Source organism: Halorubrum sp. JWXQ-INN 858 (genome assembly GCF_009806985.1).
GTDB lineage: Archaea > Halobacteriota > Halobacteria > Halobacteriales > Haloferacaceae > Halorubrum.
In genome coordinates, this window is the sequence record NZ_WUAX01000014.1 from 57,672 (window position 1) to 113,319 (window position 55,648).

Annotated in this window: 58 protein-coding genes and 2 pseudogenes (2 of these 60 only partly in view); 31 read left to right on the forward strand and 29 right to left on the reverse strand. The window is 65.7% G+C overall.

From position 1 onward, the window contains the following. Positions 1-590 carry the 5' portion of a glycosyltransferase family 2 protein gene (locus GRS48_RS11300; RefSeq protein WP_159486552.1) on the reverse strand. It extends 451 nt beyond the left edge of the window, so 590 of the gene's 1,041 nt are visible here — the first part of the coding sequence; the start codon lies at positions 588-590; the stop codon falls past the left edge of the window. 312 nt (positions 591-902) lie between these two features. Here GRS48_RS11300 and GRS48_RS11305 point away from each other — a divergent pair, with 312 nt between their 5' ends. After that, positions 903-2,729 carry a hypothetical protein gene (locus GRS48_RS11305; RefSeq protein ID WP_159486554.1) on the forward strand — a complete coding sequence of 609 codons (1,827 nt, stop codon included), beginning with the start codon at positions 903-905 and terminating at the stop codon, positions 2,727-2,729. After that, positions 2,726-3,871 (forward strand): GNAT family N-acetyltransferase, encoded by a 1,146-nt coding sequence (locus tag GRS48_RS11310; protein WP_159486556.1) that lies wholly within the window; start codon positions 2,726-2,728, stop codon positions 3,869-3,871. The genes GRS48_RS11305 and GRS48_RS11310 overlap by 4 nt, the downstream gene beginning before the upstream one ends. Before the next feature lie 54 nt (positions 3,872-3,925). Here the strand turns inward: GRS48_RS11310 and GRS48_RS11315 are convergent, their stop codons facing one another. Then, positions 3,926-4,225 carry a winged helix-turn-helix domain-containing protein gene (locus tag GRS48_RS11315; RefSeq protein WP_321168413.1) on the reverse strand — a complete coding sequence of 100 codons (300 nt, stop codon included), beginning with the start codon at positions 4,223-4,225 and terminating at the stop codon, positions 3,926-3,928. A 308-nt stretch (positions 4,226-4,533) separates the two neighbouring features. On the opposite strand from GRS48_RS11315, the gene GRS48_RS11320 reads away from it, so the two are divergent. The 4 genes from GRS48_RS11320 to GRS48_RS11335 all read left to right on the forward strand — a co-directional run bounded on the left by GRS48_RS11320 (position 4,534) and on the right by GRS48_RS11335 (position 9,351). Then, positions 4,534-5,529: a DUF1616 domain-containing protein gene (locus tag GRS48_RS11320; RefSeq protein ID WP_159486558.1), complete on the forward strand. Its 996-nt coding sequence runs from the start codon at positions 4,534-4,536 to the stop codon at positions 5,527-5,529. A gap of 295 nt (positions 5,530-5,824) precedes the next feature. Next, a complete protein-coding gene (locus tag GRS48_RS11325; protein WP_159486560.1) occupies positions 5,825-6,862 on the forward strand; it encodes a DUF354 domain-containing protein in 1,038 nt (345 codons plus the stop codon). Positions 6,863-7,297: 435 nt separating this feature from the next. Continuing rightward, complete coding sequence (locus GRS48_RS11330; protein WP_159486562.1) at positions 7,298-9,130, forward strand: right-handed parallel beta-helix repeat-containing protein; 1,833 nt, start codon at positions 7,298-7,300, stop codon at positions 9,128-9,130. An 11-nt stretch (positions 9,131-9,141) separates the two neighbouring features. Beyond that, complete coding sequence (locus GRS48_RS11335) at positions 9,142-9,351, forward strand: hypothetical protein (RefSeq protein WP_159486564.1); 210 nt, start codon at positions 9,142-9,144, stop codon at positions 9,349-9,351. Between the two features lie 35 nt (positions 9,352-9,386). On the opposite strand, the gene GRS48_RS11340 is transcribed toward GRS48_RS11335, so the two are convergent. From GRS48_RS11340 to GRS48_RS11350, 3 genes are all read right to left on the reverse strand, one after another. After that, positions 9,387-10,826, reverse strand: a complete 1,440-nt coding sequence (locus tag GRS48_RS11340; protein WP_321168414.1) for a flippase — start codon at positions 10,824-10,826, stop codon at positions 9,387-9,389. Between the two features lie 372 nt (positions 10,827-11,198). Beyond that, the gene (locus tag GRS48_RS11345; RefSeq protein WP_321168415.1) at positions 11,199-12,245 is read right to left on the reverse strand and encodes a sulfite exporter TauE/SafE family protein; all 1,047 of its coding nucleotides are present in this window, start codon (positions 12,243-12,245) and stop codon (positions 11,199-11,201) included. Next, positions 12,232-12,456, reverse strand: coding sequence for a hypothetical protein (locus GRS48_RS11350; protein WP_159486568.1), 225 nt, complete (start codon positions 12,454-12,456; stop codon positions 12,232-12,234). The genes GRS48_RS11345 and GRS48_RS11350 overlap by 14 nt, the downstream gene beginning before the upstream one ends. A gap of 348 nt (positions 12,457-12,804) precedes the next feature. On the opposite strand from GRS48_RS11350, the gene trxA reads away from it, so the two are divergent. Together trxA and GRS48_RS11360 are read left to right on the forward strand one after the other, a co-directional pair. Continuing rightward, a complete protein-coding gene (gene trxA / locus GRS48_RS11355) occupies positions 12,805-13,149 on the forward strand; it encodes a thioredoxin (RefSeq protein ID WP_159486570.1) in 345 nt (114 codons plus the stop codon). A 105-nt stretch (positions 13,150-13,254) separates the two neighbouring features. After that, positions 13,255-13,815 (forward strand): class I SAM-dependent methyltransferase, encoded by a 561-nt coding sequence (locus tag GRS48_RS11360; protein ID WP_159486572.1) that lies wholly within the window; start codon positions 13,255-13,257, stop codon positions 13,813-13,815. Positions 13,816-14,073: 258 nt separating this feature from the next. Here GRS48_RS11360 and GRS48_RS11365 read toward each other — a convergent pair whose 3' ends face one another. After that, on the reverse strand, positions 14,074-14,928 hold the full coding sequence (locus GRS48_RS11365) for a universal stress protein (RefSeq protein WP_159486574.1): 855 nt from the start codon (positions 14,926-14,928) through the stop codon (positions 14,074-14,076). A gap of 333 nt (positions 14,929-15,261) precedes the next feature. On the opposite strand from GRS48_RS11365, the gene GRS48_RS11370 reads away from it, so the two are divergent. Next, a complete protein-coding gene (locus tag GRS48_RS11370) occupies positions 15,262-15,420 on the forward strand; it encodes a hypothetical protein (RefSeq protein WP_159486576.1) in 159 nt (52 codons plus the stop codon). 4 nt (positions 15,421-15,424) lie between these two features. After that, on the forward strand, positions 15,425-16,468 hold the full coding sequence (locus tag GRS48_RS11375) for a sulfite exporter TauE/SafE family protein (protein ID WP_159486578.1): 1,044 nt from the start codon (positions 15,425-15,427) through the stop codon (positions 16,466-16,468). A 71-nt stretch (positions 16,469-16,539) separates the two neighbouring features. On the opposite strand, the gene GRS48_RS11380 is transcribed toward GRS48_RS11375, so the two are convergent. Both GRS48_RS11380 and GRS48_RS11385 read right to left on the reverse strand, forming a co-directional pair. Next, positions 16,540-17,535, reverse strand: a complete 996-nt coding sequence (locus GRS48_RS11380) for a GNAT family N-acetyltransferase (RefSeq protein ID WP_159486580.1) — start codon at positions 17,533-17,535, stop codon at positions 16,540-16,542. A 198-nt stretch (positions 17,536-17,733) separates the two neighbouring features. Next, entirely contained in the window at positions 17,734-18,105 is a 372-nt protein-coding gene (locus tag GRS48_RS11385) for a rhodanese-like domain-containing protein (protein ID WP_159486582.1), read from the reverse strand. 170 nt (positions 18,106-18,275) lie between these two features. Between GRS48_RS11385 and GRS48_RS11390 the strand changes: the two genes are divergently transcribed. After that, on the forward strand, positions 18,276-18,626 hold the full coding sequence (locus GRS48_RS11390; RefSeq protein ID WP_159486584.1) for an SHOCT domain-containing protein: 351 nt from the start codon (positions 18,276-18,278) through the stop codon (positions 18,624-18,626). A 20-nt stretch (positions 18,627-18,646) separates the two neighbouring features. Here the strand turns inward: GRS48_RS11390 and GRS48_RS11395 are convergent, their stop codons facing one another. From GRS48_RS11395 to GRS48_RS11410, 4 genes are all read right to left on the reverse strand, one after another. Further along, on the reverse strand, positions 18,647-19,015 hold the full coding sequence (locus tag GRS48_RS11395) for a co-chaperone YbbN (protein WP_159486586.1): 369 nt from the start codon (positions 19,013-19,015) through the stop codon (positions 18,647-18,649). Positions 19,016-19,120: 105 nt separating this feature from the next. Continuing rightward, entirely contained in the window at positions 19,121-19,582 is a 462-nt protein-coding gene (locus tag GRS48_RS11400; RefSeq protein WP_159486588.1) for a YeeE/YedE family protein, read from the reverse strand. Further along, positions 19,582-20,094 carry a YeeE/YedE family protein gene (locus tag GRS48_RS11405; RefSeq protein ID WP_159486590.1) on the reverse strand — a complete coding sequence of 171 codons (513 nt, stop codon included), beginning with the start codon at positions 20,092-20,094 and terminating at the stop codon, positions 19,582-19,584. The genes GRS48_RS11400 and GRS48_RS11405 overlap by 1 nt, the downstream gene beginning before the upstream one ends. A gap of 96 nt (positions 20,095-20,190) precedes the next feature. Beyond that, on the reverse strand, positions 20,191-21,384 hold the full coding sequence (locus GRS48_RS11410) for an MBL fold metallo-hydrolase (RefSeq protein WP_394351204.1): 1,194 nt from the start codon (positions 21,382-21,384) through the stop codon (positions 20,191-20,193). Between the two features lie 239 nt (positions 21,385-21,623). Between GRS48_RS11410 and GRS48_RS11415 the strand changes: the two genes are divergently transcribed. Then, entirely contained in the window at positions 21,624-21,875 is a 252-nt protein-coding gene (locus GRS48_RS11415; protein WP_159486594.1) for a sulfurtransferase TusA family protein, read from the forward strand. Then, on the forward strand, positions 21,876-22,460 hold the full coding sequence (locus GRS48_RS11420) for a DsrE/DsrF/DrsH-like family protein (protein WP_159486596.1): 585 nt from the start codon (positions 21,876-21,878) through the stop codon (positions 22,458-22,460). A gap of 85 nt (positions 22,461-22,545) precedes the next feature. On the opposite strand, the gene GRS48_RS11425 is transcribed toward GRS48_RS11420, so the two are convergent. The 3 genes from GRS48_RS11425 to GRS48_RS11435 form a co-directional block, all read right to left on the reverse strand. Further along, positions 22,546-23,409: a universal stress protein gene (locus GRS48_RS11425; RefSeq protein WP_159486598.1), complete on the reverse strand. Its 864-nt coding sequence runs from the start codon at positions 23,407-23,409 to the stop codon at positions 22,546-22,548. 57 nt (positions 23,410-23,466) lie between these two features. Continuing rightward, the gene (locus GRS48_RS11430; RefSeq protein WP_159486600.1) at positions 23,467-24,156 is read right to left on the reverse strand and encodes an SCO family protein; all 690 of its coding nucleotides are present in this window, start codon (positions 24,154-24,156) and stop codon (positions 23,467-23,469) included. A gap of 73 nt (positions 24,157-24,229) precedes the next feature. Continuing rightward, a complete protein-coding gene (locus tag GRS48_RS11435) occupies positions 24,230-25,102 on the reverse strand; it encodes a sulfite exporter TauE/SafE family protein (RefSeq protein ID WP_394351205.1) in 873 nt (290 codons plus the stop codon). Positions 25,103-25,286: 184 nt separating this feature from the next. On the opposite strand from GRS48_RS11435, the gene GRS48_RS11440 reads away from it, so the two are divergent. The 3 genes from GRS48_RS11440 (at position 25,287) to GRS48_RS11450 (ending at position 27,000) form a co-directional block, all read left to right on the forward strand. Further along, the gene (locus GRS48_RS11440) at positions 25,287-25,538 is read left to right on the forward strand and encodes a hypothetical protein (RefSeq protein ID WP_159486604.1); all 252 of its coding nucleotides are present in this window, start codon (positions 25,287-25,289) and stop codon (positions 25,536-25,538) included. 272 nt (positions 25,539-25,810) lie between these two features. Continuing rightward, on the forward strand, positions 25,811-26,350 hold the full coding sequence (locus GRS48_RS11445) for a TlpA disulfide reductase family protein (RefSeq protein ID WP_159486606.1): 540 nt from the start codon (positions 25,811-25,813) through the stop codon (positions 26,348-26,350). Continuing rightward, positions 26,347-27,000 (forward strand): cytochrome c biogenesis protein CcdA, encoded by a 654-nt coding sequence (locus GRS48_RS11450; RefSeq protein ID WP_200840263.1) that lies wholly within the window; start codon positions 26,347-26,349, stop codon positions 26,998-27,000. The genes GRS48_RS11445 and GRS48_RS11450 overlap by 4 nt, the downstream gene beginning before the upstream one ends. Before the next feature lie 4 nt (positions 27,001-27,004). On the opposite strand, the gene GRS48_RS11455 is transcribed toward GRS48_RS11450, so the two are convergent. From GRS48_RS11455 to GRS48_RS11465, 3 genes are all read right to left on the reverse strand, one after another. Beyond that, complete coding sequence (locus GRS48_RS11455; RefSeq protein ID WP_159486608.1) at positions 27,005-27,547, reverse strand: TlpA disulfide reductase family protein; 543 nt, start codon at positions 27,545-27,547, stop codon at positions 27,005-27,007. Positions 27,548-27,776: 229 nt separating this feature from the next. Continuing rightward, entirely contained in the window at positions 27,777-30,254 is a 2,478-nt protein-coding gene (locus GRS48_RS11460; RefSeq protein ID WP_159486610.1) for a cation-translocating P-type ATPase, read from the reverse strand. An 81-nt stretch (positions 30,255-30,335) separates the two neighbouring features. Beyond that, positions 30,336-30,542 (reverse strand): hypothetical protein, encoded by a 207-nt coding sequence (locus GRS48_RS11465; protein WP_159486612.1) that lies wholly within the window; start codon positions 30,540-30,542, stop codon positions 30,336-30,338. 98 nt (positions 30,543-30,640) lie between these two features. Between GRS48_RS11465 and GRS48_RS15110 the strand changes: the two genes are divergently transcribed. The 5 genes and pseudogenes from GRS48_RS15110 (at position 30,641) to GRS48_RS11485 (ending at position 34,195) form a co-directional block, all read left to right on the forward strand. Continuing rightward, complete coding sequence (locus GRS48_RS15110) at positions 30,641-30,817, forward strand: hypothetical protein (RefSeq protein ID WP_200840264.1); 177 nt, start codon at positions 30,641-30,643, stop codon at positions 30,815-30,817. 6 nt (positions 30,818-30,823) lie between these two features. Further along, positions 30,824-31,324, forward strand: a pseudogene (locus tag GRS48_RS11470) (cytochrome c oxidase subunit II); the annotation flags it as partial. 95 nt (positions 31,325-31,419) lie between these two features. Beyond that, positions 31,420-33,225, forward strand: coding sequence for a b(o/a)3-type cytochrome-c oxidase subunit 1 (locus GRS48_RS11475; RefSeq protein WP_159486614.1), 1,806 nt, complete (start codon positions 31,420-31,422; stop codon positions 33,223-33,225). After that, entirely contained in the window at positions 33,222-33,437 is a 216-nt protein-coding gene (locus GRS48_RS11480; protein ID WP_159486616.1) for a CbaC protein, read from the forward strand. Before GRS48_RS11475 ends, GRS48_RS11480 begins: the two co-directional genes overlap by 4 nt. 65 nt (positions 33,438-33,502) lie before the next feature. Next, complete coding sequence (locus GRS48_RS11485) at positions 33,503-34,195, forward strand: hypothetical protein (protein ID WP_159486618.1); 693 nt, start codon at positions 33,503-33,505, stop codon at positions 34,193-34,195. 630 nt (positions 34,196-34,825) lie between these two features. Here GRS48_RS11485 and GRS48_RS11490 read toward each other — a convergent pair. The 3 genes from GRS48_RS11490 to GRS48_RS11500 form a co-directional block, all read right to left on the reverse strand. Further along, complete coding sequence (locus GRS48_RS11490; protein ID WP_321168417.1) at positions 34,826-35,590, reverse strand: hypothetical protein; 765 nt, start codon at positions 35,588-35,590, stop codon at positions 34,826-34,828. 344 nt (positions 35,591-35,934) lie between these two features. Then, positions 35,935-36,147 (reverse strand): dodecin family protein, encoded by a 213-nt coding sequence (locus tag GRS48_RS11495; protein WP_159486806.1) that lies wholly within the window; start codon positions 36,145-36,147, stop codon positions 35,935-35,937. A 252-nt stretch (positions 36,148-36,399) separates the two neighbouring features. After that, on the reverse strand, positions 36,400-36,699 hold the full coding sequence (locus GRS48_RS11500) for a hypothetical protein (protein ID WP_159486622.1): 300 nt from the start codon (positions 36,697-36,699) through the stop codon (positions 36,400-36,402). A 235-nt stretch (positions 36,700-36,934) separates the two neighbouring features. On the opposite strand from GRS48_RS11500, the gene GRS48_RS11505 reads away from it, so the two are divergent. From GRS48_RS11505 to GRS48_RS11515, 3 genes are all read left to right on the forward strand, one after another. Continuing rightward, positions 36,935-37,258, forward strand: a complete 324-nt coding sequence (locus GRS48_RS11505) for a hypothetical protein (protein WP_159486624.1) — start codon at positions 36,935-36,937, stop codon at positions 37,256-37,258. Between the two features lie 185 nt (positions 37,259-37,443). Beyond that, the gene (locus tag GRS48_RS11510; RefSeq protein ID WP_159486626.1) at positions 37,444-38,193 is read left to right on the forward strand and encodes a GNAT family N-acetyltransferase; all 750 of its coding nucleotides are present in this window, start codon (positions 37,444-37,446) and stop codon (positions 38,191-38,193) included. A gap of 275 nt (positions 38,194-38,468) precedes the next feature. Next, entirely contained in the window at positions 38,469-39,467 is a 999-nt protein-coding gene (locus GRS48_RS11515; protein WP_159486628.1) for a hypothetical protein, read from the forward strand. 195 nt (positions 39,468-39,662) lie between these two features. Here the strand turns inward: GRS48_RS11515 and GRS48_RS11520 are convergent, their stop codons facing one another. The 4 genes and pseudogenes from GRS48_RS11520 to GRS48_RS11535 form a co-directional block, all read right to left on the reverse strand. Then, positions 39,663-39,941: a HalOD1 output domain-containing protein gene (locus GRS48_RS11520; protein ID WP_159486630.1), complete on the reverse strand. Its 279-nt coding sequence runs from the start codon at positions 39,939-39,941 to the stop codon at positions 39,663-39,665. 107 nt (positions 39,942-40,048) lie between these two features. Beyond that, positions 40,049-40,254 (reverse strand): annotated as a pseudogene (locus tag GRS48_RS15255) (hypothetical protein); the annotation flags it as partial. A 40-nt stretch (positions 40,255-40,294) separates the two neighbouring features. Further along, a complete protein-coding gene (locus tag GRS48_RS11530; protein WP_159486632.1) occupies positions 40,295-41,401 on the reverse strand; it encodes a glutamate-cysteine ligase family protein in 1,107 nt (368 codons plus the stop codon). Between the two features lie 112 nt (positions 41,402-41,513). Further along, positions 41,514-42,170: a bacterio-opsin activator domain-containing protein gene (locus tag GRS48_RS11535; RefSeq protein WP_159486634.1), complete on the reverse strand. Its 657-nt coding sequence runs from the start codon at positions 42,168-42,170 to the stop codon at positions 41,514-41,516. A gap of 288 nt (positions 42,171-42,458) precedes the next feature. On the opposite strand from GRS48_RS11535, the gene GRS48_RS11540 reads away from it, so the two are divergent. From GRS48_RS11540 to GRS48_RS11550, 3 genes are all read left to right on the forward strand, one after another. Beyond that, positions 42,459-42,812 carry a hypothetical protein gene (locus GRS48_RS11540; protein ID WP_159486636.1) on the forward strand — a complete coding sequence of 118 codons (354 nt, stop codon included), beginning with the start codon at positions 42,459-42,461 and terminating at the stop codon, positions 42,810-42,812. Further along, positions 42,809-43,003 (forward strand): hypothetical protein, encoded by a 195-nt coding sequence (locus tag GRS48_RS11545; RefSeq protein ID WP_159486638.1) that lies wholly within the window; start codon positions 42,809-42,811, stop codon positions 43,001-43,003. Before GRS48_RS11540 ends, GRS48_RS11545 begins: the two co-directional genes overlap by 4 nt. A 274-nt stretch (positions 43,004-43,277) precedes the next feature. Then, positions 43,278-43,673: a hypothetical protein gene (locus tag GRS48_RS11550; protein WP_235028058.1), complete on the forward strand. Its 396-nt coding sequence runs from the start codon at positions 43,278-43,280 to the stop codon at positions 43,671-43,673. 1,081 nt (positions 43,674-44,754) lie between these two features. Here GRS48_RS11550 and GRS48_RS11555 read toward each other — a convergent pair. The 3 genes from GRS48_RS11555 to GRS48_RS11565 are packed head-to-tail and all read right to left on the reverse strand — an operon-like array spanning position 44,755 to position 48,745. After that, on the reverse strand, positions 44,755-45,618 hold the full coding sequence (locus GRS48_RS11555) for an ABC transporter permease subunit (protein ID WP_159486640.1): 864 nt from the start codon (positions 45,616-45,618) through the stop codon (positions 44,755-44,757). Beyond that, the gene (locus GRS48_RS11560; protein ID WP_159486642.1) at positions 45,615-46,592 is read right to left on the reverse strand and encodes an ABC transporter ATP-binding protein; all 978 of its coding nucleotides are present in this window, start codon (positions 46,590-46,592) and stop codon (positions 45,615-45,617) included. The genes GRS48_RS11555 and GRS48_RS11560 overlap by 4 nt, the downstream gene beginning before the upstream one ends. After that, positions 46,589-48,745, reverse strand: a complete 2,157-nt coding sequence (locus GRS48_RS11565) for a NosD domain-containing protein (protein ID WP_321168419.1) — start codon at positions 48,743-48,745, stop codon at positions 46,589-46,591. Before GRS48_RS11565 ends, GRS48_RS11560 begins: the two co-directional genes overlap by 4 nt. 106 nt (positions 48,746-48,851) lie before the next feature. Here GRS48_RS11565 and GRS48_RS11570 point away from each other — a divergent pair, with 106 nt between their 5' ends. The 4 genes from GRS48_RS11570 to GRS48_RS11585 all read left to right on the forward strand — a co-directional run bounded on the left by GRS48_RS11570 (position 48,852) and on the right by GRS48_RS11585 (position 54,286). Beyond that, a complete protein-coding gene (locus GRS48_RS11570) occupies positions 48,852-49,442 on the forward strand; it encodes a nitrous oxide reductase accessory protein NosL (protein ID WP_159486644.1) in 591 nt (196 codons plus the stop codon). Between the two features lie 167 nt (positions 49,443-49,609). Continuing rightward, entirely contained in the window at positions 49,610-49,837 is a 228-nt protein-coding gene (locus GRS48_RS11575; protein WP_159486646.1) for a hypothetical protein, read from the forward strand. A gap of 776 nt (positions 49,838-50,613) precedes the next feature. Next, positions 50,614-51,732: a hypothetical protein gene (locus GRS48_RS11580; RefSeq protein WP_159486648.1), complete on the forward strand. Its 1,119-nt coding sequence runs from the start codon at positions 50,614-50,616 to the stop codon at positions 51,730-51,732. A gap of 1,276 nt (positions 51,733-53,008) precedes the next feature. Next, a complete protein-coding gene (locus GRS48_RS11585) occupies positions 53,009-54,286 on the forward strand; it encodes an orc1/cdc6 family replication initiation protein (protein ID WP_159486650.1) in 1,278 nt (425 codons plus the stop codon). A gap of 285 nt (positions 54,287-54,571) precedes the next feature. On the opposite strand, the gene GRS48_RS11590 is transcribed toward GRS48_RS11585, so the two are convergent. Further along, on the reverse strand, positions 54,572-55,648 hold the 3' portion of the coding sequence (locus tag GRS48_RS11590; RefSeq protein ID WP_159486652.1) for a PPC domain-containing protein. Its footprint extends 690 nt past the window's final position; only the last 1,077 of its 1,767 coding nucleotides appear in the window; the start codon falls outside the window, past its right edge; the stop codon is at positions 54,572-54,574.

A 55,648-nucleotide genomic window follows, 5' to 3' on the forward strand; every position in this document is an offset into this window, starting at 1 on the left:
AACTCGAACATCTCCTCGATCCCCACGCCCTCGAGCGCCGCCAGGGAGATCGCCGTGTACCCGTTCTGTGGGTCCCCGATCCGCCAGTAGCCGCTGGCGATCTTCGTCAGGTACGAGAGGATCACGTTGCCGACGTAGCGGAATCCGGGCATCTCCTCGCGGTCGTCGGCGCTGAGCAGCCGGTTCCCCTTGACGTAGTCGGCCTCGCCGGCGACGATCGGCGCTATCACCGCCTCGAGCTGGTTCGGGTCCATCTGTCCGTCCCCACCCATGACGGCCGTGACGCCGACGTCGTCGCGCCGCGCCCGCAGGTACCCCGTCTTGATCCCGCCGCCGACGCCGCGGTTCTCGTCGTGCTGGATCGGGACGACGCGACGGTCGAACCCGCCGGCGTCGTCACCGGAACCGTCATCACGGTCGTTGACGCGCTCGGCGGTCCGGCGGATCTCCGCCCACGTCCCGTCGGTCGAGCAGTCGTCGATGACGTACACCCGATCGACGTACGACGGGAGCGTCTCGATCACCTCGCCGACGAACCCTTCCTCGTTATATGCCGGTACGACCACGCCAACCGTTGTCTCCTCATACATGTGTGCAGTGTCGAGACCGGTCCGGACCCGACGGTTGTCACGGACCTCCCCGGCGACGACCATTGTTATAGGCCGGCTGTTCGCCGCCGGAGTCACGAACGCGCCCGTCGGACGCCGGGCCACGTGTGAAGACAGCGGGGTTCACGGCGTCAGGACGTGATCCGCTCGGCGGGGAACTCGGCGGCGGGACGGTGGAACCCGGCGGCGGGGCGGTGGAGGGCGGGCCCACGCGCGCGACCCGAAGCCACGCCATAACAAAGTGGGATTCGGTACCTCTCCCACCTATTCCATCCCCTCGTGGCAAACCGACATATGACTGGTGACTCTACGACGCCTACCGAATTAGGGGTACTGACCGTCGGGTTCCTCGCGTTCACCGTCGCCGTCGTCGCCGCGTACACGACGCCCGCGGCCGGGTACGAGCTCTCGATCTACCGCGCGACGCCGGTCGTGTTCTGGATCGGGATCGGGATCGGCCTGCTGGCGGCCGTGACCGCCCTGTTCGTGTCCGGATCGGGACGACTGATCGACGCCGCGATGGTGCTCGCAGCGTTCTGCGTGCTCGCGGTGGTGGCCATCCCCGTCCTCCGCTCGTACGCGTACTACGGGGCCGGCGACTCGCTCAGCCACCTCGGGTGGGCACGCGAGATCCGCGGCGGGGTCATCCAGCCCCAGGAGGTCCTGTATCCGGGCGATCACCTGATAGCTATCACCCTGTCGAGCCTCACCGGCCTCGACCTGGCGGGAACGTTGCAGATCGTCGCGACGCTGTTGTTCCCGCTCGTGTACCTCCTCGCGATGCCGCTCTGTGTCGGGTACATCACGAACTCGCGATGGGGTGCGACGGTCGGGTTCTGTACCGCCCTCCTCCTGATCCCGATCAACAAGATCAGCTTGCACGTCGTCATCCATCCGTCGAGCCAAGCGATCCTCTTCGTCCCGTTCGTGCTGTTCCTCCTCTTCCGGTACCTCTACTCGGACGGCGACGGGTTCGGGCTCACGACCCCGATGGGAGCCGCGTTCACCCTGGCGGCGGTCGCGCTCGTGTTCATCCATCCACAGGAGACGATGACGTTCCTGACGTTCCTCGTCGCGCTCGTCGTCCTTCAGTTCGTCATCCGACGGTCCGAGGGGGACGGACCGATCGCGAGACACCGAGGGGTCGGCGTCCACACGCTCGTCGTTGGGGCCGCGTTCTTCGCCTGGACCCTCGGTCAGGACCGCGCCGTCAGCCGGTTCGAGGGCGTGATCGAGGGCTTCACCACGAGCGGGGCGACGACCGGGACGGAGACCGCGGAGCGGGGGACGTCGCTCGTCGCACTGGGTGGCAGCTTCGAGGAGCTGTTCGTGAAGCTGTTCGCCGTCTCGCTCGTGTTCTGTCTCCTCGCCGGGGGGCTCATGCTGTTGAACTTCTCGGGCAAGCTCGACGCGCGGAAGTCCCGGCGGAACGCGGCCATCACCTACCTGACCGCGGGACTCGTCCCCGTCTCGATGCTGTTCGTCGTCATCTTCCTCGCGAACCAGGGCGACCACTACTTCCGGTTCCTGGGGACGATCATGGTGCTCGTCACGGTCGTCGGAGCGGTGTCGCTCACCGTCCTGCTGGACCGCCTGGACACGCCCGAGCTCTGGACCGACGTGTCGGTCTCGCGGTCGCAGGTGGTGGGCGCGGTCGTGGTCGTGATCATGCTGATGCTCGCCGCCCAGCTCGTGGTCGTCCACCAAGCGCCGTACATGTACCAGCCGAACAAGCAGGTCACCGCGTCGGACTTCACCGGTCACGAGGTCGCGATCGAATATCACGACGACGAGACGGAGTTGCTCGGGCTTCGGAGCGGACAGCGGCGGTACCTCGACGCGCACTTCGGCCGGGAGACGACGCGTGAGATGGACTTCCCCGGATACGGGGAGGGCGTCACCGGGGAGGTGTTCAGCACGAACCTCACGACCCATTACGAGGACGATCGCTACCTCGTGATCGCGGATAGGGACGAGGACCGTGAGATCACGCTGTACGACGAGCTCCGGTACACCGCCGACGGCTTCGAGCGGCTGGATCGGGACCACCGGGTCAACAGGGTCCAGGACAACGGGAACCTCCGGTTGTATCGGATCAGCGGCACCGCGAGCGACGCATGACCGGGGCGAAACGAGGGAGCGGGCGAACGGACGGGGGCGGCTCCCTGTATGACCTCTTGAACACTGCGTTCGAGGGTTGGGGCGACGAGGCGTACTTCCGGTTCAAGTACGAGGAGTTCCCGGGATACGACCCGGACGAACACGACTTCGTCGTCGAGGCCGACGACCGCGTCGTCGCCGCCAGGCGCGTCTTCGCGAAACGCCTGCGGACCCCGGGCGGCGAGTCCCACCCGGTTCACGTCCAAGGCGGGGCCGTCGTCCACCCGGACCACCGCGAACAGGGGCTGTTCACCCGGCTCGTCGAGGAGTCCAAAGCGTACAGCCGTGCGTCCGGCTCCCCGGTGGTCATGACGTACAACCGTCACGGGAAGGTCTCGACGGACGCACACCTCCGCCGGGGATGGGAGTACCGAACGCTCCCGTTACACATCCGCCCGCTCTCGCCGAAGCGGCTCGTGATGGACCACGGGAGCGACGTCCTTCCGTCGTACCCGGGCGTCGACGCGCTCGCGGCGGTGGGCGGAGCGGTCGCCGGCGCGGTCCTCCCCGACTGGCTGTTCGGACGGGGAACCGAGCTCGTCACCTCCGGAACGGTGAGCCGGCCGATCGCGTCCGCCTCCCGCGCCGCGCGTGCGAACGGAGAGGAGGGGGAGAGAGAGGGCAGCCGCAGCGATGAGGACGTCACGATCCGCCCGTATCGACCCTCGGACGTCGAGGACGTGCGTGATCGCCTCGCGGCGGAGGTCGATCGGGCCGAGGTGGCGTTCGAGCGCGATCGCGAGCACGTCGAACACATGGTGAACTACGACCACGCGACCGCGCTCGTCGCGACGCGGGAGGGCACCGTCGTCGGGTTCGTCTGTACCGGCCTGATCTACCAGGACGGGCTGACCGAGGCTCGGGTGTTCGACCTCGTCGGGCCGACGGCCGCGGTCGGCGAGCGGTTGCTCGATCGCGCGTGCGCGAACGCCAGCGATCGGGGCGCGGACGTCGTGACGGTGCTTCGCGACGAGCGCCCCGGCCCCGAGTGGGCGTCGCTCCGAACCGACCTCGTCATGTGGGACTACCTGGGCGACCGGGAGCGGTGGCATCCGATCCTCTCCGAGGGCGAGTGGCGGATCACCGGCTACGACGTGTTATAAATCCCTCAACCCGCCGGGCCATCACGTGCGCTCATCCCCGGAGCCGTCGGCCCATCACGCGCGCTCACGGCCCGTCCCGCTCGAAAGGTCCTGTCGGTGGATCTCGGTCCAGACCGTCTCCCCGAACGACGTGATGCCGTACACTCGGCCTTTTCGACGGTCCTCGGGGACGAGCAGCTCGACGAGCCCGTGGTCCGACAGCCCCGAGAGGGCCGTCGAGACCGTCCCGATCGCGACGCCCGCCTCGTCGGCGATCTGCGACGGAGTCGCCGGACGGTCCGCGAGCCGTGCGAGCACCGTCGTCCGGGAGCCGGAGCTGATGACGTAGCCGATCCGGTCCCACGTGTCAGTCACTGCGGATCCCCTCGGTCCCGCTGTCGCGGCGGTCGATCCCGCCGTGATCGGTTCCAGATCGGGGGCCGGTGCAGGCCGCGGGACCGTGCAGGCGGCGTCGGATCCGGTCGGATCGATACAACGCCCCGTCGACGCGGTGGGGCCGGAACGGATGCATCGTGATCGAAATGGCGCTCGGTAGGTTTGAGGTTCTCGACATCGGTCGGGGTAATCGCTTCATTACAATGTCCGCGTACCGCCGGTACCCGACACATGTGTTCACGACGCCGTACCGAGCACCGACCGACGGTCCCGGAACCGGGTCGCAGATGAGTCCGGAGACACACACCGTTCACAAGCCGACGTTCGGCCAACGGTTCCCGATCGACCTCGTGCTCGTCGCGGCCGTCGTCGGGGGGACGTACGGGGCGCTACTGCTCGACATCGGCGGGGTGTTTCGGGTCATCCTCGGGGCGGTAACCGCGTGTTTCCTTCCGGGATACGTCACCGCGGCGGCCCTGTTCCCGTGGCACGGGGAGGAGACGCGACCGCGCCGCGGACACGGCGACCGAACCCGGATCGACCTGCGGGAACGTGCCGTGATCGCGGTCGGACTCAGCGTGGCGGTGTTGCCGATCCTCGGGCTCGCGGCCGGACAGGTCTTCACCGAGTTCACGGAGACCGCCGTGTTCGGTGTCGTCGCCGGCTACGTGGTGGTCGTCGGGGCCGCCGCGGCCTTCCGACGCCTTCAGCTGCCCGAGAACCAACGGCTGTACGTTCCGTTCAGCGGATGGGTGACGGAGCTGCAGGAGGGAGTCACGACCGGGTCGACGGCGAACCGGGTGCTGACGGTCGCGCTCGTGTGTAGTGTCGTCCTCGCCGCCGGCGTGCTCGCGTTCGCCGTCGCGACCCCGATGAACGGCGAGACGTACACCGACTTCCACCTGGTGACGGAGGACGGCGACGAGCTCGTCTCCGCGGGGTATCCGGAGACCCTCACCCGCGGCGATCCGACCGATCTCACGTGGGGAATCGAGAGCCATGAGGCCACGGAGACCGACTACACCGTCGTCGTGATGCAGGAACGGGTCACCGAACAGGACGGCGAGACCGTCCGTATCGAGGTCACACAGCTGGATCGAACCTCGACGACCGTCGCGCCGGGCGACGGGGAACAGTACGCCCACGAGGTCACGCCGGTCCTCGTCGGGGAGAACCTTCGGATCGGCTACTATCTCTACCGGGGTGACGCGCCGGAGACGCCGACGGAGGAGGACGCGTATCGACACCTCCACATCTGGGTCGACGTCGAGTCCGGGGCGTGAAGGTCCCCGGAGCGTCGACCGAAACCGACGGTCTCGACGACGACCGGAACCCCCTTCGCGATCGGAAAGCGTTCGCCCAACCTGGAAGCGACCGCTTGACTGAGAGGCGAAAGCGTCGCATAACTAAGCCGTCGTTCGAGGTAGGCCCGTCCACCGCTCGCCACGTCGCGAGCGAGCCACACATGGTAGCAAGAGACGCCCGTTCCGCCACCGACACGTCGCCGATGGATCGTTCCCGACGAACACCGCGTCACCGACCGGGAACCGTCGCCTCGCGGACGTCGCGGGTGGACGGATGAGCCGGATCCACTTCGACGTCACTCACCCGGCACACGTCCACCTGTTCCGGCACGCGATCCGGGACCTCGCCGACGCGGGCCACGGCGTGGTAGTCACCTCTCGCCGGAAGGAGATCACGACCGACCTCCTCGACGCCTACGGGATCCCGCACACGGTCCTGTCGACGATGGGCGAACGGAAGACCGGGCTGCTCTCGGAATGGGGGCTCCGGGGCGCGCGGATGGTCCGGTACGACTGGCGGTACAAGCCGGACGTGATCGTCAGTCGCGTGAGCCCGACCGCGGTCGCCGCGGCCGCCGCGACCGGCGCGAAGAGCGTCGTGTTCCACGACCACGAGGGAACGACCCGCATGACCAAGGCGCTGTTGCCGTTCATCGACCGGCTGTGTACGTCGACGACGTTCGGAACGGACTACGGGACGCCCCACCGCCGCCATGACGGCGTCCAGGAGCTGGCGTACCTCCACCCGAACCGGTTCGAGGCGGACCGGGACCGGCTCCGCGAACACGGGGTCGACCCGGACGAGCCGTACGCCGTGTTGCGGTTCGTCTCGATGGGCGCACACCACGACGTCGGGCTCGAAGGGCTTTCATCGGACGCCAAGCGGCGGCTCGTCGACGAGCTGTCCGCGTTCGGACCGGTGTACGTCTCCGCCGAGGACGGCATCCCCACGGACCTGTCGGCGGAGCCGGTCCCGGTTCCGCCCGCGGCGATACACGACCTCCTCGCGGAGGCCGGGACCGTCGTGACGGACTCGAACACGATGGCGACCGAGGCCGGACTGCTCGGGACGCCGACCGTCAGGTCCGGCTCGTACACGAGCACCGAGTTCAGCAACTTCGAGGTGCTCGGGGAAGCGGGGATCGTCGAGTCGTACGGCGACGAGGGACGGGCGGTCGACCGGGCCGTGGAGTTGGCCGGCGACCCGGACGCGCCCGACCGATGGGAGCGGAAGCGCGACGCCTACCTCGAGGGGGCCGACGACGTCACGGAGTTCATGGTCGACACGATCCTGGAGGTCGCCAGCGAGTGAGAGCGGGGCAGGCGAGTGACGGCCGGCCGGTAACCGCTCCATACAGTCGATAACGTCACCATACGGTCGGTAATCCCATCATACGACCCCGAAAACGGGAGCTTACCGCCGAAGCCCCGACGGTGCGCCCTCGGACCCCCGAGGTACGACAGCCGTACTGCGGGTAAGCAAATATTATAAACGGAGCAGCGTCCCGTGATTTCGAATCAAGGTATCCATAACGAAACGAAGTGTGCGCGCAAACACCCGTGAGCCATGGACGGGTAAGTACGGAGCGTGTCAAAGGAACCGGTCGATAGCTATTCTTCTGTAAGCATATCCTACCCGGACATGGCGAAAGGCCATTCCAACGACGGAGACAGTAACGATCGACATACCGACTCCGGTCCGAAGTATGAGGTCCCTACCGAGTCAGGGGTCGGCCGGCGGTCGTTCATGAAGATCGCGGGCGCAGGTGCGGCGATCGCGGCGACGGGCGGCGTCGGTGCCGCCTCCGCGTTCGACGGACTCGAGACGGATCGGGTCGTCGATCTCGGCGAGGAAGGGCTCTCCGAGGGCGACGTGATCGACCCGTACCTCGACGAGTACTTCGTCGACGGGACTGAAGTACGCGTCCCGGAGGGCGAGTACGACTGGGAGGGCCGCGGGTTCCACCGCGCGGCGACCCGGAACGCGGCGGTCATCGGTCAGGGCGAGGTCATCCTGAACGCGGTCGACGACTGGTACCGAAACACGATCGTCGCCGAGGAGGGAACGATCGCGATCCAGAACTTCACGGTTCGGGGCACCGTCGAGGAGTCGCGGAACCGATTCGAGGCCGAGTCGGGCGCACGTGTCGTCGTCGACAACTGGAACTTCCCCGACGGGTCCGCCGAGGGAACGAGCGGGCGGGCGTTCTACGTCCCCGGCGACCACGCCGGCGAGGTCGAGTTCCGGAACTGTTACGTGAGAGGGTTTACCGACAACGGCATCTACGCCACGTCGCCCGGCAAGGGCGAGGGCGGGAAGGTCGTCGTCGACAGCTGTTTCGTTCACAACAACAACATCGCCGGCATCCGCATCGGCGGGCGGGGCAGCACGGTGCGGAACTGTGTGGTGCTCAACGACGACTCCGCGCCGGTGGCGGGCGGCGGTGGCCGGAACCAGCGCGGGATCCGCATCGGGAACTACGAACACTCCCAGGACATGGTGATCGAGAACGTCGACATCATTCACACCGGCGACGACCTCGGCGGTGGCGGCCCGATCCGCTTCTCGAAGGACTCGCCGCTGAGCACGGGTCACATGGAGAACGTTCGGATCCGAAACGACAGGGACATCGCCGCGATCGCTCCCAAGCGCTCCCGCGCTGAGGGCTGGACCGGGAACAACATCAGCGTCACCGGAACGGGCGACCTCGACGTCCCGGACTGGTTCACGAACGTCTGCCAGGGCAGCGACTGTACGGTACCCGACGCGGACGAGCCGAGCACCGACGGGTCCTTCACCGACACCGACGGAACGGATGACGACGACGACTACGCGGTCGACGACTCGACCGAGCTCGTCCTCGTGACGACGGATTCGGGCGGGATCAACTACTCGTTCACGGCCACGGACGAGATCACGCCGCTGTACGACCGCGACGAGTTCCGTGCGAACCGCTCGGCACCGACCGACAGCGCGTCCGAGAACGACGACGGTACGTGGACCGCGACCGGCTCGACCGGCGGAGGCAGCGGCGAGAGCGGTGACTCCTTCCGGTTCCTGGGCGGCCTCCTCGACATCGACGTCACGGGCGACGTCGACGGCCTGACGCTGTACGCCGACGACGAGGAGCTCACCATTGAGGAGCTGATGGAGGAGTACGGCACGACCCTGGAGGAAGAAGAGGAAGAAGAAGAGGAAGAGGAAGAGGAAGAAGAAGAGGAAGAGGAGGAACCCTCCGATCCCGAAGAGGAGGAAGACGAGAACGAGGAGGAAGACGAGAACGAGGACGAACTCCCCACTGGAGCGGACGGCGAGCTCTCGAACCGGATCATCGTCGACGGGACGCGGGTCGATTCGATCGCGAGCTACGAGTTCCACGTCTCCGGCGACATCGAGCCCGACGAGACCATCAGCTCCGAAGGCAACACCGTGTGGGACGACATGGACGACGTCGTCGATGAGGGTTCCGTCGTGGGCGTCGTTGCAAAAGGCATCGACGGCTTCCGCTACTCCGGAGAGCTCACCTCGATGAGTGTGGACGGCGTTCTCGAAGTCACGATCGAGAGCAGCGACATCTGACGATGGTGTCAATGTCGTTCGGCGAATGGGAGCGGCTCCCACCCGATCCCGACCCGGTAGCGGACCTGGGATACTCGCCCGGAAAATGGACCGTCCGCGAAACGAACCGCGGCGGCCGCCGCCACGTCGTCTTCGCCTGTGACGACGAGGCCGAGCGGGACCGCGAGTCGTTCATCATCGCGACCGGGGCCGCGGTCGAGGACCTCGTCGACCGGCGGTAGGTCTCGGCCCTCGCCCCTCCGGTCGGGCGGAGCCATCAGGCGAAGTAGTCACGTATCTCCGCGACGTCGACGATCCCGGTCGAAACGGACAGCCCAGCCCAGATAGCGACGCCGACGCCGACGACTCCCAGGAGCGTCGGGACGCCCGAGACGTACGGGACGAGCATGGCGACGCTAGCTGCCATGACCACGGAGACGACGGCGACCTGTACGGACGAACGGGCGACGCGGCCGAACGAGACCGGGAGCTCGAGGGTGATGATGAAGACGTTCGTGAACACGTAGCCGCTGTGGGTGATCACGGTCGCAACGGCCGCGCCGGCCGCGCCGAACTCCGGGATCAACAGGAGGTTGAGCCCGAAGTTGGCGACCGCCATGGTCGTTTTGATTATCGCCCGGTGTCGCGCCCGACCGAGGAAGTCGAGGCCGTCGCTCGTGATCCGCGAGATCGAGTTCACGAGGACGTACACGGAGAATATCTGGACGACGATGACCCCACCGACGTAGTCGGGGCCGAACACGTGGCGGACGAGCGGGTCGGCGACGAGGAACAGCCCGGCGACCGCCGGGATGTAGAGGATGAGCACCGCCTCGAGCGAGCGTTCGTATATCCGTGCGGCCCGCTCCCGGTTGTCTCCGGCCTTCTGCTCGCCGACCGTCGGGGAGATCGTCGTCCCGAGCGAGGTCGCCGGGGTGACCGCCACCTGTGCGACCTGTTTGCCGACGGTGTAGTAGGCGACGGCGACCGGGTTCACCAACGCGCCGACGAGGATCGTGTCGACCCGCTTGTCGAGGACGGTCGCCCCGCGGGTGGCGGTCAGGGGGACGCTGTACTCGAGGAGCCGCCGAACGAGGTCGCTGTCGCGAGCGACCGACGGGTCGTACGTCCGATAGAACCGGCGGTAGAGGACGACCCCACCGACCGCCGTGGCCACCGCGAACCCGATGATGTAGCCGAGGAACGCGCCGACCACGCCGAGCCCGAGCCCGACGAGTGCGATCACGAAGACGAACCGGACGATCGCCGACAGCGCGCTGACGAGGGCGCTCAAGTCCACCCGGTTGAGCCCTTGAAACACGCTGACGAGCAGCTTCCGGAGCGACTGAAAGACGATGTAGCCGATCCCGAACACGAGCACCGGGGCGAGCCCCGGCTCGTCGAGGTAGTCGGCGATGAGCGGGCTCCCCGCGGAGACGGCGAGGCCGACGCCGAGAGAGAGGAGCAGCAGCGTCCAAAGCGAGGAGCGAATGACGTAGCGGACCTGATCGCGGTCGACCTCGCCGTACTCCGTGACGTAGCGGCCGGCGGACGACGGGAGCCCGAGCGTTCCGAAGATCGCGACGACGCCGATGATCGACAGCGCGTAGAAGAAGAGCCCGTACTCCTCCGGGGTCATCAGGTACCGCGCGAGGATGACGATCAGCAGCGAGTTCGCGAGCGTGTCGATCAGGTTCGCCCCGAACGACGCGCTCACCCCGCGCGAAATCCGGTCAGCGATCGACATCCGTGACGGGAGGAGCGGGGATGACGGGATGCCGCGTGGGAACGATACGGGCGAGAACGGACGAGAACGACGGGAAACGGTTCTGTCGGGTCATAGGGGTCATAGACGACGATGGTTGTAGTCGAGTCCCCGAGCGGGGCCGACGTGTACCGTTGGAACGGGAGATGACGGCCTTTGTAATGGAGCGCCTGACCACACCCGGAGAACGCTCGACACCGCTCTCGGAGGCCGGCCACGACCGAGACGGCTCGACCGAGAAGCGTAGTCGGGCGAACCGGAACGGCCCGATGAAAGCCGGGGCGATCAACGGAGAAACCGGTGCAGTCGGCGGGAAAGGGGAGCTTACTCCGGTGACGCCGCCCCTCGGCGGCGCGTCGCGCGCAGGGACCGCAGGGCCGTGTAGAGGATCGCGGCCGCGACGACGACGGCGGCGCCGATCACGAGCAGCAGCCCGAGCGTCTCGAGAAGCTCGCTGCCCACGTAGGACCCGACTTCGCCGATGCCGACCGCCAGCGCGCCGACGAGGAGCATCCCGCCGAAGTACACCTTGATCCCGTCGGCGTCGACGACGGCGGTCGCGGCCGAGCCGACGCGGGCCCCGAGCGCGCTACCGAACAGGAGCGGCACGACGATACCGAGATCGACGCCGCCGCCCTGTCCGTAGAGGTAGCTCCCGATCGCGCCGGAGAAGACGATCTCGAAGAGGTCGGTCCCCACGGCCACCGGGACCGGGACCCCGATGGCGTAGATCATCGCCGGCATGCGGATGAACCCGCCGCCGACCCCGAGAAACCCCGACAACAGGCCGGTGAGGAACGCCACGAACGTGATCACCCACGCCGAGACCTGTACGTCGCCGCGCAGGGAGACCATCGGCGGGATCCGAACCGTCTCCTGGATCCGTTTGGCCACCGGGGGGATCTCGTAGTCGCTGAGGTCTTTGTCCGCGGCGTCGTGATCGATCCCGGCACCGTCGCCGGCGAGGGCTTCGCGAGTGACCAACAGCCCGATACCGCCGAGCAGGAGCACGTACGCGACGCTGATGACGCCGCCGGCCAGCCCGAGAGCCTCCAGATAGAAGACGCTCGCGCGCCCGACCTCGATACCGAGCGTCGTCCCCGCGATCATGATCACGCCGAGCTTGTAGTCGACCTGCCCGAGGTCGTGGTGTTTGAGCGTCGCGATGACGGCCGTCCCGAAGACGAACGCCATCCCGCTACCGACCGCGACCCGCGGCGCGTAGCCCATCATCAACAGGGCGGGGGTGACGAGGAAGGAACCGCCCATCCCGAAGAACCCGAAGAGGACGCCGACGACGAGCCCGAAGCCGACGAACAGCGCCAGCAGCTCCGGCGAGCCGCCCAAGAGAGCGAAGCTACTGTCCAGCACGTTGGTCACCCCCGACCAGGACGTCCATGACGCGAGGTCCGACGAGCCGCTCGAGGCCGCCGTAGCCGACGTACAACACGACGGCCTCCAGCAGTATCACGCCGATCAACAGCGCCGTCTGTGGGTCCCACGTGGGAACCGCTAATCCAGCCATCGATTCGCCCTCCGGCCGACGCAGGTAGTAGTTCGAATCAGATACATTTCTGTTCAACGTATCGTACCCGTCAGGCCGTTATAACAGTTGTGTCTAAACAGCACAATACTATATCTCGGTAACCCCTCCGCGACCATGGATAACTTACGGGGCGGTTATACCTCCAATCGAAGCAGACGCCGCCTGAGTGCGATAGGGCACAGTATTGGTGGTGAGACGGACCCCCTGCCCGTGTGGCGGACGGACCAAGCCGAGCGCTCATGACCACACCGGTTCAGACGGAATAGCCAGAGTATCGTCGGTTAAGCCGCCCACACTCGCATGGTATAGGGGCGTTCGGTTGCCATTCAATATTGTAAAAACTATCCAAAGCTATTATAAGTGTACACGTCGTAGCCGGAAGCGATGAGTTCGAAAAGCGAGCCCGTTCCGACGGAACCGATCGCGCTGGGTGCTGAAGGGGACCTCGAGGACGCCGTGTCGGCGTACGACGTCGTTCTCGTCGATTTCTACGCGGACTGGTGTGGGCCCTGCCAGATGATGGAGCCGACGATCGAGGCGCTGGCCGCCGACACCGACGCGGCCGTGCTCAAGGTCGACGTCGACAGGTTCCAGGGCCTGGCCGGAGAGTACGGCGTCCAGGGGATCCCGACGCTCCTGCTGTTCGTCGACGGCGAGCTCGCGGACCGGATGGTCGGCGCACAGACCGCCGAGAGCCTGACGGCCGCGATCGAGCGGCATACCGCCTGAGAGCGGAACCACGACGTAAACGGGCGACCGACGGGACGGAAACTCGGTCGAAGACGCGAACGAGCGGCCGACGGACAGAGGTAGCTACGAGCGAGACACCACACGATGGGATTTCACACGTTCGACGCAGGAAAGGCGGATCGACTGGAGGACGCGGCCAACCGGTACCGGTGGCTCTCGCGAGAGGAGCTGCTGTACGCGCTCGACCCGGTCGACGGTGACGTGATAGCCGATCTCGGGAGCGGAACCGGCTTCTACACGGACGACGTCGCCCCGCGGGCGGGGACCGTCTACGCCGTCGACGTACAGGAGGCCATGCACGACGCCTACCGCGAGAAGGGCGTCCCGGCGAACGTCGAGTGTGTCACGAGCGACGTGGCCGACCTCCCGTTCGCCACGGACGCGCTGGACGGCGTGTTCTCGACGATGACGTATCACGAGTTCGCCAGCGACGCCGCCATCGACGAGGTGGCGCGTGTCCTCCGCCCCGGCGCTCGGGCGGTGATCGCCGACTGGTCCGCCGACGGGAGCGGCGAGAGCGGGCCACCGACCGACGAGCGGTACGCCGCCGTCGACGCGGTCGACGCCCTCGAACGTGGCGGGTTCGAGGTCGTCTCCGAGGCCACCCGTCCCGAGACGTTCGTCGTCGTCGCGCGGCTTCGCTGAAGCGGCCGCGTATCGGCCGGCCGCTTATAACGGAGTCCGGATCGGAAAGCCCCTAATAAACACCCGGGGCACACTTCCGCCACCCCTTATAAACACGACGAGCGACGGCACCACCCGATCGCACGCTTCGACGACCGGCCGTTTCGGGCCAAAGTACGTCTTAAAACGTGGGTTCAACGAAGCCCGGGAGAACTGGGTTGGAGAGGACTGTCGACGGGAACCGAGCGGACGCCGTCGGTTCCGAGCGAGCAGGCCCGGTCAGGTAGACCGTGGCGGCGGCACGAGCAACACGTTCCCGGCCGCGCGGGCGACGACCGTGTCGGAGACGCTCCCGAGCAGGAGCCGTCGGAGCCGGCTGCGTCCCCGCGATCCGACCAACAGCGTGCTCGGGTCGTGGTCGCGCTCCGCCGCGAGGATCTCCTCGGCGGGGTCACCCTGGCGGACGTCGATACGGGTCGTGAGCCCCCACTCGCGGAGCCGGTCGGCGGTCGATTCGAGTTCCGCTTCGGGGTCGACGCCGGACCCGTCGAGTCGCTCCTTCGGGCTGTCGACGTGGACGAGGGTGACCTCCTCGGTCGCGTGTCGGAGGTACTCGAACGCGTCCGCCGCGCGCTCGGCGTTCTCGGAGAAGTCCGTCGCGTACAGCGTCCGACGGAACAGGTGGCGGCGGACCGGTTCGGGGTCGTCGACGCGACGCTCGATCCGGTCGACGAGGAGGGGGACGGCCGTCGTCCGTGCGAGGTTTCGCGCGGTCGAGCCGATGACACGGTTCTCCAGGGGGCTTTTCCCGCGGGACCCGACGAGGATCAGGTCCGCGCCGACGGTGCCGGCGATCCCGTTGATCCGACGGTGTGGCGTCCCGCGAACGACGTGGGTCTCGACTTCGAAGCCGGCCTCCTCGACCGTCGCCCGGTATCCGGCGAGCGCACGCTCCCGTCGTGCCCGAAACCGCATCCCCGGCATCCCCGTATGCACGTTCGAGGGGACGACCGTCACGAGGTGGATCCGGCCGACGCCGATCCGACCGAGACACCCGAGCCCGGTGTTCGACTCGATCATCGTCTCGCTGGCGGTGGAGAGGTCCGTGGCGATGACCGCCGACTTTCCGGTCATCAACCGATCACCCACGACGCCGCCGCTTCGAACCGCAGTCTTCGCACACTCATATTGCTCATATAAAACAATACTAACGAACGGATATTAAGCGTTCGGGTCCGCTAAATCGGCCGACGGATCGAGAACCACGGCGGAATTCGGAACGATCCGGCGACGTATCGAGGGAGGGACCGTCGAGCCGTTACGTTGACATACGTTATACAAAGCTATCGGTCCGTCACTCGAATATAGTATTGTGTTTTTAGTTCAAAACCATTATGTAGCGTCGGGCAGTAGTTACGGATAGAGATCGCTGATGACACAGCTACACACAACTCTTCGCGAGGCATCGTGACGGTAACCGAAGCCCTCGGCGCGGCATCGCCGACGACGCAAGCGATAGCGCTGCTCATCATCGTCCTCCTCGAAGCCGCGGCGTTACACCTCGGATACGGCCTACTCGAGGACGCGCTCGCGCCGAGCGTCTTCGAACGGCTCCAGCGGTCGTAGCGTGATGACGGTCCTCGGTCTGTCTCCCGAACTCCTCGTGCTGTTCGTCGGCTTCGGGTTCATGGTCGGCGTGTTCTTCGGGTTCTTCGGCATGGGCGGCTCCTTCCTCGTCACCCCCGCCCTGTTGATCCTCGGGTATCCCGCACCGGTTGCGATCGGTAGTTCGATGGCGTTCGTCTTCGGGACGGCCGTCATCGCGACGCTCAAACACCACGACGCCGGGCAGGTCGACTACAAGCTCGGCGCGCTGATGTTCGTCGGGATAACCGTCGGGATCGAGGTCGGTAGCCGGCTCGTGTTCGGGCTCGAGGTCTTAGGACTGGCGAACCTCGTCATCGGCGTCGCCTACGTCCTGCTGCTGGCGGCGATCGGGGCCCTGTTCACGAGGAACGCGCTCACCGGCGACGGCCCCGGAGAGGCGGCGGACTCCGATCCGTCGGCGGACGGGGTCGACGACGCGTCGTCGGATGACGTCCCCGAGATCGCCCGACGGATACAGTCATACGACCTCCCGCCGATGACGACGCTCGCGGACGGAAGCAGGGCCTCGCTGTGGACGATCTCCGGCGTCGGCGGGGGCGTCGGGGTCGTCTCCGGTTTCCTCGGTGTCGGCGGCGGCTTCGTTCGGATGCCAGCGATCTACTACGTGATCGGGACGCCGCTCGCCATCGCGGTCGGGACGAGCCTGCTCGGCGGGCTGATGTCCGGCGCGATCGGCGCGTTCACGTACGGACGCGCCGGCGTCATCGATCTCGGAGTCGTCACCGCGCTGTTGATCGGCAGCGCGCTCGGGGCCCGTATCGGCTCGGCCGCGACGGCGTACGTCGCGGAGGACGACGTCACGATCTACTTCGGCGGGATGTTGCTGGTCGCCAGCATCGCGGTCGGGCTCGGCGAACTCGCCGACTGGCTGGGAGTACCGGCCCTCGATCGTGTCAGCTTCGTGCTCCTGATCGGGTCGGCGTTGGTCGTCTGCACAGCGATCCTATACCACGGGGCCCTGGCGGTCCGCCGCGGCGAGCGTGCCGCGGCCGAAAACGGGGCGTGATCGGCGTCGAGGAGCGAGTTACGGAAGGTTCGAGGCGAAAGCCTCGCGTTTCAGGACGGGGAGGGGGCCAACTACCGGAACGTCTTGTACACCTTCGCCGCGAGCTTCATCTCCCAGCCGCCCCGGCTCAGCGAGTGGTAACGCCGGAGGTCCGGGGCGAACTTCGACTTGTACCGACAGAGGTCCGGGTTGTTCGCGCCCAACAGGTCGTATCCGGTGCAACCGCGGTCCCGAGCCGACTCGATCGCGTTCCAGTACAGGAGGTCGTACACCGGGACCGGGAGATCGGTGTCGGCGACCGACTGCCAGCCGTACACGACGCCGTCGTGTTCCAACGCGACCTCGCCGCCGCAGAACTCGCCCTCGTACCGACAGAGATGGGCGTGGACCATGCCGTCGGGGAGCCGTTGGTGGACGTCCCTGACGAACGGCGGGGGGACGGTGTAGTCGACGTCCTTTCGCTCGTGGAGCGCAGCTACCTCCTCGATGATCCGTTCGACCTCCGGGCCCGTCGCCCGCGAGACGTCGAGCGCACCGGCGTGGTCCCGGACGTGCTTCCGGAGGTCGCTACTGAACCCCGCCAGCAGATCCTCCCGATCCGCCGTCAGGTCGATCACGTAGGTGTGACGGGACGTTCCATCGTAGCCGGCCCACAGGAACGGCCGCTCGTCGTGGTGGGCCGGCGTCGTCCGGACGTGGACGTATCGCGGGTCGAACTCGCGTTCGACCTCGTCGAGGACGGCCTCGATGAACCGCCGGTTGCGCTGTTCGCGCTTGCGCGACTTCAGCTCCCCGAGGTTCAACAGGACGGGGCCCAAGTAGTGAACCTTCAGTTCTGGCGGCGGCGAAAACGCGACCGAAAACGGCCCCTTTTGCACCTCGAAGACGGGAAACAGCCCGACCGGCTCGTTCCCCTTGTAGCCGATGTAGGGACGACACACCGCGCCGGCGTACTCCGCGCACGTAGTGAGGAACTCGTACCGATGAAACGGCGAGCCACGGGAGCTCTCCGCGAGAAGGTCGTTCCATAGCTCCCCCTCCGACGCTTCCTCGATACTGATATCCATCCGAGCCGACACACGTCGACGGGGCGGATTGTTATTGATCTGTTACCCGGGGAACCGGCCGACGCGGCGGGGATTACTCTTAGGTACGATCGGCTTGTCACGGCTGCTTCCGATGACCTCGGCCGGAATGGATGGATGGATGGACGGCCCACAAACAGTCCGCGGACGGCCCGCGCCGGACCGATCGCGCCCGGTCGCTCAGCCGGAGAGCGACCACAGGAGCGACCGGAGCTTGTAGCCGAGCGTGTCGTTACGGTAGCCGTTCCAGCCGCTCATTCCCCCGAGCAGGGTCGACGCGTCGTATCCCTCCTCGCTCAACACCGCGGTCGCACGGCGGGCGACGATCCCGGCCTTACAGACGACGATGACCGATCGATCCGCCGGGAGCTCGTCCAGGTGAGCACGCAACGACGCGTCGGTTCCACGCTGGAGGTCTCCGTACACCGGCACGTTGTGGCTGTCGTCGATGTGCCCGCGAGCGAAGTCGTCGACCGGGCGAATGTCGAGGACGAACGGGTCCTCGCCGGACGTGCGCCGCTCGTCCAGTCCGGACGGAGTTATCGTGGACATACGACCCATTTATGCCCACGATAGAAAACGGTTCGCTCCCGGAGTGAGCCGCTCACCGTCACCGCGCGATGAGCGGGGGTCACGCACTCCGATCGCCCATATACTTAACGCGATCGCTGCCGAAACGTCCCGTATGAAAGAACAGAGCGACGTCTTCGGGGTGAGCGGTGATGTCGGGAGGTGACGGCGTCGATGCGGCGACGCTCGTCCTCCTCCTCCTCGGGGCACTGCTCCTCGTACCGCTCCTGATGATGGGGGTCGGTATCGGTGGAATGGTCGGATACGGCGGGATGATGGGTACCTGGGGCGGAAACGGATGGTGGCCGCTCGTCGGCCTCCTCGTGCCGGTCCTCGTGGTACTGGTCGTACTCGGCGGTGGCTACCTGATCGTTCGTGGCCTCAGCCGTGGTCGACAGTCACGCGACCCCGCCGTCGAGGAGCTCCGTTTGGCGTACGCCCGAGGCGACATCTCCGAAGAGGAGTTCGAATCCCGCCGTAAACGCCTCGAACGGGAGGAGTAACCGCGACACGTCGGACGGGGTTACGTCGCGTGCGCTTGGACCCACGCCGCGAGCTCGTCGCCCGGAACGAAGCCGTCGGCGAGGCGTGCGACGGGCTCGCCGTCGACGAAGAGCACGAACAGCGGGACGCTTCGCACGTCGAACCGCTCGATGAGCGTCGGGTCGTCCCGGGGATTCACGAGCCCGACGGCGATGCCGAGTTCCCGGGCGACGTTCCCCAACACGGGCTCCATGCTCCGGCAGATCCCGCAGCCGTCCGTATAAAACTCCACGAGAGCGACGTCCACGTCGGTTCGGAACTCGTCGAGCGCGGCCTCGTCCGCGAGGGACCGTGGGCGCGCCGCGCCCTTCTCGGAGGCGTCGGTTGGTTCGGATTCAGTAGTGTTCATTAGAAGCAATACTACGCGGAGACGGTACATAAAGCTTCGCTCGGAGTGGTTGCGCTGGAGTGGCGGTCGCCGATCAGCTCCCGGTCGACACCGAAGAGTTGCCAGTCAGTCGTCGCTCGGAACGCCGTCAGCGTCGGCCGACGGCTCCCGGCTCCGCCACACGCCCTGGACGTAGGCGCCGATGAACATCCCGCCGATGGCGTAGAGGATCGGCCAGTTGCCGACGCCGAGGCTGGCGTACGCCGCGCCGGGACAGATCCCGGAGAGCCCCCAGCCGACCCCGAAGACCGACCCGCCGATCAGCACGTTGCGGTCGAACGACTTCAGGCGTCGGCCGTACGGCCGTCCCGTGAGCGGCGCGTTCGATCGGAGCCGCGGGACGACCCAGAACGCGAGCCCGGCGACGATCGACCCGCCGAACATCACGAACAGCAGCCCGAGGTCACGGAACGTCAGGAAGTCGATGACGACCTCCGGACGGGCCATGTGGCTGAACCCGAGTCCGAACCCGAAGACGAGCCCCCCGACCAGCACCAGCGGCATGAACAGCGGGTGTCGGTCGGCCATCACGGACTCACCCCCATCGCGGCGACGAGGTTGGCGGTCACGATCGCGACGATCAGGAACGTCACGACGCCGACGAGCGAAGTCCGCGACACCGATCCGACGCCGCAGATCCCGTGTCCGGACGTACATCCCTTTCCGATCCGAGTACCGATCCCGACGAGGATCCCGCCGAGGAGCAGCCGCCACGGCTGGACCTCCGTGGTCCAGCCGCTCCCCGCGAGCGCCCACGCTTCGCCCTGATAGATCAGCGCGTAGACCGCCGCGCCACCGACGATCCCGACCGTGAACACGACGCGCCAGTCGCGCGAGGGCCGGTACTGTTCGAACCGCGACTGCGCCGAGACGTACGACAGCGTCGACTCGAGGAACGTGCTCGCGCCGGCGGTGATCCCGGTCCCGAGGTAGATGACAACGGTTCCGAGACCGACGAGAAGCCCCCCGATGGCGTACCGGGAGATCCCGTTCGGGAACAGCGCCTCGATCGTGCCGGGCGCGAGGAGGTCCGCGATCATCGGTGGTGAACCCCGCCGTTGACGTCCATCGCTCGTGGAACGCCGTCGTGGAACACGCGTTGAACGCCGTCGTGGAACACGCGTTGAACGTCGTCGTTAGTCACTCGTGAGGGCATCCTGGCTCGCGGCGCAGTTGTTCGGGCCGAGTTCGAGGGTGAACGCCTCCTCGTCGTCGATCTCGTTCCGCCCGAGGTTCGTCTCGATGACCTCCTCGTAGTTGGGCGGCCGGGGAGGCATGTCGGCGAGGACGAGCTGGACGAAGTCCGGCTCGTCCATCGAGAGCGCGTCCATCCGCGTCTTCAGGTCGCCGATCGTGGCCGTGTAGGTCCCGTCCGCGGCTGGTTCGGCGGCGTCGCTGTAGTGTGCGCCACCGACGAGCGTTGCGTCGGGGAGCGAGAGCACTCGCTCCTGGAGCGAGGCGTAGAGGGTGCGTGCAGCGTCGGGCGCGCCGTCGTCACCCTCTTCGAGGTCGGGACGGGCGACGCTCTCGATGAACAGGCCGTCGCCGGTCGCAAGGAGCCCGTCGTCGATCAGGTACGACGTCATTCCGGTCGTGTGACCGGGAGTGAACACCGTCTCGATGGCGGCGTCGCCGACCGCGAAGCGGTCGCCGTCCGACGCCAGCGTCACCTCGTCGGTGTAGGTGACGCCGCGGTCGGCCGCTGCGGCGGGAAGGACCGCCTCGACGCCCTCGGCGGCGAGCTCGCGGAGCCCCGAGACGTGATCCGCGTGCACGTGCGTGTCGAACGCGTACGTGAGCTCGACCCCCAGTTCGGCGGCGTCCGCCAGGTAGCGATCGGTGAACGCGCGCAAGGGGTCGATCACGGCGGCCTCGTCGCCGTCGTAGACGAGATAGCCGAGACAGCCGCTGGAGGGTCGCTGGTACTGCAACAGCGTCCCGAAACCGTCGTACGCCGCCACCTCGTGGGCCTCGTAGATCGACGCCCAACCGTTCATCCCCTCCGCGAGGTGGTCGACGTCGTAGCCACGGTCCGCCAGCGCGCCGGCGACGAACTCGCTCGCGCCACCCTTCGCGCAGAGGACCGTGACGTGTTCGTCGTCGGGGATCGACGCGAGGACGTCGCCGTCGATCTCCTCGTCGAGGAACTCGAAGTAGGGGACGTTGATGCTCTCGACGTTCTCGCCGTCGATGCGCCACTCCTCGTAGTCGCTGGCCATCCGGGCGTCGAGCAGCGTCACGTCCTCCCCATCGTCTATTCGCGCTTTGAGCGCTTCGGGGCTGATCGATTCGACCGTGGCGTCCGGTGTCGGGAAATCCATCGCGTCCAAGTCCATTACGTTCCACCGTACTCGCCACTTCGACTTAAGAGTTTGCATAGTTTTTCAATTAGTGTACAATATAGATTCGGATAGAAACCGTTTTTGAAGCGTAAGAGACCCGTACACGAGAGTAGACGCGTAAATAGAGAGCCGAATAATCCAGTAGTTCAAATCAACCCCACTAATCGACACACTTATTGGGGGACAGCCAGTATTGTGGGATAGCCCCAACACAGGGGGAGAAAACAATGAGCACGGAAGCAAGCGAAACCCTCGACGTGAAAGGACAGAACTGCCCGATGCCGGTCATCAAGACGAAGGGAGCCTTCGAAGACCTGCCGGCGGGCGAGACGCTCGAAGTCGTCTCGACCGACTCCGGGAGCATGAGCGACATCGGCGGCTGGGCCGAGTCGACCGACGGCGCCGAGCTGATCGCACAGGAGGAGGCGACCGAGGGCGGCGAGGACGTCTACAAACACTACGTCCGGAAGGCCGAGTAAATGAGCACGGATACGCCAGCGGGCTCGGGCGACGCGTTCACCCCCGAGGAGATCGCCGAGCTGCAGTCGCGCGTCGACGAGCTCGAGCGGGACCTCGCAGACCTCCGGGCGGAGACCGCCGACGGGCCCAAGAAGATGGTGATCGTCGCGACGAAGGGGACGCTCGACATGGCGTACCCGCCGCTGATCCTCGCGAGCACCGCGGCCGCGTTCGGCTACGACGTCACCGTCTTCCACACGTTCTGGGGGCTCGAGATCCTCCACGAGGAGAACTCGAAGGACCTCAAGCTCAGTGCCGTGGGCAACCCGAACATGCCGGTTCCGAACGCCATCGCGGCGCTGCCCGGCATGGATCGGATGACGACGCGCATGATGCGGAACAAGATCGCCGACAACGACGTCGCCTCGATCGACGAACTCATCGAGATCTCCCTCGAGAGCGGCGTCGACCTACAGGCGTGTCAGATGACGATCGATCTCCTCGGCTACGACGAGGCCGACTTCTACGACGGCGTCACGACCGGCGTCGGCGCGGCTTCCGCCTTCCAGGAGATGGTCGAGGCGGACATTCAGCTGCTCGTCTGATCGCCGAGCAACGACGGCGAGGCACACGAACCCCTTTTGAAACGCCGAGAGAACGACCCCACCGATGGGCGGACGTCTCGACCGGTCAGTCGTGACGACGCTCGACCCGATCCGCCCGCGACGGGTGGCGCTGGGCGATCAGCACGGAGCCGGCGGCGTGTCTGCCGACGGCCTCCGAGACGGTGCCGAGCAGCCGCCGACGGATGACGCCCGCCTCCGAGGCCCCGATAACGGTGACGTCGTGGCGCGTCGTCTCGTCGGTAAGCGCCCCCGAGACGTGGTCGCTCTCTCGGACGACGCGCTCGACGGCGACGTCGTCGATCCGACCCGTCACACGGTCGAGCAGCGCCGTCGCCGCCTCCCGATCGACGTCCGCGACGTCCTCCGGAACGACGTGAACGAGGGTGATCGACGCGTCGTGCTGTCGCGCGAGCCGTCCGGCGATGTCCGTGGCGAAGCCGGCGTGCGGGCCGCTCGAGACGGGAACGAGTATGGAGTCGATTCGGTCGGGGTCGGGCGACCGGATCCGTTTGACCAACACGTCACACGGGGCGTTCCGAAGCACCACGTCGACGTAGCTCCCGAGGACGACGTTCCGACGGGCCGGGCGGCCGCGCCAGCCGACGAGCACGAGGTCCGCGCCGTACTCCGCGGCCCCACTGACGATCCCCGTCGCGAGATTCCGGACGTACCGTATCCGGCTCTCGACGGGGATCCCGGCGTCGTCGACGGTCGCTCGCGCGCGATCGAGCATCGCTCGATCCTCGTCGTCGAGGAACTCCTCGCCGCCGGACAGCGGCATCTGCGCCGGTACCTCGACCACGTACGTGATCACGATCCGGGAGGACCGATCGCTGGCGACGTCGATCGCCGTCGGCAACAGTCGGTCGGCCGTCTCGGCGTTCGCGACTGCGACGAGCACCGTTCCGTCAGCGTCGTGAGAACTCATGTGTCGGCCCTTCGTGTCCCGTCGATATCAGTTCGGTGGGAGATCGGCGGTCCGGAGTCACCGATCGCGGAACGCTTCGACGACGGCCTCGGCGTCGGCGGCGACGCGGTTCCGATCGAGGTTCTCCCCGCGATACGCCCGCTCGACCACCCCGTCCGGATTGGCGAGCAGCGTCACGACGGCGTGGATGAAGTCGTACCCCTCGACTCGATCGCTGTCCGTCGTGCGTTCGAACCCGATCCCCAACCCGTCGTCGACGACCGCTCGTGCGTCCGCCGCCGATTCGGGCCGGAGGTAGTGCCAGTTGCCGGCGTCGAGGTCCGCGCCGACCGTGTCGGCGTTCTCGCGGAACGCGTCCGCGTCGTCGCGTTCCGGGTCGAACGTGATCGGGAGGAAGGCGACCTCGTCGGTCATCCCCGCCTCCGCGAGGATCCCCTGAACGCCGACGAGCTGGTTGAGGAGGATCCCGCACTCCGCCGGACAGAAGGTGAAGATCGCGGTGACGATCGCCGTTCGGTCCAGCGACGCGCTGTCGATCGTCACGTCGGAAACCGGGTCATGAAGCTCGAACTCGGGCAGTCGCTGTCCGTAAGCGGGGTACGAGAGGTCCTCGCTGTCGGCGATTTGGTCCTCCTGCGGGTCGAGGACGACCCCGTCGGGCTCGTCGTCGAACAGCCGCGTCACGCAACCGGCGATCGACCCGGCCGCAACCGTTCCCACCCCTCCAAGCAGCGCCCGGCGTTTCATGTACGGTCGAACGGGATCGAGACGCATAACCGGTCTGGTGCGGTTGTCGAACGACTGTCCTCGGCGAGAGGGATCACAGCGGCGAGTAGTACGGGATCGGTGGGTGCGGAAGCGGGACGCCGAGGGTCGCGAGCCCGTGTTGGAGCGGGACGTAGCCGAGCGCGATGAACGCGACACCGAGGACCCGGTGGAACCGGAGCCGCGTCTCCCGGCTCACGGACTGAAACACCGTGCCGACGAGGAACATCGCCGGGATCGTGCCGAGCCCGAGCACCCCGAGCGCGACCGCGCCGCCGGCCGCGCTCCCCTGCACGAACGCGTACAGGAACGCCGGGTACAACAGCGGACACGGGAGGAGCCCGTGGGCGGCACCCAACCCGGCGATCCGGCCGTCACCGACCCACGTGTCGACGCGAGGGACGATCCGGCCGGTCACGAAAGCCGACGCGGCCGCGAGCCCCGGAACCGGAACCGAGCGGAACTCGAGCCGAACGGCGTACCGGACCCCGACGGCGACGATCGCGGCTCCGACGAGCAGCCCCGTGACCGCGTGGACGTCCCGAGCGATCGTCGTCACGGTGCGGCCGGTGACGAAGACGAGGCTCCCCGCGAAACCGAACACCGCGCCGAGCGTGGCGTAGCTCACGGTCCGGCCGAGGTTGAAGAGGGCGTGCTGCCGAACCTGACGGACGGTGAGGTGGTTCCGTCGGTCCGAACGGCCGGCCGTGGCGGCCTCCCCGTTCGCGTCGTCTCGCATCCGATCGGCGTACACGGTCACGAGCGGACCACACATCCCGAGACAGTGCGCGCCGCCGAGGAGCCCGACGAGCAGGAAGACGACGAGACTCAACGGCTCCGCGGAGTAGATCGTGTCGGACGGGTCACACGATACCGACGCGAGCGCGTGGGGCAGGGACGGGGGCGGTGCCGCTGCGACCGCCGAAATGGGCATGACCGAGGTCGGTGTGGGAGCCACCTAATCGATCTGGTACGATCACCGAACGAGCGCACAATACTTCAGCACCGAACCACGCGGGACGGCGACGGGTCGGGGCCGTCCGGGGACCGTCGGTCGCCGAGCGCGGCGACGACACGAAACGGGTTTTTCGGTGGCCGTCCAACGACGACGCATGGATCGAACGCGCGTCGTGGTCCGGTGTGGAGAATGCGAGTTTCAGGGGGCGTACGGGAGCCTCCGCGATGCGCGTGTCGCGCTCGCCGAGCACGAACGCGACACCGGTCACGCCGTCGACTGGCGGATCGACGAAGTCGCCGCCGGCGTGAAGCGCGCCGGCGCTGACGCCGGCGTCTGCGGCCGCCCCGAGTGCGTGAACACGGATTCGCCGCTCGTTCGACGGACGGGCCCGAAGGAACGGGAGTGACCGGGAGCGACGAAAGCGGAGTTCGGAGCCGTCCCGTTCGAGGAACGTACCACGGTACCGCTCGATAGCCCACGGGAGGGCGATAGAGACGTACGCCGGCAAGGCTTATGTCGACAGTAATTCTACGATCGTACAAGACGAATGGACCCGAACGAGGCGGGCATGACGGGGGGCGGCGGCCACGACGGGCGGATCGCGCGTGGGAACGCCTCGAGCTGGCATCCGAAACGATCGCCCGGATCGAAGGAGGGCCACGTGACGGCGGTGGTGTCGTGAACCGACGCGACGCGCTCGCCGGCCTCGGGTCACTCGGCGTGCTTGGGACGGGCGCGATCATCGCTTCGGGAGGACTCGGCGAGCGCTTTCGGGAAGACGCCGTGCCGGAGACGACCCTGGAGACGCTCCCCGCGAGCGGAAGCGAGGCCGGCGAGGCCGTCGTCCCCGAACGCGGGTCGGTCACGTTCGTCGACTTCTTCGCCACGTGGTGTACGGACTGCCGGCAGCACATGGGGACGTTGACCGAGTTCCACGACCGCGTCCCCGAGGACGTCCAGTTCGTCTCCGTGACCACCGAGCAGGTGGGGAGCGCGACGACGCGGGACGACGTCCGGTACTGGTGGAACCGGAACCTTGGCGGCTGGACGCTCGCGATCGACCCGTCGCTGTCGCTGGCGGAACCGATCGGCGCGACGTACGTCCCCCACTCGTTCGTGCTCGACGAGCGAAACCGCCTCGTCTGGGGGGAGTCGGGGCTCCACGGCGTCGACGACCTGGAGGACGCGCTCGCCGAAACGGGGGCGGTAAAGCGGTGATCGACGGTGGATCCTTCGTCGCGTTCGCGGCCGGGCTCGGCGTCGCGACGTTCTTCTCGCCGTGCGCGTACGCGCTGTTGCCCGGCTACGTCGGCTACTACGTCGCGGCGACGGGGAGCGACCGGCCCCCGCTGTCGGGGGTGCTCGTACGGGCGGCGGCCGCGACCGCCGGCGTCTTCGTCGCGTTCGGACTGGTGATCGGCGTCGTGATCGCCGCCGGTCGCTCGCTGGAGCCGGTCGTGCCGGTGCTCGAGGCGGTGGTCGGCGTCGCGCTCGTCGCCGTCGGGGCGTTCGTGGTCGCTCGCGGCTCGGTCGCGCTCCACGTCCCGTTGCCGCGGCGACGGGCCGGTATCCTGGGGTTCGCGGTGTTCGGCGGGGCGTACGCGGCGGCCGCGACCGCCTGCGTCTTCCCGGTGTTCTTCGCGCTCGTCGTGCGATCGCTGTCGATGCCGCCGACGCAGACGGCGGTGGTGCTCGGCGCGTACGCGGCGTCGTTCGGGGCGCTGATGCTCGGCGTGACGACGGCCGCGGCGGTCGGCCACCGGCTCACGGCCGGCGCCCTCGCCGGCGGCGTCGACCGGTTCGTCAAGCTCTCCGGCGTCGTCATCGCCGCGGCCGGGGTCGGCCAGCTCTACGTCGCGTTCTGGTGACGGCTCACGCCCCGTCGATGACCTCGACGAGCCGGGACGCGGGCTGCGTTCCCGAGTCCGCGTAGACGACCGTCCCGGACTCGTCGACGACCGCGGTGAACGGGACCGACGACGCGTCGAGCGCCACGGTGAGCGCCAGCTCCTCGTCGAGCCCGACCGTCCACTCCCCGTCGTGTTCGCGCCACCAGTCGACGACGTCGGCGCGCTCGACGGAGACGCCGACCGGCTCGCTCGTGAGCGAGACGAACTCGGCGTCGACGGTCCGGTTGACCTCGCGGAGCGTCTCCATGTAGGAGCCACAGGTCGAACACCACGTCGCGAAGAACTCGATGACCGTGGTCGACCCGGCAACGGGGAGGTCCCGGTGACCGGCTTCGCTCCCGGGGGCGTCGAGGGTCTCGATCCGCGCCGGCTCGAGCGCGTGGCCCCGATCACCGCCGGCGCGGTCGCCGTCGGCGGTCAACACGTCGCGGCGGCTCGCGGCATACGCACCCGCGCCGAGGGTTCCGGCGCCGGCGACGGTCGCGAGCAACGTTCGACGGTTCATGCGGTTCGTCTCATATGGTTCGCCTCATGTGTCTCGCCCCTCGTGTTGCGTCCATGCGTTTCGCCTCGTGCGTCTCGCCCCGTCTACCCGGTGTCGTGCGCTTCGATCGGTTGCTGGGTGTGCGCGAGCGGGCCGTCACCGCCGGCTGACCGGGCGGTGACCGTGTCGGTTCGCGATAGCGCCCCGAGAGATATAGCGCGTGTGGTACGGTTCTCGACGGGGACGGTTATCAGTCCTCCGTCCAGACGGGGCGCGCCGAGTTCGTCACGACGAGGAAGCTGCTCGTCGCCATCGCGAGCGCGGCGAGCAACGGGTTGAGCAGCCCGGAGACCGCGAGCGGGATCGCGATCGCGTTGTACGCGAACGCCCACGTGAGATTCCCGCGGATCCGACGGTTCGTGCCGCGGGTGATCGCGAACAGTTCGGGGATCGCGTCGAGCCGGTCCTCCAGCAGGACCGCGTCGGCGGCGTCGGCCGCGAGGTCCGTGCCGCCAGCGACGGAGATCCCGAGGTCGGCCGCCGCCAGCGCGGGCGCGTCGTTGCTCCCGTCACCGACCATCGCGACGCGCTCGGTCGCGGCGATCCGCCGCACCGTCTCGGCTTTCGCCTCCGGGGGCACCTCCGCGAACACCTCGTCGACGGCGGGGTGGTCCTCGAACCGACGAGCGGCCGCGACCGAGTCCCCCGTCAACACGACGACCCGTTTGCCCGACGACGAGAGCTCGGAGACCGTCTCCGACCAGCCCTCTCGAACGTCGTCCCCGACGACGATCACGCCGGAGACGACCCCGTCGCGGCCGACGTACACCGGGACGTGACCGGCGCGTTCGGCCCGATCGCCCGCCTCGCGAGCGCGGCCCGGGACGGTCCACTCGGTCCCTGCGAACAGGGACCGATGCCCGACCAGCACGTCGTCCCCGCCGATCCGGCCGCGGACACCCTTGTCCGACACCGTCACGTCGGCGACCGCGCCGAGGGACGACGCGCCGAAGTCCCCGTCCGTCGCGGATCTCCCGTCCACCGTGGATCCTCCGTCCGCCGCGGATCCCCCGTCCACCGTGGATCCTCCGTCCGCGAGGGGTGGTGTGGGTTCGGCGACGGACGAGACTCCCGCGGCCGTCGAGACCCCCGCGGCCTCCACGATCGCCTCCGCGACTGGGTGCACCGACGCCCGCTCGAGGGCGGCCGCGCCGTCGAGGATCGCGCGCTCCGTACCCTCCACGGCGACGACCTCGAGGACGCGCATCTCGCCGTCGGTGAGGGTACCCGTCTTGTCGAGGACGACCGTCTCGACGTCGGCCGCGTCCTCGAACACCGCGTCGGAGACGATGACGATGCCTCGGCGTGCAGCGTCACGGATCCCCGCCGCGACCGCGAGCGGCGTGGCGAGTCCGAGCGCACACGGGCACGACACGATCAACACGGTGAGGCTCACGAGCGCGGCAGTCGTCGGCGGCGCGCCCGTCGCGAGGAGCCACGCGCCGATCGCGACGGCGACGACGATCACGAGCGGGACGAACACCGTCGCGAGCCGGTCGACGAGCCGCTGGATCCCGGTCCGCGAGCTCTGTATCTCCCACAGCAACCGGACGATCGTGTCGAGCGTGCTGGTGACCTCCTCGCCGACCTCGACGACGATCGGGGCGTCGGTGACCACGGTCCCGCCGCGAACGGCGTCGCCCTCGCGCTTCGTCGTGGGCAGCGACTCCCCGGTGACGAGCGCCTCGTCGACGGCCGCCCGCCCCTCGACGACCGTCGCGTCGAACGGGACGCGTTCGCCCGGGCGAACCACCAGCCGGTCGTGGGGGGCGACGTCGTCGACCGTGACCGTCTCGCCCGACTCCCGCCGGACGGTCGTCTCGGTCGCCCCGGTCAGGTCAGAGAGCAGGCCGGTCGCGCGCCGCTTGACGATCGCCTCGTAGTGGTTGCCGGCGACGACGACGAGGACGACGGCGATCGTGACGTCGAAGTAGAGGTCCGTCCGTCCGAGAACCATCGCGAGCGTGCTGTACGCGTACGAGCTACCCGCCGCGAGCGACACAAGCAGGTCCATGTTGGGCCGTCGCGCTCGCAGGCTCACGTACGCGCCGCGGAGTATCGGATACCCGGTATAAAAGAGGACGATCGAGGTGAACACCCAGATGTGCGCGAACAGGTAGAGCCCGTCGAGCCCCCCGAGGTCGAGCAGCGGATCGTACCCGAAGTACGTCGGATAGAGGAAGACGACGTACCACAACATTGCCATCATCCCGAAGAAGCCGCCGCCGATCAGGAACCGTACGACGTCGATGTCGTCGCCGTCGGGTGCCGGTTGCGCCCTGTCGCTGGCGGTGTAGCCGGCGACGGAGAGACGGTCGGGGAGCTCCGCGGCCGACACCCGTTCGGGGTCGTAGTCGACGCGGATCGTGTCGGTGGCGTAGCTCGCCTCGACCGCCGCGACGCCTGTCTCCTCTCCGGCGGTCATCTCGAGGAACCGCTCGCACGTCGAACAGTGCATGCCGTCGACGTGGAGGAAGGCGGTCTCGCCGTCGAACGAGTCCGCGGGCGTCGACGCCGGCGTACGGTCCTCGAGGTCGTCGACGTCCGCGACGTCGTCGAGCGAACGCGAGACCGCCAGACAGCCGCGGCAGCAGAACGCCCCCTCGACGTCCGGAGCGGTGTGCGGGTCCGGCTCCGTCGGCAGGTCACAGAGCGTGCAGGTCGACATACGAGGGATGGTGGGCTTGGGTCAGACGGTGGCGTTCGGGGTCGGATCGAGCGTCGTGCGGCCAGGGACGAGCGTCACCGACTAGCCGTCGTCCGCGGGGGCCGTGTCAGCGGCGTCGACGGCGGGCTGTGGACTCCCGCCGGTCGCGACCCTGATCGAGACCCAGATCAGCAGTACGTTGACGGCCGCGACGGCGGCGACGACGTCGGCGCGGGCCGAGACGTACGCCACGACGGGAACCAACGCCGCCAGCACGAGGAGCAGCACCCGTTGAAGCGGGACGTTCATAGGTTCGGTTGGGACGTGAATGATAAGAACCGCTCGGAGAGTTTTCACGTTTTGAGAACGACTGTGGAGTATATACACCACCATTCACAAGACTGCGTATGACTCGCACCGAAACCGCCCGAACGGGGGTGACCGAGGGGGACGACGACGTGGAGGAGTTCGACCCCGTCGGCACCCTCGCACTCATCCTGTTGTACTTCGCGATCCTCGTGGTCGCGTGGGTGTACATCTACTTCGTCGAGTTCCTGAGCCGCGACCTCGTCGTCATCGGGTGACCTGACGTGCACATCCACGCCTACGAGAAGCTCTGGCTCACGCTCGCGCTGGTACTGATCCTCCTGTTGATCGGGACCGTCACCTACGGGGCCGTCGGCCCCGGCGTCGCCATGGTGTCGGACGGACAGGACCCAATCGACCCCGAAGCGCTCGACGAGGACGATCGGTTCGCGGAGCCGCGGGTCGAACGAGTCGGCGAGAACGAGTACGCGGCGTACGTCGTCGCCGAGCAGTTCCAGTTCCGACCGGACCCCATCGTCGTCCCCGAGAACAGCCGGGTGACGTTCTACATCACCTCGCCCGACGTCATCCACGGCTTCGAGGTCGTCGGGACGAACGCGAACACGATGGTGATCCCCGGCGAGGTCGCCGAGATCGCCGTCGAAGCCAACGAGCCGCGCGAGTACGGCATCGTCTGTAACGAGTACTGCGGCGCGGCACACCACGCGATGGAAGGGAAACTCGAGGTCGTCCCGGAGGACGAGTACGAACGAATGAACGACGACGGGACCGACGACGGTGAGACGGACGATACCGACGACGGTGAGACGGACGATACCGACGACGGCGACGACGGCACCGATCAGGGAGGTGACGGCGAATGAGCGCCGAACTGGAGACGGAACCGACGTTCGTCGACCGGTTCCCCGAGGAGGCACGCGTCGTGCGGGCCGCGTTCCTCGGCTCGTTCATCGCGCTCGGGCTCGGCGCGCTGTTCGGGATCATCCAAACGCTTCACCGGACCGGGATCGCTCGGCCGTTCAGCTCCGTCGACTACTACACGTTCCTCACCGCACACGGAGTGTTCCTCGTGATCAGCTTCACGATCTTCTTCCTCGTCGGGCTGTTCACGTGGGCAGTGACGCGGAGCCTCGACCGGCCGCTCGTGAACATCAGGATCACGTGGACGTGGTACGCGCTGATGTCCGTCGGGATCACGATGACCGGCGTCTCGATCCTCGCGGGGTTCACGAGCCGGATCGACATGAGCGCCGACGTCCTCTTTACCTTCTACGCGCCGCTGCAGGCGCACCCGCTGTTTTATACGGGGCTCGTCGTCTTCATCGTCGGGACGTGGCTCGCCGGAGCCGACTGGTTCCGCGCGTGGCTCGCCTGGCGCGAGGAGAACCCCGGCGAGCGGATCCCGCTGCAGACGTTCATGGTGCTGACGACGATGATCATGTGGTACATCGCCACCACGGCGATCGCCGTCTCCGTGCTCGTCTTCCTGCTCCCGTGGTCGCTGGGGCTGATAGACCAGGTGAACCCGACGCTCACGCGGACGCTGTTCTGGTTCTTCGGCCACCCGGTCGTCTACTTCTGGCTGATGCCGGCGTACCTGCTGTGGTACACGGTGTTGCCGAAGATCGCCGGCGGCCGCCTGTTCAGCGACCCGCTCGCGCGCGTCGTCTTCGTGCTGTTCCTCCTGTTGTCGACGCCCGTCGGGATCCACCACCAGTACCTCGATCCGGGCATCGCGGAGGGGTTCAAGTTCATCTCGATGACGAACACGATGTTCCTGCTGTTGCCGAGCCTGCTGACGGCGTTCACCGTCGTGGCGAGCGTCGAGTACGGAGCGCGCAAGCGGGGCGGAACCGGCCTCTTCGGCTGGCTTCGGTCGCTCCCGTGGCGTAACCCCGCGTTCACCGGGATGATGCTGGCCGGCCTGATGTTCGCCGCCGGCGGCTTCTCGGGGATGGTCAACGCCGGGCTCAACATCAACTACATGATCCACAACACGATCTGGGTCCCGGGCCACTTCCACCTCACCGTCGGGACCGCGGTCGCGCTCACGTTCATGGCCGCGACGTACTGGATCTGGCCACAGATCTCGAATAAACCGCTTTACAGCCCACAGATCGGCCTGTTCCAGGTGGTCCTCTGGTTCATCGGGATGGCGCTCATGTCGAACGCGATGCACGCACAGGGGCTGCTCGGCGTGCCGCGACGCACCGCCGAACCCGAGTACGTCGGGTTCGACTACCCGCTCGCGTTCGGCGGGTTCGAGGAGCTAAACCTCCAGCTCGCCATCGGTGGAACGCTTCTGTTCGTCTCGACGGTGCTGTTCCTCGCCAACGTCGTCTTGACGATGGGTAACCCGACCGTGAAGGGGCTCGCGGAGCCGCTCCCGCCCGCGCTGTCGGGGCCGGAGGACGCGCCGCAGGTGCTCGACAACCTGCGACTGTGGGTCGCCGTCGCGGTGGTGCTCGTCGTCCTGGCGTACGCGCTGCCGCTGGCCGGCATCGTGACGGACGGCGGGCTGTTCGGACCCGGCGGGCGCGCGTTCCCCGTCTGGATCGACGCGATAGGACCGCTGCTTTCGGACGCCGTGGCCGCCGACTCCCTCGCCGGGATCGGGACGACCGTCGCCGATGCGGCCGGTCGGCTCGCTGAGGTGACGCGATGACCGTCGACGTCACCCGCGGCGGGCTACTCGTGGGGCTCGCCGTCTTCGGCGTCATCGCCTACGAGCTCCGCACGGTGCTGGACGCGCTCGGTGTCAGCCTCCCGATCGTCCCGTACATGGCGGGCGTGTTCCTCCTCGCCGGAGCCGCCGTCTGGGTCGTCTTCCTGAAGGGCGGCTGGCGGAACGACGCGTCGACGAGCGGAGGGCGGTGATCGCGATGGGAGGGCGATGACCGTGATGGAAGGGAGGCGACCGTGATGGAAGGGAGGCGGTCGCGATGGGACCGGTGACCGAACCGGCGGAGGGGCTGCCGCCACGGCTCCGGGGGGCGTCCGGCGCGGCGTATCGCGGCTTCCTCGCCGGGTCGCTCGTCGCCCTCGCGTACCTCGTCGTCCTCGGCGGCTACCTCACGGCGGGGGAAACGGACGTGATCGATCCGTTGCGAGCCGCCTACCCGCTCGTCTGGCTCTCGCTTTCGGCCGCCGCGATCGCGGGAGCTACCGCCGGCGCGGGCCGTGCGACGGTTCGACCGTGGCCGGCGGCGATCGGGGGCGGCTACGTCCTCCTGCTGGCGTGGATCAGCGGCCAGTTGACGTTTGCCCCGACCGGGTTCGGGGTCGAGGCCAGCGCCGGGCTTCCGGGATGGGCTCCGGTCGTGATCGCCGATCTCGGCGTGGCGACGGCGGTCGTCGTTCCGTTCCAGTCGCTCGGCTACGTCGTCCTCGGGGCCCTCCTCGCTCGGGCGCTGTCGGTGACGGGCGGGTCCCTCCTCGCGGGGGTTCTCGGGCTGTTCACCTGTGCCGGCTGCGTGCTTCCCGTGATCGCCGCGGTCGCCGCCGCCGGGAGCGTCCCGGTGATCAGTGGCGGGCTCTCCTACGCCGTCTCGACGGCCGCGTTCGCCCTGACGCTCGGCGTTCTCACGGCGGTCGTCGTCCGTGGAGGACCGACGACTGCCTGTCCACGAGAGTGACGGGACGGAGCGGAACGAGCGGGTCCGTGGAAACCCTGTTTTCGAACGCAACACGACGAGAAAGGGCCGGTCGCTGAAGGATGCTTCCGGGTCGATGGCGAGAGGGCGTTGATCGAGACGCTTAGTCGGTTGTTTATAAGCGACCGTCGCAGTGCTTACGCTTCCTTAACGACCGTCTTGCGCAAACGAACTGCAACGGTCACTCCCGCCATCGATCGCCGCTGCGTCTAAATCGATCGTCGCCGAATCAAGACAAGTCGCTTTGAAAGAAGTTTGGCGTAGTGTCAGATATTTTATTACGTGTGGACGATGAGTGCATAGATCTATCCGTCAGTAATTTCTATATGAGCGTTTTGAAACGGTTTGAGAAGTTATTAGGATCGGCCGATCGAATTCTATCATCATACATATAAATTATTTAAACAGTGTTTAAAAGAGGAAAATCTGGGAAATAGAGTCGAGCGCTATGCTTCATCAACAGTCGCGGAGTTGCTTCTCGATCCTGATCAGAACACCACCACAGCGAGGGATTCCGTAATAGAGACGTTGCTCGCGTGCGTCGTCGACCATGCATCTCGCCACCCGCTGGGGACTCGGTCCGGCGAGTTCACGAAGCGTGTCGGTGCGGCGTCAGCGCCCCCGGGACGGGATAAACGGGCCGACGGAGATGGTCTGTCGAGCGACGGTCGCCGCCCGAAGGATGTACGCGACGAACAGGGAAAGCGGGGCGACGACGGCTCCGATCCCGACGCTCACGACGGCGGGAAGCATCGCGGCCGGGAGCGTGGTGGAGTTCGTTTGATAGACGAGCGTCACGACGATCGCGGCTACCAGGGCGGTCACTCCCGAGTAGACCAGCAGTCTCGAGAGCGTTGCGAGGTCCTGCTGGATGGCGATCGTTTTGTAGAACTGCCGAATGACCGCCATGGATTCGAGGAGGTCCTCGATGGCCTGGAAATCTGCCAGTACTTCCGCGGGGATCGACGCCGCGTACTCGTTCCGGAGGTGGCTGACGGCGGTCATGTTCCGCGCGTACTCGGTCCCTATCATGACACGGAGTACGTCATTCATTTTCGCGTTCGTCTCGAGGTGGTCGTCAATGCTGTCCCCGTACGCGGCGACGTCGCGCAACGCGTTCGTGAGCCTCGCCGGCGGGTCCCAACCGGCACCGTCACCGCTCTCGACCAGTCCGGCGGCACGGTCGCTCAGCGTCCGTGCGACCAGCGAGAGGAAGTCCGCCGGGTCGTTGGGGCTCGAAGGCACCTCCGCGATCGATTCGACGGTCTGCCGCAGTTCCCGCGAGCCCTTGAGCCTGTCCGTCAACATGCTAACGGACCCGAACACGCGCGAGAGGACGAGCTGGTTGATCGAGAGGGCGATAGTGAGAAGCGTCACGACCCCGGAGGTGAGTCCACTCCCGAAGATCATTGCCACGGAGCTGTTCGGGCCAACCGCCAAGACACCGGCGGAGATGAGCGCCCACACGACACCCACGATCGCGACGACGAAACAACCCGCGACGGCCCTCCGATCCCCACCGAGGACCACCCAATTCGCCACGCGCTCCCAGATGGAGTCGTCGATACGCACGGAACTCGCCGTTTGAAGATCTTGGGCCATACAGTATACTCGGCTAGAAGCCCGATAAACACCCGTGGTGCTACCGTTATCCGTATATTGGAACGGACGGACGGGAGCGGACAGGAGCGAACGGGAACGGACGGGAGCGTCCGTCCGGCCTATTGGGTTCCCTCTCGGACGGGGAAGGCCACTTCCACAGTGGTCTTGTACTCGGTGATCGAGCCGTCTTCGACTTTCGCCGTGTGGTCGTGGATTTCGATCCCCGAGATGTCGTCGATGCTTTTGTTCGCCTCGCTAACCGCGTTGTGAGCCGCATCCTCCCACGATTCGGACGAGGTACCCAGCACTTTGATTATCTTGACTGCGGTCATGTGGTTCGTCTTCACCCACGCGACCCGTTCTCTTAATTATAAATCTGTTACTGAACCTCAGGTGTGATCGCTGTGAATATGGAACTACTACCGTGTCGTCGATCGGCCCGATGTCCTAGCCTGAGAGCGATAGCACCTGATCAACCGGCTGTCATGGGACACGTTTCAGTGCGTCGGCTGAGCGCGTCGTGCTCTCCGGCGGTCCGTCGCGGCGAGTTCATTGCCGGTCCCTCGCCGGTCGCCCGGCCACGTTCAGTCCTCTTCGACGGCGGAGATCTCTTCCCGTGGAGCATTACAGTTCGGGCACGCGTCCGGCATCCCCTCGTCCAGTTCGCCCATCTCTCCGCATTCGCCACATCGCCACATCAAGTACCCCTCTCCGAACTCCTTTCCCGGCAGCTCCTCGACCTCGCTCTCGTTGGAGTCCATCGATTCCACCTCGAACCCATCGTCGGTGAATCCGCTCACGCGTCCCACCGGTCTCCTGTTGCTGTCGTACACTACTTCTCCCGGTTCGATCGGCTCACTGTGGGTATGGTTCTGGTCGCCCATACCGTGAGGGTCGGTTCGCACGGTTATTCAATTTGTGGGGAAGACCCGTGTCGGATCTATGCGGAATACGGAACGAGTCGTCGGCCGCGGACAGGTGCCACGTCTCGGTTCGGCACCGCGTGTTCGTTCGCTTAAAAGTCGGGAGCTCCCAGTAAGCGGTGGTAGAGCCGGATGGATCACGCTATCTCGTAGACGCCTGCAAAAGCTATTAGCCCCGTCCTGTCGAAAGGCCACTATGGCGAACGATTCCGACGACACCCGAGAGCAGGGTATCGAGTTCGGCGAACTGATCGAAGACCTCGAGGACGAGTCCTACCCGCTGTCTCACGAGACGCTCCTCAGCCGATACGGTGACCACGAACTCGGTCTCTTCGACGACCAAGTCCCGCTGCGTGAAGTGCTCTCCGCGGAGCAAGAACAGGAGTACGAGGACGTAGAGAGCGTCCGACAAGCCGTGTTCAACATGGTCGGTAACGAGGCGGTCGGCCGAGAAGGGTACAGCGATCGCGGCGGGAACGCCATCGACGATGACGAATCGGCCGAGGAGGAATCGTTCTAGACCGTGGCGGTACGGCAGTACGGCGGTGCGGCGGTACGGCGGTGCGGCGGTACGGCGGTGCGGCGGTACGGCGGTGCGGCGGTACGGCGGTGCGGCGGTACGGCGGTGCGGCGGTGCGACGTCACAGCTGCGCCAGAGATGAAGATCAACCGACAACTTATATCGGTTCGACGACAACGCCCCACATGGAAGTTCGCCCTGCGGAGTCGGACGACCGGGAACGGATCAGAGCGATCGCGCGCGACTCGCTGCAGTCGTCGTACTCGCTCAGTCCACAGCAGATCGAGACGATACTCGAGCAGGAGTTCGACGACGCGTCACTCGATCAGCTGCTCAACGACCCCGAGATGACGGTACTCGTCGTCGACGAGACGAACGACGGCACGGAGGGGGTTTACGGGTTCATCACCGTCGAAGTCGGAACGGGAGCGACGATCCGGTGGCTCCACGTTGACCCGGAAGCTCGGGGACGCGGCATCGCTTCGGCGCTGCTCGATCACGTTCGCGAAGCCTTCGCCGAGAAGCCGATCGCGGCGAACATCCTCGACGACGCCGTGGAGGGCGGTCAGTTCCTCGAAGAGTTCGGCCTCAAACAGAGCGACCACGATCACATGCTGGTCGGCGGCGAGGAGTTCGCGGTCACCGTTTTCACCGAGGGCGAAGAGACGGAGACGTCGAACGAACCCTCCGTCCCGGTCCCCGAGTCCGTCACCGTCGACGGAGTTGCCCGGTTCCTCGACCGCGACGAGAGCGTTCCCGGCACGGAGGCCCCGTTCTTTACCGTGTACCGTGCGGAGGACGAGGAGGACGCGTACGGGTACTTCTGTTCGCAGTGCGGCAGTACGAACGTCTCCGCCGACGGACAAGACAGGCTCGAATGCGGGAACTGTGGCAACACCCACCTGGCCGACGAGTGGGACGATGCGTACCTCTGAGCCCGCCTGGTGGTGGAGGATGTGCAGGTGGTGAACCGGACGACGCTCCGACGGCTCGTGCCCGTTCGTGACCGGCCGTAGACGGTCGGCGGCGGGGATGAGCGGCCGTTGTAAAGTATGATCCGGACACGCTATCGAGGGGGGACGAGACGGCCCACCCACAGGGTTTTCTCACTGTGGGTTGTTTTCGGACGCATGGGTGATCGATCGCGGGTAGGTCTCCCCAGTGGTGCCGTTCAAGGTGTCGCTCAGGAGGCCGCTCAGGGGGTCGCATCATGAGCCTCGACCGGAAGTTCAGTCAGTGGCGAGACTGGTTCCCGATTCCGAGCTTGTCCACCGGGTTCGGCCTGAAACGGTGGGTTCTGCTCGAAGCGGACCGGCTGGCGGTGACGGGAGCGTTGCTGACGCTGGTGTTCACTGCTTTCATGGTTATTTCCTCGGTCTGGACCGTCGAGATGCAAGCGCTACTGACGGACACCGCGACCGTCCAGACGATACTCAACACGTTTCTGAGCGGAATGATCCTCCTGGTCTCCATCGTCGTCTCGATCAACTCGATCGTCCTCTCACACGACATCACCTCCGTCGAAACCCAGGAGAACCGGATCCAGGGTGCGATAAACTTCCGTCGGGACCTCGGCGACCTGACCGACATCGGGGAGAACCCGTCCGATCCCTCGTCGTTTCTCAGGGCGATGTCCCGACTGATCAGTGCTCGTGCACAGGCGCTCACGGACGAGTTGGACGGTCTCGAACAGGACGTCGCCGAGGAGATCGACGAGTACGTGGAGTCAGTCTCCGCGGCCGCCGAACAGCTGGGGGCGGTCGAGGAGACCTCCGGTGCGGAGTTCGCCGTCCTCTGGAAGGGGATCGGGTTCGACTACGGGTCGTACATCGAGCGATCCCGGACGCTCACTACGTCCGGTGCCACCCCGTCCGAACGATTCGACGACCTCATCGAAGCGTTCGAACTGTTCGCCGTCGGGAAGGAATACTTCAAGACCCTCTATTACACGAGGGAGGTGTCACAGCTCTCCCAGACGCTGCTAGTCGTCGCGCTCCCGGCCATCCTGTTCAACGCCTCCGCGATCATCACGATCAACGGGGGGGTCCTCCCCGCCGGGACGATCCTGGGTCTCCCGTCGCTGCAGACGTTTCTGGCGTTCACGTTCACGATATCGATCGCGCCCTACCTGGTGTTAACCGCGTATATGCTCCGACTTTCGACCGTCGCACGGTTGACTGCGTCGGGCGGGATCTTCTCGCTGAAGTAGCCTCCGGCGGAACCGTCCGTGGATGGAACCGTGACCGATAGCAGCGGGATACACGGTGTCGGATCCGTTGAAATCCGATCACTCAGACACCGTTCTCGTTACGATAGCCGAGGCATCGATCGTACAGGTCGATTGACGGCCTCGTCCAGTCGAGCGTGGATACACTACCGGTATCCGGGACTCCGCAGACAGCGGTTACGTGACATGGACGAACTTCGCGGTGCCGCTCTGTTCGACCGTGATTCGATAGCCGCTGTACGTGAATTCGACCGTCATCTGTGCCTCTGGTGCCGGCGGATTCGAATACAAGTTCGATAGCATCCCGTCGATGCAGTCGTAGACCGTTGGCAGTTCTGTTATCGGCGTTCCCTCGAGGTCAGCAACTACTTCCGCTATCGTAGCAGCCGTTTCCTCTCCGTCGGTATCCAATTCCCGGTGAACGATTTCGTCGTCGTGAGTTTCTGGTCTTGACATAAATCGAGTGTCGAGTCGAAGGCGAGTGCACCCACGCCCATGGTACTATTACAGACGACCGACGACAATCATACTGCCCTTTTCATACACAAACCGTTTTTGTGTACCTAATAAGGGTAGACCGTAAGGGCGGAACGCGTGCTTCCCGGGAGTATCGAAACGGCGAGATCCTCGGTAACGGGATCGTGCGCTTTCTCGGCGGTGTCTACCAGCTCCCGGTGTGGAGAGATAGCGTCTTTTCCGGCGTCAAGAAGCCGTTGATGACGGCAAGTACGGCTGTCGAATCCTCCGGCGGCTGGAGCGGTTCTCGTCGATCGTTGACATCCTTCCCGTGCTAAAGCGCAGGGAGGATGTCAAATCGAGAGGGTCGTGGGAGCCGAGATGGTCGAATCCCCCGTCAGCCCCTCGACGTCGGTACGGAGCCGCTGAGCTTGTTCGAGCCGTAGCATCCGCGCCTCCGATTCGTCGAGGGTCGGCGGACCGTTCAGTTGCGGTGAGAGTGGCTGATACTTCGAGAGGTCGAACCCCATCGTCCGCAGGTACTCTCTGACCTCGACGGTTCCGAGTCCCGAACGGATCGCCTGGTGGCTGAGTTCCTGGAGCTCGGAGAACTCCGGCAGTCGGATCCGATCGGATCGAACGCCTGGGCTGCCGAATTCGATCGGCTTGTCCCCCGTCTGGGAGACGAGCTGACCGACGTCGACCGCGATCTGGACGATCTGACTCGGTAGCGCGGCATCGGGGGCGCGCCACTCGACGGTCGGTTGGCACTCGCGGAGGCGAACGGGATTCAACACAGTGTCCTCCGGATCGAAGAATTCCTCGACGGTCTCAGGGGAGACGCCACGCTCGCTGGAAAGTCGCTTGAAGACCTCGTACATGTGATCGACGCGCTCCGTCCACTCTTCGAGGCTATCCGCGTAGCTCCACAGGTCGCAGAATCCGCGGAACTCGGGGCCGCACAGCTTCCTGTAGGCTTGCGCCCGGGAGGAATCGTTTCCGTTCTTGCCGGAGTAGTACGGCGACGTACTCAACAGCGCGAGCGCGGGATCGAGCGCAGTCAAGAGGTTGAGTTGGTCGATGACGTCGCCTTTCTCGAAGTGGACGTGCGTTCCAGCACAGTTTTTCGCACTCTTCAGGCCGTCCCCGTAGATGGTTTCGAGAAGCCGCCCTCGCTCGGAGTGCGCCGACGCGTCCGAAGCCGTCAGCGGCGTCCCTAACGGAACGAGCTGCTTTCCTTCGGCGCTTGCCGCCCGCATCGCCGTTTGAAGCGTCCTCCGAAGATCGCGCCTCAGTTCGAGTTCGTTTTCGTGTGGCTCGGTCTGTATCTCCACGAGCGGCCCGATAAACTCGGGTTTTATCCGCTCGTGGGCTTCCGCGATTTCCCGTCCGTCGCACAGTCGTCCCGAGCGATCAATGACCCATAACTCCAGTTCGACGCCGGTTTTGATTTCACACATGATGTGGACTTGCCGGAGCGTACCAGCGATTCCCTCGACGACCGTACTACGGTAGCCGATCGACGGGAATCAAACTGCCTTTTTCATACACAAACCGTTTTTATATACCCGATCAGGGTCGGACTGTGAGGGCCGAAAGCGTGCTTCCGAGGACGTTCCTGATCCCTCCGCGGAGGCGGGAGCCGACAGCCTGCTGTGAGATGCCGAGTTCCTCACCGAGGGCTTCCAGCGTGACCTCGCGAGGGGACTCGAAGTATCCGCGCTCGTAGGCAAGCACCAGCGCCTCTTGTTGGGTTTCAGTGAGGGCGGCTTCGGTCGCCGTCTCAACCGGCAGCAGTGCATGCAACTTCGTCAACGTGATCGGGATGCCCACCTCTTGACACCGTTCGTGAAAGGCTGAGATATCGCTTCGATCATCACCGCGGATCTCGAACGTCCACTGTTTGTTCGTCCCGATGGCCTCGATCAGTGGAACCCTTGTCTCCGCCAGTATGGTCAGTACGTCGTCGTGGGCCATCGCCCACTCGAGGCGTAACAAGTACTCGTCCTCAACGGAGTCAACGAGCCGGAGGTCCTTCACGCCCGGGTGCTCCGTGAACGCGCTCTCGATGTCGTCGACTTTGGTACCTCGCACCCAGAAGTAGGGAATCATCGTGCCCTGTGCGGGGATCAGTCGCTCCAGCTTGACCGTCACGTCCGGTAATTGGTTGAAGACGGTTCCAAGAGGGAACTGATCGGATGGAACCGTGAACGCCGCTTCAGTAGCCATTGTACGTCCCGTAGGCCTCTAACTGTAAAGGCCTTCAGCTGAACGACTACTGTTCCCGTGTACTACCGTTTCCGGACGTCTGCTCTCGTTTCCGGACGTCTGCTCTCTCGCCAAATGCCGGTGTCAGGTATCTCTCGTCCCACAGAGTGAGTTGCCGAATCGGATCCAGGATCGTTGCCGGCCCCATCTGTATCTGCCCGTTAGAACGATCGAAAAATGTGACTTTTGAGGATTTCAACGGAAGCACGCGGCCGAAATCTTCTTGATGACTGTTGCCGAACGACACGTATGGTAACAGCAGTCGTAGGCTCGTTGATCGCGTTCATCGTTGCCCTTCTGGTTGGGGGGCTCGCAATCTATATCAGCGCTCGCGTGATCGTGGGCGTTGAAGACTATAGTCACGCCGTCATTACCGCGTTGATCGGTGCCATCGCATGGGCATTGACGTCCTGGATCCCCCTCATCGGGCCGGTCATCGCCCTGATCGTGTGGATCGCCGTTATCAACTGGCGGTATCCGGGTAGCTGGGTCAAAGCCGTACTCATCGGCCTTGTAGCCTGGCTTTCCGCGCTCGTCATCCTCTTCCTCCTGAACCAAGTCCTTGGACTCGGGATCGGCGCCTTCGGGGTTCCGGGAACATGACGGTGAAAGCGCTGCGGGCGCGGATCCAACTCCTCACGACCGCATGGATGGTCTGGAAGGTGGCGACGAAGCGGGTCGGGCCGGTCGGCGGCTTGGTCGTCACCGTCGTCGTCATCGGTGGCCTCGTCTATCTCAGACCGTGGCTCGCCGAGAACGTCCCTGCAGTGGGGCGGATCATCGGGGACACATAGCGGAGGGGGCCTCCCCGATCGGAAACCGTGGGGCCTGTCGGCTCCCTGAGCGGTCGTGTGTCGGCCACGGCGGGTTGCTTTGGATCACGGGTTCCCAGCATCGAGGGATACCGTTATTTCGACGGAGGACACATGTCTTGACATGACTGCTCGAGACCCAGACGCGAGTCTCCGCCAGTTCGGCGCCCGACGCGGTCAGACCATCGGACTCGGACGACGCGCCCTCCGTGGGCTGTATCGAGGAGTCGTCGGCGGCCTGATCGCGACGGCGATGATGACGCTGTATCGGTTCCCGGTTTTCCGCGCGCTGCCGCCGACGGCGGATTTCTGGGCGAAATACGTCGGAGGGGGCGATCCGGAAGCGTATCCCGGAATCGGACTGATCCTGCACGTCGTGTACGGTGGCGCCGCCGGTGGCCTGTTCGGCGTTGGAATCAGCCTGGTGGACTTTCGGAGCGAACGCCAACGCGATCTCGGCGCGATCGGGCTCTCCCTCGCGTACGGTCTCGCCCTCTCCGTCTTCGGAACGCGGGTGGTCTTTCAACACCTCCTCGATGAGGAGCTGGAGCCAGCCGAAGCGCTGGTGTTTCACGTCGGACACGCCATCTACGGACTCACCCTTGGAACGTGGATGACCTCCAGGGAACGGAGCGGCGACGTATACGAGTGAGTCTTCGAGGAGACCGCAGCCATCCGGGTCCCGGCGGGAGCTGGAAGACGAACCTCGACGCGGCCACGGGATCACAGCTACGGGTGGACGTACTCGTAAGCGGCTCGCATGAGGTCGTCGTCGCGGGCGTCGCGGACGTGTGCCTCGACGATCCCCTCTGTGAGCCCGGTCGCTTCGCCCCCGTGGTCGATCCACTCGAGTACGTCCCTAGCAATTCTGCCCGTACTCTGGCCATCAATCGTTGGGAGGGTTCGCGTGTTCGCGTGTTCGCGAAGTACGACGATCCTTCCGTGGCCGCGGTCGGTGCTATCATCCGGGAAACGACAGTCGGTGCCACCCCGACTCGAAACCCGTAGTCGGATCGGATCACGAAGCCGAGGTCCTTGGATCACGGTCGAATGATGGACCGCTGATTAACGGAGTACGGTCTCCTTTCGATCAGTCGGCACCACGAGGTCAGTTTTAAGACGACCGTTCCCCTGCGATGGTGTTCCTAACTTAAGTACCATCGCGATATCGCTCGCCCGTCGAACTCCGCTTCAGTCGTGCAACATTGAAAACGAGCCGCGGCTACGTCTCGGAACGCGACGAGCATGATCGAGGCTCAGTCTAGGACCGAGGACCGACGATCGTTACAATGGCATTACACCCATACAAATGTAATTAGGATCGTCCGGTGGTAGTCTATCAGACCAACCCGAGACAGATTTTTCAGGTGAATAGCAGTCGAACACGACGGAGTATATCGACGTTCCAAATAGTACGAAAATAGACATATACTGTATATAGTAATAAAAAGGATGTATTTGAAACGACCCCTTCTGAGGCCGCACCAATGCACTCCTAATACCGGTATTTAGCCCCTTGAACGACAGATCTCTGTCGAGACATGGCCTCGTCTTTATAAAATTGATGACCGTATCTGAGCCAAGTATGTCTGATTTGAATAACGTCCTTAGAGGTGTAAAACAGCAAATAGAGTTAGACATCGGACGTCGGTTCGAAGCCGGGATTCAACGGAGCAAACGAGCAGCGCCCCAAGCCACGACCGCACCGATCGAGTCAACCGCGCCGGGCGTGATCAGTCGACGAGACGGACCCGGACGCGCTCGACGAACGTCCCCAGACGCCGCCCGTACGCCAACACGGCCGTGGCGGCCACGACGCCGACAACGGTCCAGCCGACGAGGGAGCCGAGCGCGCGACCGGTGTTCACGAACCCGCCCTCGGACGCGAACGCCACGCCGACGACGTGCTCGAAGACGAGCCCGCGGAACGCCCCGTTCGGCGTGAGCGCGACGAGGTCGGGGATCGCCGCCGCGGGCGTGCCGTCGCGCAAGGCACGGAGGACCGCGAGGTCGCCGCCGAGTACGCCCCCGACCAGCACGAGCACGCCGAGTGCCATCGCGCCCCGGCGGCTCGATGCGACCGTCGACAGCGCCGCAGAGAGCGTCAGATACGCCGCGCCGAGCAGGACGACGAGCGCGAGGAACCTGACGAAAAGCAGCGGTGAGTCGACGCCGGCGTGGGTGGCGAACACGCCCGTGTCCGGACTCGCGGTCGCCCACACGAACACCCCGACGGCGACGAACGGGACCACGACGACCGCGAGGAACGCGAGTAGCCGCGCGAGCAACACGCCGACGACGTACTCCACGACACCGACCGGATACGTCCTGATGACTGCGAGCTCACCGCTCGCTCCGTCGACGAGCAGGGCCCGGTAGCCCAGCACGACCGCGAGCAGCGGCACGAGCACCTCCGCCGGCAACAGGAGGTCGACGATCGCCGGCACGAAGCCGGTCGCGCCGCCGCCGCCGACGGCGACGAGGCCGGCGAGAGCGACCAGGAGTCCGGCCGAGAGCAGGGCGTATCCGGGCGTCCGCGCGACCGTCGCGAGCTCCCGGCGGAGCACCGTCGAAACCGCAGTAAGTGCGTCAGTCATCGGCCGCGCACCTCCCGATCGTCGGTGTCGCCGACGGAGTCGGAGTCCGATGAGACCCCCGTGACGTGGACCGCCTCGTGACCGTGGCGGTGATCGGCGTCGTGGTCCGGCCCGACGCCTGAGTCGGAGTCGGAGCCGAGGACCGGACCGCCTCCGGAGCCGACGTCCGGATCGCGGTCGGAAGCGGCGGAACCGCCGACGAGCGCTCGATAGAGGGCCCCGACGTCGTCGGCGTCGTGCTCGGCGAGCAGCGTGACTCGGTCGCCGGCGGCGACGACGCGGCCGCGGGACAGACAGACGAGCCGGTCGGCGTGGGCGTCCACCAGGTCGAGATCGTGCGAGCTCAGGACGACGCCGGCACCGCCGGTCGCTCTCGCGGACGCGACCGCAAACGCTCGCTCCCGCATTCCGGGGTCGAGTCCGCTGGCGGGCTCGTCGAGCACGACGAGCGACGGGTCGCCGATCGTCGCCTGTGCGATCCCCAACAGGCGTCGCATGCCTCCGGAAAGCGACTCGATCCGCCGTTCCGCGGCGTCGGCGAGCCCGACCCGTTCGAGGGCCGCGTCGGGGTCGTCGCCGACGAGCCGGGCGTAGAACGCCAGCGTCTCGCGGGCGGTGAAGCCGTCACGGAACGGGACCCGCTGCGGGAGGTAGCCGACCGGTCGAACCGCGTCCCCGCGGGCGTGTGTGACGCGGCCCGCCGTCGGCTCGACCGCACCGACGAGCGTCGAGAGCAGGGTCGACTTCCCCGACCCGTTCGGCCCGATCACCGCGGTCAGCCCCGGTCGGACCGCGAGCGACACGTCGTCGAGGACCGGAACCCCGCCGTACGTGCGGGTGACGTTCGAGAGCTCGGCGAGCGCGTCGCCGGAGCCGGGAGCGTCGCGAGGGTCCCGTTCGGCGTCGGTTCGGTCCCCGTCGTGGCCGCGACCGGCCGTTTCGCGTGTCGTTAGTGGGTCGTCGTGTGTCGTCATTGGGTCGTCGAGTTGCCTCCGTCATCGGTCGAGCGTTCCTGATCGGCGAGCGCCGTCCGCCAGTCGCCCTGGACGGGCGGCCCGTTCGGATCCGTGGCCGACGCGACGCGCTCGGGGACGTGCGGCTCCGGTGAGGGTGCCGTGTCGATGATGCTTCCGGAGCGCGCGCCCGGGACCGTTCCGAGCAGCCGGTCGAGCAGGGCAGCCGCGGGGGACTCCGCCATCGTGACCGCCGCGGTCTCGTGGTGGAGCGCCGCGTCGACCGGCGACGTCGGGCGATACGCCCGATCGCCCGGCGCGTGTGGGCCGGCGTCCGCGCCCTCCCAGTAGTTCCCGCGGTCGCCGTCGGTCCAGACCCTGAGCGCGCCCGCCCCGGCCCCGGCATGGCGGTCGTTGCCGACGAAGTCGTTGCCGACGACGCGGCTCGACGGGACGACCGTCGTGGCGCGAGCCCCCTCCTCGTTGCCCGCGAGGACGTTGTGTTCGTACAGCGACCCCCGCGAGCTCGTCGAGAAGCCGAGCCCGTTGTCGGCGAGGGTGTTGTACCCGACGTACGTGCGAGTCCCGGACGCTTGGATCCCCGCGGGCGAGTCGCGCACGTCGTTGCCGACGATCGCGTTGTTGGCCGGTCGAGTCATGACCGTTATCCCGCCGTAAACGGCGTCTCGAACGGTGTTGTCAGCGATAAGCGCGTCTCCGGTGTACATCAGGTGCGCCCCGTACCGGTTCCCGGTGAACGTCGAGTTCCGGACGACGGAGCCGTCCGCACGGTGGAGGTACACCCCGTCGCGACCCCCCTCGAACGCGCTGTCCGTGACCGTCACGGTCGACTCCATTCCGATCACGCCCATGAAGCCGTCTTGCCAGTTTTCGGGACCGTCCACCCGTACGTTCCGGATCACCGCGTCGGATCCCTCACGCAGCAGAACGCCGCTCGCGTCCGTCTCGATCGCGACGTCGTCGACGAACAGCCCCGGCGCGTCGATCGCGCGGACCCCCGCGTCGCCGTGGCCGTAGCCGAGCTGGACGTTGGTGTCCCATGCGGCGGGATCCTCTCCGCCATCGGTGTCGGCATCCTCCCCGCCATCGGCGTCGGCATCCTCCCCGCCATCGGCGTCGGCGTCCGGCGGATCCGAGACCGCGTCGGCGTCCCGCGTCAGGTTGCCGGTCCCCGACAGCGACAGCCCGGCGATCGCGACGTCGGGCGCACGAACCGTGATCACCGACCCGTTCCCGTCGCCGCGGACGTGCGCGTCCGTCCCGACGATCGTAATCGGGTCGGTCACCTCGATCGGACCGTCGTACGTCCCCGGCGGCACGACGACGGTCGTCTCCGGGGGAGCCGCGTCGACGGCGGCCGAAAGCGTCGGCTCGTCGTCTCCGACGACGACCGAGACGGGTCGGTCCGCGTCGGATTCGGCCGCGGCGAGCCGATCATCGGCGACGGTCCATCGGTCCGGAGCCATCGACCGCACCGTCGCCGCGGTGTCGACGTCGAACGAGCGCGCCCGTACCGTCGCCCAGTCGACGACCTCCCCGCCGTGCTCGTCGGCGAACGCCGTGGCGGCGTTCCGGTCGGCGAACGGGACGGCGACCGCTCCGGCCGACGTTCTCGCCTCGCTGTCGACGACGTACCGTGCCTCGTCGGCGGGCGTCCACGACGTCGGTCCCGGTGCGCTGAAAAGGGCCGCGCCGGAGCCGATCGTGTCTGCTTCGGAGCCGACCGTTCCGGGGTCGGACCCGGCCGTGTTGGCTTCGGGATCGGTCGTGCCGGCTTCGGGATCGGTCGTGCCGGGGTCGGCGTCGTCGAACGTCTCGACGTACGCGACGAGCGGATACCCGAACTGCCGTTCCGTCCGATCGTCGTCGATCGTGTCGGCGAACGATTCGACGCCGTTGTAGCCGACGACGTACTGGAGCTGCGAGTAGAACACTTGGACCCGAGGGACCGCCGCCGTCCCGGCCATGACCTCGTCGGTCTCCGAGGAGACCCCGAGTTCGACCGTGTCGTCGTAGGCGACGGGGTCCGGCGTCGCCATCGTCGGGTCGGCAAGGAACGCGCCGGCGGTGAAGATCCCCGCGAGCGCGACGACTCCGGCGACGACGACGAGTCCGATCCGCGAGCGGTCGCCGTAGGGGTCGAAACGCCTCACGTGATCCCTCCGGCCGCCGATCGTATAGCCGATCTGGTTCGTTCCTCGAACGCCGAAACGAACGCGTTCCGAGGGTCTAAGGGCCGTGCACACCGAAGTCGGATCGATGAGAGACACCGATCGAGCGTCGGTTCGACGGCCGGTCCGGAGACGCGAACTGCTGGGCGGGCTCGCCGGGGGGATCGCCCTCGCCGCCGCCGGCTGTCTGGGTGCTGGGGGGGACGATGCGAGCGACGTCACGCCCGTCGCTCTCGACGGCGAGCGTCCCTGTGACCAGTGTGGGATGATCGTCGAGGACCACCCGGGACCGGTCGGGCAGATCCACTTCGCCGACGACGGGCCCGAAGGCGGCCGACCGGCGGGATTCTGTAGCAGCACCTGCACGTACACCTACCTGTTCGACGCCGAGGACGCCGATCGAGACCCGCGTGCCGTTCTTCTAACGGACTACTCCGTCGTCGATCAGGAAGCGTTCGAGGAGGGCTCCGACGTGATGTTCTCCTCACACGTCGAGAGCGGCGCGTTCTCCCCGATCGAGGCTCTCACGGTCGTGATCGGCAGCGACGTCGTCGGGGCGATGGGTCCGGAGTTGATCCCGTTCGGCGACGACGGCGACGTGGAGGCGTTCGTCGGCGAGTACGGCGGCGACCCGATGAACGCCAACGCGGTCGACCGCGCCACGGTCGACGCCTTATGAATTGATCGCGCGTGGGTGATCGGTCGAGACGTTCTCGAAGGGGACGTTCTCGAAGACGTCGAAGTCGCTGCCGAAGCGTCGGGTTCACCGTTCGCGTCGGGGGAGCGATTCCACGGAATTGAGAACGGTGTTAACTACCTTTGAAACCCGAACGCGTACGGAGTAGTATGAGCCATCACCGGCGAACACCCGGTCGTCTCGACCTCGACACCGCGTTTAAGACGTTCGGCGCGATCGCGATCGCGATCGCGGTCGTACTCACGGTCGCCGTTATGATCGTCACTGACCCCTTCGGCGCGTTCGTGACGGCGACGCCGACCGTGCTGGGGACGGTCCTGTTTACGGGGCTCCTCCTCGTGGTCGGGTACGCCGCGTACGTTCTGCGGCGGGAGTGAGTCCCTCGTCTCCTTATTCCTCGTGATCCGGGAGTCGGTCGTTCGCTTATAAGGGGATCCGGACTGGGGAACGGATTTATAAACAAACGTCCTTGTAAACGACCGATCGCGGTCGGCGCGCGCGACTCCGACGCACGCGAGATCGTCGGACTCCGTCCGACTGCTCGGAAATCTCCGATTTCCGGTGGAGGCACGGTGGGCGGCGAGCGAGTGGTTCCGCTCGCCGCCCACCTACCGAGGTTGGGGAGGGCGAGGCTGCGGTGCGGGTGCGTTCGGTGCGTACGGGTTCGTTCGGTACGTTCGAGTGCCTACGGGTGCGTTCGTGCGAGTTGGCTCCTCGATTCGTGGACGCACCGAGCACTACAGATCCGCCCCGACGCCCCATTGATAAACCGTCACGGCACTCCGAGCAAACCGTCACGGCACTCCGAGCAAACCGTCACGGCACTCCGAGCAAACCGTCACGACGCTCCGTCACGACTCCTGATAAACACGGCGAGCGACGAGTCATCCGAGACGCATCCCTCTGCAGCCGGCCGTTTCATACTACACTGTGTCTGAAACGAGGGGTTCGGCAGTGCCGAGAGACTGCGTTTTGTTGAGAAAACGCAAAGGTAGGTCACGTATCAGGACGTACGCACAGACTAACGAAGCAAGACGGAGTGAAATCAACGACACGAGACGGTATGAAACGGATGAGAGAAACGGATCGGCCGGATGAAAAACGAGAGCCATGAAGCGATGAAGCCAGCGATCGACGGCCATCCGGGTCGGAGATGACACGGTTGAGTGCCGAAGCAAGAGAGTTCGGTTCCGACGTCGCCGAACGGGTGCTGCTTCGAACGAATCGCTGGGCGCTGATCCTGGTCGTACTGGCGGTCGTATTTATCGCCCTCGTCTCGCTCAGTCAGGTCGGACTCACGCCGTTACGAACCATCGTCGAGAACCAGAACGGCATCGGCTTCTTCTTCTCGGCGTTCATCGGCACGATCGTCACCGGAACGGCGATCGTCGTCACGATCAACCAGCTCGTGCTCGCACAAGAACTCGGCGCAGTCGGGGATCAACACGAGCGCATGCAAGGGTCGATGGCGTTCCAGCGAGAGGTCGAAGCGGAGATCGGGGACGGCGTCTCGCCGACCGATCCGGCGACGTTCCTCTCGTACCTCGCCGACGCCATCGGGGAACGCGTGACCGTGCTACATCACACCGTTACTGAGGGGGACGCGAGGTCCACACCGGGGGCAGGCCCCGACACGATGAGCGATGGACCGGATGGCTCAGACGACGTGGACAACGTGGACAGCGTGGACGACATCGACGACGTTGACGATATGGACGACGTCGACGACGTTGACGAGATACTTGCGTACGGTACTGTGGTGAGAACCGACGTCCAGGCGTTGAAAAAGGAACTCACAGGGGCCGAGTTCGGCACGTTCGATGTCATCTGGGGTGCACTCGAGTTCGACTACTCGCGACGGCTCCACACCGCGCGCCGTCTCCGTCACGAGCACGCCGACCGCCTCTCGAGCGACGCCTTGGACGCGCTCGAGGACGTCATAACCTTACTGGAGCTCTTCGGACCGACACGCGAGCACATCAAAACGCTGTATTTCCAGTGGGAGCTGATCGACCTCTCTCGAGCGCTGTTGTACGTCTCGATACCCGCGTTGGCGGTGACGGCAGCGATGAACATGTACGTCGACGGGAACACGTTCCCCGGAACGGTTCTCGGCGTCGACAACCTCGTGTGGGTTACGAGCGCGGCGTTCGTCGTCGGGATCTCCCCCTTCGTCGTCTTCACCGCATACGTGCTACGGATCGCGACGGTGGCGAAGCGAACCCTGGCGATCGGTCCGTTGATTCTCGATACAGGGTCGAATCCCGATTAGAGACCCGACCATTGAAATCGGCGACGAGGCGAGTCCCATTGAGGCGGCCCGTGCCAGAGTACGTCCTCGAAGACGACTCGCACGGATGGGTGAAACCGGGAAGGTCGATAGCTAGCCGATTGTTGTTGGAACGAGTCGATTGCGGATCGATTACGAGAGGCGCACTGTCGAGTAGCGTCGGAGAGATACACTCTGGACGAGGGGTGTCGGTTTGCAGCGGAGATGATCCGATGTCGGGCTAGACGTATGGCACACACACCCCTCGTCCAGAGTGTAAACGGAACGAAGAGGGGGTGGGGTTGCAGACGAAACAGGGGTTGGACTAGCGGATTATCGGTTGTATTTGGGCAATAGAGCCGTTTTAAAACGCTTTTCCCGTATTAGGGGGCTACAGAAATAAGGTATCTCTTAGATCGACACGAATGAATCAGTGATTCATTCTCAAAAAAGTCGAATTCACTTAGTGGACTGTAACGCAACTATTGATATAAACTTTTCTTGTTTGGGCTCGTCTGTGTTTAGTAACGCTTGCTGTGGTGTTGTTTCAGCTATCGTCGTTGTCGCTGTCGTTGTCGTCGTCGTTGTCGTCGTTAGTATCACTGTAGTGCTCCACTCGTGTTACGATCGTCCGTGCTTTGTCGCCGTTTCCACACTTCTATCGTAACGCCGAGCCCCGTCGCATTATCCGTATCATCGTTCTAGAGCAGCCAATATGGCGGTTCGGTTGCCTGTAGTGCCAGTTGATTGTCTGTTTCGCCTCTGTTGTGTCTCTTTTTTGTTAATGATATCTGGTTTATCGATACGTGTCATCATTGACGTGACCCCCTCCCGTGACGATCCGCCCCCCGGTACCCTCCGCAGCAGTTACACTCTTGACGAGGGGTGTGTGGGTCCCGTTCGCCCTCCCGTCGACGTGTGTTTATACACTCTTGATCGGGCGGGTCCGTCTATCATGTGTCCGTGTCCCATATCATATATGCATACGCATATCATATACGTGTCTGACACTATCACGTAGCCTGACATCTGACGCTGCGGCGTCCCCTGACACTCGTGTTTCCCTTCGACGGCCGTCCGCAGCAGTTACACTCTGGACGAGGGGTGTGTCTTCGTGGCATCCTTCGACGTCGCGGCCACGTATCACTCGTGACCGGCCTCAGGCCCTCTCCGCCTAAAGCCGCGAAAGAGCACGTTTAAGCGGCGATTTTTTGCTCATTTACACTCTTGACTAGGGTGGGAAACGCTTAAGTAATGGGCGGTTGGATGTCATGTATCGATGTCCGACGAACCGTCACAGCTCTCCGATTTCAACGAACGGTTCGAGGACCCCGCGGAGGACCCGCTGTTCGTCTTCGACGAGGACGACCCGAACCGCGCGGACGTCTTCGCGCGCAAGGAGCTCCTCAAGGTCGGTCACGTCCCGGAAAGCGCCCGGATCGTCGGGCGCGACGACGAGATCGAAGCGATCGCCGCCGAACTCAGGCCGCTCGTTCGTGGTGACCCGCCGAACAACGTGATGATCTACGGAAAAACGGGCACCGGAAAGTCGCTCGTCGCTCGCCACGTCACCGAGCGAGCGCGCCGAGCCGCGGAGTCGAACGGCGTGTCCGTCGGGACGGTTTACGTGGACTGTGCACAGTACAACACGCAGACGCGCGTCGCCCGAACGGTGACGCGCTCGCTCAACGAGTCGGGGCGAACCGACTTGAACATCCCCCGCGCCGGGATCGGCAGCGGCGAGTACTACGATTACCTCTGGGAGATCCTCAACACGGCGTACGAGTCCGTCGTCATCATCCTCGACGAGGTCGACCGCCTCAACGACGACGACATCCTCATGCAGCTCTCGCGCGCCCGCGAGTCCGGAAAGGCGGACTGCCACCTCGGGGTCATCGCGGTGAGCAACAAGATCGAGTACCGCGACCAGCTGAACGAGCGGGTCAAATCGAGCCTTCGGGAGGAGGAGTTCGTCTTCCAACCCTACGACGCGAACCAACTCCGCGACATCATGAAACATCGTCGCGACGCCTTCTACGACGGCGTCGTCTCCGACGACGTCATTCCGCTCACCGCGGCGCTGGCCGCTCAGGAACACGGCGACGCGAGGAAGGCGATCGAGATCCTCCGCCATGCGGGGGAGCTCGCCGAGCGATCGAACACCGACGTCGTCACCGAAGAACACGTCCGCGACGCACAGGAATGGGCCGAGATCGACCGCTTCGAGGAACTCCTCCGTGGCTCGACCACGCAGGTCAAGTTCATCCTGTACTCGCTCGCGCTACTGACGGACGAGAGCTCGAGCGACGACGGCTTCTCGACCAGCAAGATCTACGAGCGGTACCAGGAAACCACGCAGAAAGTCGAGGCCAAGGTCCTCAGCGAGCACCGCGTCTACGAGCTGTTGAAAGAACAGGCGTTCCTCGGTGTGGTCGAGTCGACGCGGACCGGCGGCGGCCGTGGCGAGGGGAGCTACCTCGAACACCGACTGGTCCAAGACACCGGGATCGTGTTGAAGTCCGTGCTCCGCGACAGTCGACTCAAGGACCTCGCGTAGCGACCTTCACCGCCGCCAGCGACCTTCCTCGCCGGTATCTCTGTGCCGTCCGATCGACGGAGGTCCTCGATCCGATCGTCCCGCACCCTCGATCACGAGTGTATTCCTCGACATCTTTCGGCTGACATCGACGTTCACCGCGACGCTCATCGCGGCGTTCACGCCGATGTCGATCACGAACCCGAGCGCTATGTGACCACGATCGGGACCGTCGTGTCGTTCCGGTCGTGTCCCGGTCGTGTCGTTCCGGTTCCCTGAGGACTCGCTCCGGGAGAGCCGGACCGCTCACCAACACTGTAGGGTGAGGTTGTAATCGAAGGTCTCTCCCGGCCAGAAACTCGTCGCGATGACCGTATAGGTCCCGTCGGCTCCGAGGTCGAAGTCCGTGATCAACGCGTCGAGGTTCCCGCCGCTATAGGCATCGAACACAGCCAGGTCGCCGTCCGGATCGAGCACGAAGAGGACGGTATCACCCACCGATGACGACATCGAAATGGTGACTCGCTGCCCCTGTTCGCCCTCGAACACGTACTCGTCGTGGAAGTGCTGTGGGCTCAAGAACCCGGTCGCGTCCGTCGGATCCAACGCCTCGGTGATCACGTCGCCGCACCCGATCCGGACCGGGTCGGTGCTTGGCGGTTCCACATCCTCACAGCGGAGGGTCACCTCGTACGGGAAGCGCTCTTCGTCCCAGTAGCTCGTCGCGACGATCACGTACTCGCCGTCCGAAGGGAGGAAGTGTTGGATCATCGCGTCGAGCCCGCCAGCGCTGTCGTCGTCGAACGCGACCATCCTCCCGTCCGGGTCGAACAGGTAGAGGTACGGGTCGCCGAGGGGATATCCGCCCCCGTTACCGGCTTCGAGTTCGGCGATCATCGTGACCGTGACGTACTCGCCGGCGATCCCTTCGAAGGAGTACGTGTCGTGGTAGTGATCGCCGAAGTCGTTTCGGATCCCGGTTTCGTCCTCTTCCGTCAGCTCGCCCGCGATCGTTTCCCCACACCCGATCGGAACCGGCTCGACCGGATCCCAACAGTCGAGGCGCAGGTCGTACGCGAAGTACGCTTCGGGACCGTAACTGGTGGCCATCACCGTGTACGTCCCGTCTTCGAGAAGGGCGGTCGTGATACGGGCGTTCAGACCGTCTCCACTGTCGTCGTCCCACGCGATGGGTTCACCGTCCGGACCGAACAGGATCAGCAGGGGATCCGCGGCCGGGATGTCGTACTCGTCGTCCCAGTCCTCGCCGTTTTCGTCCTCTTCATTCCCGTCATCGCCGTTTCCGTTCCCGTCCTCGCCGGTTCCGTTCCCGTCCTCGCCGGTTCCGTTCCCGTCCTCATCGTCGGCTTCGTCGCCCCCGTT

Excerpts from the sequence above, each read along its gene's own strand:
- GRS48_RS11535 (WP_159486634.1), bottom strand. The coding sequence starts at position 42,170 with ATGGCTACTGAAGCGGCGTTCACGGTTCCATCCGATCAGTTCCCTCTT.
- GRS48_RS11455 (WP_159486608.1), bottom strand. The coding sequence starts at position 27,547 with ATGAACCGTCGAACGTTGCTCGCGACCGTCGCCGGCGCCGGAACCCTC.
- GRS48_RS11555 (WP_159486640.1), bottom strand. The coding sequence starts at position 45,618 with ATGACTGACGCACTTACTGCGGTTTCGACGGTGCTCCGCCGGGAGCTC.
- GRS48_RS11530 (WP_159486632.1), bottom strand. The coding sequence starts at position 41,401 with ATGTGTGAAATCAAAACCGGCGTCGAACTGGAGTTATGGGTCATTGAT.
- GRS48_RS11400 (WP_159486588.1), bottom strand. The coding sequence starts at position 19,582 with ATGGCCGACCGACACCCGCTGTTCATGCCGCTGGTGCTGGTCGGGGGG.
- GRS48_RS11380 (WP_159486580.1), bottom strand. The coding sequence starts at position 17,535 with ATGGATATCAGTATCGAGGAAGCGTCGGAGGGGGAGCTATGGAACGAC.
- GRS48_RS11505 (WP_159486624.1), top strand. The coding sequence starts at position 36,935 with ATGGCGAACGATTCCGACGACACCCGAGAGCAGGGTATCGAGTTCGGC.
- GRS48_RS11560 (WP_159486642.1), bottom strand. The coding sequence starts at position 46,592 with ATGACGACACACGACGACCCACTAACGACACGCGAAACGGCCGGTCGC.
- GRS48_RS11475 (WP_159486614.1), top strand. The coding sequence starts at position 31,420 with ATGAGCGCCGAACTGGAGACGGAACCGACGTTCGTCGACCGGTTCCCC.
- GRS48_RS11420 (WP_159486596.1), top strand. The coding sequence starts at position 21,876 with ATGAGCACGGATACGCCAGCGGGCTCGGGCGACGCGTTCACCCCCGAG.
- GRS48_RS11515 (WP_159486628.1), top strand. The coding sequence starts at position 38,469 with ATGAGCCTCGACCGGAAGTTCAGTCAGTGGCGAGACTGGTTCCCGATT.
- GRS48_RS11425 (WP_159486598.1), bottom strand. The coding sequence starts at position 23,409 with ATGAGTTCTCACGACGCTGACGGAACGGTGCTCGTCGCAGTCGCGAAC.
- GRS48_RS11485 (WP_159486618.1), top strand. The coding sequence starts at position 33,503 with ATGGGACCGGTGACCGAACCGGCGGAGGGGCTGCCGCCACGGCTCCGG.
- GRS48_RS15110 (WP_200840264.1), top strand. The coding sequence starts at position 30,641 with ATGACTCGCACCGAAACCGCCCGAACGGGGGTGACCGAGGGGGACGAC.
- GRS48_RS11360 (WP_159486572.1), top strand. The coding sequence starts at position 13,255 with ATGGGATTTCACACGTTCGACGCAGGAAAGGCGGATCGACTGGAGGAC.
- GRS48_RS11375 (WP_159486578.1), top strand. The coding sequence starts at position 15,425 with ATGACGGTCCTCGGTCTGTCTCCCGAACTCCTCGTGCTGTTCGTCGGC.
- GRS48_RS11335 (WP_159486564.1), top strand. The coding sequence starts at position 9,142 with ATGTCGTTCGGCGAATGGGAGCGGCTCCCACCCGATCCCGACCCGGTA.
- GRS48_RS11440 (WP_159486604.1), top strand. The coding sequence starts at position 25,287 with ATGGATCGAACGCGCGTCGTGGTCCGGTGTGGAGAATGCGAGTTTCAG.
- GRS48_RS11320 (WP_159486558.1), top strand. The coding sequence starts at position 4,534 with ATGAGTCCGGAGACACACACCGTTCACAAGCCGACGTTCGGCCAACGG.
- GRS48_RS11465 (WP_159486612.1), bottom strand. The coding sequence starts at position 30,542 with ATGAACGTCCCGCTTCAACGGGTGCTGCTCCTCGTGCTGGCGGCGTTG.
- GRS48_RS11570 (WP_159486644.1), top strand. The coding sequence starts at position 48,852 with ATGAGAGACACCGATCGAGCGTCGGTTCGACGGCCGGTCCGGAGACGC.
- GRS48_RS11330 (WP_159486562.1), top strand. The coding sequence starts at position 7,298 with ATGAAGATCGCGGGCGCAGGTGCGGCGATCGCGGCGACGGGCGGCGTC.
- GRS48_RS11495 (WP_159486806.1), bottom strand. The coding sequence starts at position 36,147 with ATGACCGCAGTCAAGATAATCAAAGTGCTGGGTACCTCGTCCGAATCG.
- GRS48_RS11430 (WP_159486600.1), bottom strand. The coding sequence starts at position 24,156 with ATGAAACGCCGGGCGCTGCTTGGAGGGGTGGGAACGGTTGCGGCCGGG.
- trxA (WP_159486570.1), top strand. The coding sequence starts at position 12,805 with ATGAGTTCGAAAAGCGAGCCCGTTCCGACGGAACCGATCGCGCTGGGT.
- GRS48_RS11365 (WP_159486574.1), bottom strand. The coding sequence starts at position 14,928 with ATGACCGGAAAGTCGGCGGTCATCGCCACGGACCTCTCCACCGCCAGC.
- GRS48_RS11460 (WP_159486610.1), bottom strand. The coding sequence starts at position 30,254 with ATGTCGACCTGCACGCTCTGTGACCTGCCGACGGAGCCGGACCCGCAC.
- GRS48_RS11510 (WP_159486626.1), top strand. The coding sequence starts at position 37,444 with ATGGAAGTTCGCCCTGCGGAGTCGGACGACCGGGAACGGATCAGAGCG.
- GRS48_RS11550 (WP_235028058.1), top strand. The coding sequence starts at position 43,278 with ATGACGCTGTATCGGTTCCCGGTTTTCCGCGCGCTGCCGCCGACGGCG.
- GRS48_RS11500 (WP_159486622.1), bottom strand. The coding sequence starts at position 36,699 with ATGGGCGACCAGAACCATACCCACAGTGAGCCGATCGAACCGGGAGAA.
- GRS48_RS11415 (WP_159486594.1), top strand. The coding sequence starts at position 21,624 with ATGAGCACGGAAGCAAGCGAAACCCTCGACGTGAAAGGACAGAACTGC.
- GRS48_RS11520 (WP_159486630.1), bottom strand. The coding sequence starts at position 39,941 with ATGTCAAGACCAGAAACTCACGACGACGAAATCGTTCACCGGGAATTG.
- GRS48_RS11310 (WP_159486556.1), top strand. The coding sequence starts at position 2,726 with ATGACCGGGGCGAAACGAGGGAGCGGGCGAACGGACGGGGGCGGCTCC.
- GRS48_RS11575 (WP_159486646.1), top strand. The coding sequence starts at position 49,610 with ATGAGCCATCACCGGCGAACACCCGGTCGTCTCGACCTCGACACCGCG.
- GRS48_RS11580 (WP_159486648.1), top strand. The coding sequence starts at position 50,614 with ATGACACGGTTGAGTGCCGAAGCAAGAGAGTTCGGTTCCGACGTCGCC.
- GRS48_RS11480 (WP_159486616.1), top strand. The coding sequence starts at position 33,222 with ATGACCGTCGACGTCACCCGCGGCGGGCTACTCGTGGGGCTCGCCGTC.
- GRS48_RS11545 (WP_159486638.1), top strand. The coding sequence starts at position 42,809 with ATGACGGTGAAAGCGCTGCGGGCGCGGATCCAACTCCTCACGACCGCA.
- GRS48_RS11325 (WP_159486560.1), top strand. The coding sequence starts at position 5,825 with ATGAGCCGGATCCACTTCGACGTCACTCACCCGGCACACGTCCACCTG.
- GRS48_RS11585 (WP_159486650.1), top strand. The coding sequence starts at position 53,009 with ATGTCCGACGAACCGTCACAGCTCTCCGATTTCAACGAACGGTTCGAG.
- GRS48_RS11385 (WP_159486582.1), bottom strand. The coding sequence starts at position 18,105 with ATGTCCACGATAACTCCGTCCGGACTGGACGAGCGGCGCACGTCCGGC.
- GRS48_RS11395 (WP_159486586.1), bottom strand. The coding sequence starts at position 19,015 with ATGAACACTACTGAATCCGAACCAACCGACGCCTCCGAGAAGGGCGCG.
- GRS48_RS11540 (WP_159486636.1), top strand. The coding sequence starts at position 42,459 with ATGGTAACAGCAGTCGTAGGCTCGTTGATCGCGTTCATCGTTGCCCTT.
- GRS48_RS11305 (WP_159486554.1), top strand. The coding sequence starts at position 903 with ATGACTGGTGACTCTACGACGCCTACCGAATTAGGGGTACTGACCGTC.
- GRS48_RS11390 (WP_159486584.1), top strand. The coding sequence starts at position 18,276 with ATGTCGGGAGGTGACGGCGTCGATGCGGCGACGCTCGTCCTCCTCCTC.
- GRS48_RS11405 (WP_159486590.1), bottom strand. The coding sequence starts at position 20,094 with ATGATCGCGGACCTCCTCGCGCCCGGCACGATCGAGGCGCTGTTCCCG.